This window comes from Corynebacterium sp. MSK044 (genome assembly GCF_030232825.1).
Lineage (GTDB): Bacteria > Actinomycetota > Actinomycetes > Mycobacteriales > Mycobacteriaceae > Corynebacterium.
Window position 1 is genome coordinate 1 of the sequence record NZ_JASPJJ010000008.1, and the last position, 57,671, is coordinate 57,671.

Annotated in this window: 50 protein-coding genes and 1 riboswitch (1 of these 51 running past the window's edge); of the genes, 23 read left to right on the forward strand and 27 right to left on the reverse strand. The window is 60.3% G+C overall.

The window, feature by feature from the left end; translation table 11 throughout:
• Positions 1–133: 133 nt before the first annotated feature.
• Positions 134–889, reverse strand: a complete 756-nt coding sequence (locus QP994_RS06310; RefSeq protein WP_284865757.1) for a hypothetical protein — start codon at positions 887–889, stop codon at positions 134–136.
• Positions 890–1,857: 968 nt separating this feature from the next.
• Between QP994_RS06310 and QP994_RS06315 the strand changes: the two genes are divergently transcribed.
• The 4 genes from QP994_RS06315 to tenA all read left to right on the forward strand — a co-directional run bounded on the left by QP994_RS06315 (position 1,858) and on the right by tenA (position 4,627).
• A complete protein-coding gene (locus tag QP994_RS06315) occupies positions 1,858–2,298 on the forward strand; it encodes a DUF6918 family protein (RefSeq protein WP_284865758.1) in 441 nt (146 codons plus the stop codon).
• Between the two features lie 59 nt (positions 2,299–2,357).
• Positions 2,358–2,454, forward strand: a riboswitch (TPP riboswitch).
• On the forward strand, positions 2,443–3,306 hold the full coding sequence (thiD, locus tag QP994_RS06320) for a bifunctional hydroxymethylpyrimidine kinase/phosphomethylpyrimidine kinase (RefSeq protein ID WP_284865759.1): 864 nt from the start codon (positions 2,443–2,445) through the stop codon (positions 3,304–3,306). It overlaps the preceding riboswitch by 12 nt.
• Positions 3,299–3,958, forward strand: a complete 660-nt coding sequence (locus QP994_RS06325; protein WP_284865760.1) for a TenA family protein — start codon at positions 3,299–3,301, stop codon at positions 3,956–3,958. The genes thiD and QP994_RS06325 overlap by 8 nt, the downstream gene beginning before the upstream one ends.
• 3 nt (positions 3,959–3,961) lie before the next feature.
• The gene (tenA, locus tag QP994_RS06330; RefSeq protein ID WP_284865761.1) at positions 3,962–4,627 is read left to right on the forward strand and encodes a thiaminase II; all 666 of its coding nucleotides are present in this window, start codon (positions 3,962–3,964) and stop codon (positions 4,625–4,627) included.
• 5 nt (positions 4,628–4,632) lie between these two features.
• On the opposite strand, the gene QP994_RS06335 is transcribed toward tenA, so the two are convergent.
• The 10 genes from QP994_RS06335 to dnaA form a co-directional block, all read right to left on the reverse strand.
• Positions 4,633–5,532, reverse strand: coding sequence for an alpha/beta fold hydrolase (locus tag QP994_RS06335; protein WP_284865762.1), 900 nt, complete (start codon positions 5,530–5,532; stop codon positions 4,633–4,635).
• 72 nt (positions 5,533–5,604) lie between these two features.
• Positions 5,605–6,381, reverse strand: coding sequence for a hypothetical protein (locus QP994_RS06340; RefSeq protein ID WP_284865763.1), 777 nt, complete (start codon positions 6,379–6,381; stop codon positions 5,605–5,607).
• A gap of 256 nt (positions 6,382–6,637) precedes the next feature.
• On the reverse strand, positions 6,638–12,955 hold the full coding sequence (locus QP994_RS06345; RefSeq protein ID WP_284865764.1) for a G5 domain-containing protein: 6,318 nt from the start codon (positions 12,953–12,955) through the stop codon (positions 6,638–6,640).
• A gap of 316 nt (positions 12,956–13,271) precedes the next feature.
• On the reverse strand, positions 13,272–14,150 hold the full coding sequence (locus QP994_RS06350; RefSeq protein ID WP_284865765.1) for an alpha/beta fold hydrolase: 879 nt from the start codon (positions 14,148–14,150) through the stop codon (positions 13,272–13,274).
• Between the two features lie 82 nt (positions 14,151–14,232).
• On the reverse strand, positions 14,233–16,320 hold the full coding sequence (gyrB, locus tag QP994_RS06355) for a DNA topoisomerase (ATP-hydrolyzing) subunit B (protein WP_284865766.1): 2,088 nt from the start codon (positions 16,318–16,320) through the stop codon (positions 14,233–14,235).
• A 175-nt stretch (positions 16,321–16,495) separates the two neighbouring features.
• The gene (locus QP994_RS06360; protein ID WP_284865767.1) at positions 16,496–17,749 is read right to left on the reverse strand and encodes an ATP-binding protein; all 1,254 of its coding nucleotides are present in this window, start codon (positions 17,747–17,749) and stop codon (positions 16,496–16,498) included.
• Between the two features lie 94 nt (positions 17,750–17,843).
• Positions 17,844–18,458 carry a DciA family protein gene (locus QP994_RS06365; RefSeq protein ID WP_284865768.1) on the reverse strand — a complete coding sequence of 205 codons (615 nt, stop codon included), beginning with the start codon at positions 18,456–18,458 and terminating at the stop codon, positions 17,844–17,846.
• Positions 18,455–19,639 carry a DNA replication/repair protein RecF gene (gene recF, locus QP994_RS06370; protein ID WP_284865769.1) on the reverse strand — a complete coding sequence of 395 codons (1,185 nt, stop codon included), beginning with the start codon at positions 19,637–19,639 and terminating at the stop codon, positions 18,455–18,457. Before recF ends, QP994_RS06365 begins: the two co-directional genes overlap by 4 nt.
• A gap of 43 nt (positions 19,640–19,682) precedes the next feature.
• The gene (gene dnaN, locus QP994_RS06375) at positions 19,683–20,873 is read right to left on the reverse strand and encodes a DNA polymerase III subunit beta (protein WP_284865770.1); all 1,191 of its coding nucleotides are present in this window, start codon (positions 20,871–20,873) and stop codon (positions 19,683–19,685) included.
• Positions 20,874–21,618: 745 nt separating this feature from the next.
• Positions 21,619–23,289, reverse strand: a complete 1,671-nt coding sequence (gene dnaA, locus QP994_RS06380; protein WP_284865771.1) for a chromosomal replication initiator protein DnaA — start codon at positions 23,287–23,289, stop codon at positions 21,619–21,621.
• Between the two features lie 840 nt (positions 23,290–24,129).
• Between dnaA and rpmH the strand changes: the two genes are divergently transcribed.
• From rpmH to QP994_RS06415, 7 genes are all read left to right on the forward strand, one after another.
• Complete coding sequence (gene rpmH / locus QP994_RS06385; protein WP_084576676.1) at positions 24,130–24,267, forward strand: 50S ribosomal protein L34; 138 nt, start codon at positions 24,130–24,132, stop codon at positions 24,265–24,267.
• A gap of 10 nt (positions 24,268–24,277) precedes the next feature.
• Positions 24,278–24,637, forward strand: coding sequence for a ribonuclease P protein component (gene rnpA / locus QP994_RS06390; RefSeq protein ID WP_284855879.1), 360 nt, complete (start codon positions 24,278–24,280; stop codon positions 24,635–24,637).
• Positions 24,630–24,872 (forward strand): membrane protein insertion efficiency factor YidD, encoded by a 243-nt coding sequence (gene yidD / locus QP994_RS06395; RefSeq protein WP_284855880.1) that lies wholly within the window; start codon positions 24,630–24,632, stop codon positions 24,870–24,872. Before rnpA ends, yidD begins: the two co-directional genes overlap by 8 nt.
• 6 nt (positions 24,873–24,878) lie before the next feature.
• On the forward strand, positions 24,879–25,895 hold the full coding sequence (gene yidC / locus QP994_RS06400; RefSeq protein ID WP_284855881.1) for a membrane protein insertase YidC: 1,017 nt from the start codon (positions 24,879–24,881) through the stop codon (positions 25,893–25,895).
• Positions 25,896–25,902: 7 nt separating this feature from the next.
• On the forward strand, positions 25,903–26,544 hold the full coding sequence (gene rsmG, locus QP994_RS06405) for a 16S rRNA (guanine(527)-N(7))-methyltransferase RsmG (RefSeq protein WP_284855882.1): 642 nt from the start codon (positions 25,903–25,905) through the stop codon (positions 26,542–26,544).
• Between the two features lie 64 nt (positions 26,545–26,608).
• The gene (locus QP994_RS06410; protein WP_350338197.1) at positions 26,609–27,484 is read left to right on the forward strand and encodes a ParA family protein; all 876 of its coding nucleotides are present in this window, start codon (positions 26,609–26,611) and stop codon (positions 27,482–27,484) included.
• A 1-nt stretch (position 27,485) separates the two neighbouring features.
• Positions 27,486–28,556: a ParB/RepB/Spo0J family partition protein gene (locus QP994_RS06415; RefSeq protein ID WP_284855884.1), complete on the forward strand. Its 1,071-nt coding sequence runs from the start codon at positions 27,486–27,488 to the stop codon at positions 28,554–28,556.
• A 131-nt stretch (positions 28,557–28,687) separates the two neighbouring features.
• Here QP994_RS06415 and QP994_RS06420 read toward each other — a convergent pair whose 3' ends face one another.
• The 7 genes from QP994_RS06420 to QP994_RS06450 all read right to left on the reverse strand — a co-directional run bounded on the left by QP994_RS06420 (position 28,688) and on the right by QP994_RS06450 (position 38,515).
• A complete protein-coding gene (locus QP994_RS06420) occupies positions 28,688–29,866 on the reverse strand; it encodes an N-acetylmuramoyl-L-alanine amidase (RefSeq protein WP_502870021.1) in 1,179 nt (392 codons plus the stop codon).
• A 79-nt stretch (positions 29,867–29,945) separates the two neighbouring features.
• Positions 29,946–30,269: a thioredoxin gene (trxA, locus tag QP994_RS06425; RefSeq protein WP_284855885.1), complete on the reverse strand. Its 324-nt coding sequence runs from the start codon at positions 30,267–30,269 to the stop codon at positions 29,946–29,948.
• A 66-nt stretch (positions 30,270–30,335) separates the two neighbouring features.
• Positions 30,336–31,271 carry a thioredoxin-disulfide reductase gene (gene trxB, locus QP994_RS06430; protein WP_284855886.1) on the reverse strand — a complete coding sequence of 312 codons (936 nt, stop codon included), beginning with the start codon at positions 31,269–31,271 and terminating at the stop codon, positions 30,336–30,338.
• Between the two features lie 10 nt (positions 31,272–31,281).
• Entirely contained in the window at positions 31,282–31,905 is a 624-nt protein-coding gene (locus QP994_RS06435; RefSeq protein ID WP_284855887.1) for an RNA polymerase sigma factor, read from the reverse strand.
• A gap of 159 nt (positions 31,906–32,064) precedes the next feature.
• A complete protein-coding gene (murJ, locus tag QP994_RS06440; RefSeq protein ID WP_284865817.1) occupies positions 32,065–35,145 on the reverse strand; it encodes a murein biosynthesis integral membrane protein MurJ in 3,081 nt (1,026 codons plus the stop codon).
• Positions 35,146–35,174: 29 nt separating this feature from the next.
• On the reverse strand, positions 35,175–37,703 hold the full coding sequence (locus QP994_RS06445) for a DUF6049 family protein (protein WP_284865772.1): 2,529 nt from the start codon (positions 37,701–37,703) through the stop codon (positions 35,175–35,177).
• Positions 37,703–38,515: an NUDIX hydrolase gene (locus tag QP994_RS06450; protein ID WP_284855889.1), complete on the reverse strand. Its 813-nt coding sequence runs from the start codon at positions 38,513–38,515 to the stop codon at positions 37,703–37,705. The genes QP994_RS06445 and QP994_RS06450 overlap by 1 nt, the downstream gene beginning before the upstream one ends.
• Positions 38,516–38,637: 122 nt before the next feature.
• Here QP994_RS06450 and QP994_RS06455 point away from each other — a divergent pair, with 122 nt between their 5' ends.
• The 8 genes from QP994_RS06455 (at position 38,638) to QP994_RS06490 (ending at position 44,596) form a co-directional block, all read left to right on the forward strand.
• Positions 38,638–40,125, forward strand: a complete 1,488-nt coding sequence (locus QP994_RS06455) for a CCA tRNA nucleotidyltransferase (protein WP_502870022.1) — start codon at positions 38,638–38,640, stop codon at positions 40,123–40,125.
• Positions 40,118–40,726 carry a YqgE/AlgH family protein gene (locus QP994_RS06460; protein WP_284865773.1) on the forward strand — a complete coding sequence of 203 codons (609 nt, stop codon included), beginning with the start codon at positions 40,118–40,120 and terminating at the stop codon, positions 40,724–40,726. Before QP994_RS06455 ends, QP994_RS06460 begins: the two co-directional genes overlap by 8 nt.
• A complete protein-coding gene (locus QP994_RS06465; protein WP_284865774.1) occupies positions 40,716–41,444 on the forward strand; it encodes an AzlC family ABC transporter permease in 729 nt (242 codons plus the stop codon). Before QP994_RS06460 ends, QP994_RS06465 begins: the two co-directional genes overlap by 11 nt.
• 38 nt (positions 41,445–41,482) lie before the next feature.
• A complete protein-coding gene (locus QP994_RS06470) occupies positions 41,483–41,800 on the forward strand; it encodes a branched-chain amino acid transporter permease (protein ID WP_284865820.1) in 318 nt (105 codons plus the stop codon).
• Positions 41,801–41,867: 67 nt separating this feature from the next.
• Entirely contained in the window at positions 41,868–42,215 is a 348-nt protein-coding gene (locus tag QP994_RS06475; protein ID WP_284865775.1) for a hypothetical protein, read from the forward strand.
• A gap of 221 nt (positions 42,216–42,436) precedes the next feature.
• Positions 42,437–42,709 carry a hypothetical protein gene (locus QP994_RS06480; RefSeq protein WP_284865776.1) on the forward strand — a complete coding sequence of 91 codons (273 nt, stop codon included), beginning with the start codon at positions 42,437–42,439 and terminating at the stop codon, positions 42,707–42,709.
• A 54-nt stretch (positions 42,710–42,763) separates the two neighbouring features.
• Positions 42,764–42,919, forward strand: coding sequence for a hypothetical protein (locus tag QP994_RS06485; RefSeq protein ID WP_284865777.1), 156 nt, complete (start codon positions 42,764–42,766; stop codon positions 42,917–42,919).
• Positions 42,920–43,105: 186 nt separating this feature from the next.
• A complete protein-coding gene (locus QP994_RS06490; RefSeq protein ID WP_284865778.1) occupies positions 43,106–44,596 on the forward strand; it encodes an HNH endonuclease signature motif containing protein in 1,491 nt (496 codons plus the stop codon).
• Positions 44,597–44,600: 4 nt separating this feature from the next.
• Here the strand turns inward: QP994_RS06490 and QP994_RS06495 are convergent, their stop codons facing one another.
• From QP994_RS06495 to QP994_RS06535, 9 genes are all read right to left on the reverse strand, one after another.
• Positions 44,601–44,936, reverse strand: a complete 336-nt coding sequence (locus QP994_RS06495; protein WP_084576560.1) for a hypothetical protein — start codon at positions 44,934–44,936, stop codon at positions 44,601–44,603.
• Between the two features lie 7 nt (positions 44,937–44,943).
• The gene (locus QP994_RS06500; RefSeq protein ID WP_102723693.1) at positions 44,944–45,297 is read right to left on the reverse strand and encodes a Rieske (2Fe-2S) protein; all 354 of its coding nucleotides are present in this window, start codon (positions 45,295–45,297) and stop codon (positions 44,944–44,946) included.
• A gap of 65 nt (positions 45,298–45,362) precedes the next feature.
• On the reverse strand, positions 45,363–46,205 hold the full coding sequence (gene trpA, locus QP994_RS06505) for a tryptophan synthase subunit alpha (protein ID WP_284865779.1): 843 nt from the start codon (positions 46,203–46,205) through the stop codon (positions 45,363–45,365).
• Complete coding sequence (gene trpB, locus QP994_RS06510; RefSeq protein WP_284865780.1) at positions 46,205–47,467, reverse strand: tryptophan synthase subunit beta; 1,263 nt, start codon at positions 47,465–47,467, stop codon at positions 46,205–46,207. Before trpB ends, trpA begins: the two co-directional genes overlap by 1 nt.
• A 32-nt stretch (positions 47,468–47,499) precedes the next feature.
• Positions 47,500–49,005, reverse strand: a complete 1,506-nt coding sequence (gene trpCF / locus QP994_RS06515; RefSeq protein ID WP_284865781.1) for a bifunctional indole-3-glycerol-phosphate synthase TrpC/phosphoribosylanthranilate isomerase TrpF — start codon at positions 49,003–49,005, stop codon at positions 47,500–47,502.
• Positions 48,995–50,023, reverse strand: coding sequence for an anthranilate phosphoribosyltransferase (gene trpD / locus QP994_RS06520; protein ID WP_284865782.1), 1,029 nt, complete (start codon positions 50,021–50,023; stop codon positions 48,995–48,997). Before trpD ends, trpCF begins: the two co-directional genes overlap by 11 nt.
• Complete coding sequence (locus QP994_RS06525; protein WP_284865783.1) at positions 50,016–50,696, reverse strand: anthranilate synthase component II; 681 nt, start codon at positions 50,694–50,696, stop codon at positions 50,016–50,018. Before QP994_RS06525 ends, trpD begins: the two co-directional genes overlap by 8 nt.
• On the reverse strand, positions 50,693–52,237 hold the full coding sequence (locus QP994_RS06530) for an anthranilate synthase component 1 (protein ID WP_284865784.1): 1,545 nt from the start codon (positions 52,235–52,237) through the stop codon (positions 50,693–50,695). Before QP994_RS06530 ends, QP994_RS06525 begins: the two co-directional genes overlap by 4 nt.
• A 30-nt stretch (positions 52,238–52,267) precedes the next feature.
• The gene (locus QP994_RS06535; RefSeq protein WP_284865785.1) at positions 52,268–52,705 is read right to left on the reverse strand and encodes an SdpI family protein; all 438 of its coding nucleotides are present in this window, start codon (positions 52,703–52,705) and stop codon (positions 52,268–52,270) included.
• A gap of 98 nt (positions 52,706–52,803) precedes the next feature.
• Between QP994_RS06535 and QP994_RS06540 the strand changes: the two genes are divergently transcribed.
• From QP994_RS06540 to leuS, 4 genes are all read left to right on the forward strand, one after another.
• Entirely contained in the window at positions 52,804–54,033 is a 1,230-nt protein-coding gene (locus tag QP994_RS06540) for a dicarboxylate/amino acid:cation symporter (protein ID WP_284865786.1), read from the forward strand.
• A gap of 84 nt (positions 54,034–54,117) precedes the next feature.
• Entirely contained in the window at positions 54,118–55,575 is a 1,458-nt protein-coding gene (locus tag QP994_RS06545; RefSeq protein WP_284865787.1) for a DUF5129 domain-containing protein, read from the forward strand.
• Between the two features lie 11 nt (positions 55,576–55,586).
• Entirely contained in the window at positions 55,587–56,111 is a 525-nt protein-coding gene (locus tag QP994_RS06550) for a flavodoxin domain-containing protein (protein WP_257997254.1), read from the forward strand.
• 96 nt (positions 56,112–56,207) lie between these two features.
• On the forward strand, positions 56,208–57,671 hold the 5' portion of the coding sequence (leuS, locus tag QP994_RS06555) for a leucine--tRNA ligase (protein WP_284865788.1). It continues 1,398 nt past the right edge of the window; the window shows 1,464 of its 2,862 coding nt (coding positions 1–1,464); it begins with the start codon at positions 56,208–56,210; its stop codon lies beyond the right edge, outside the window.

Consider the following 57,671-nt stretch of genomic DNA (forward strand, 5'->3'; position numbering starts at 1 on the left):
CTGCTCACCATGAACCGAATCAACACCCTCAGAACCAACAGCAGCCGGCTCAACCTCAGAAACCAACTGCTCAATCGACTGCAAACTCGAAGAAATCTCCCGAAGATCTGCAACCGGAACCCGCCAAAAATCACTAGACATCTACGTCAACACTTCCTTGACTATCCACCCACACCCGCGAACTCTCAGCATCCACAGGCGCAGCAGTTTCATCAACTACGTTTCCTACAGGTAACTGCTCAACTTCACGCAGCTGCTCAGTGATCTCCGGCCACGCAACCACACTTGCCGCCACACGACCAACAATCGCCTTCACATCTTCACCAGTGTCCGCATCCGGTGCAGTAGCAGACACCGCCAACGTCCATGTCGTTGACGGCACAGGAACAAACGCCTGATGGGTATACACCGTGCGACGATCAGTCACAGGACCCGCCAACGAAGAAGAACTGTGCAAAACGTAGCTTTCCCCATTCAATGTTGGCTCAACACTGGTGACATCGGCTCCCAATTGCCGCTGGATCTCCAACACACTCGCCGACCGCGGAGCAGAATCAGACCACCGCAACAACAACGTCACAGCAGAAACATAATCCTCCTGCACACCAGGAAGAACCAACACCCACACAGCCCCAGCCTTACGCGCCTCGGTCGCCATGGATGCCATAGCCTCTTTCAACTGACGCTTCTGCGCACTTTTAAGCCGCACACCAGGCACAACATCATCATCACGCATAATATTTGCAATCGAAGCATCCGTACACCGCGGATCAAGATCAATAACACGCCACCCAAGCGGCAAAGACACCGTCCACACAAACCGCGGCCGCGGCGCATCAGGCGGCAAACCAACACCATAAACCGGCGCATCAACACCCCGCACAGGCACGCTACCCCCTCAACTCGGTTAGTCACGAGCGGTACCAACCACCCGCGAAATCGGGTCAGCCACAAACATGACTCAATGGACTAGGACCCACAGCTTAGAAACGATTAAGAACACACGCAACAGGAACTGCCGAATTAACAGAAAACCCTCAGAATCACGCGTCTGGCTATTACTGTCCCGAAGCGTTGGTGCGTGTTGTGTGATCCGCTGAAACAGCCACTGGAGTTGACACAGCCACAGGAGTGCTGCAGCGGGCAATGGCGTGATTTCCCGGGCGTTGAATGGTCGTCAACGAGTCTTAAGCGACAACGAATCATGCTATCGATCCACAGTGCGGAAAACACCTTCCACGAATTCGGTGTGAGGCCTAAACGCATCAGGCTTTACCGCCCGCAAGTCAACGGGAAGATCGAACGATTACACTGCACCATGGCCTATATATGGGCCTACTCAAAGCCTGACATGTGCGAAAACGAACGCCGCACTGCGCTACCGGCATGACTCCAGGAATACATTGACTGTCGACCTCTTTCCGCAGCCGGAAGCCAACCACTCATCACCACGTGCACCAATCTGCCGGGTCAGTACAACAGTTCTCTGCACTAGATCTCGTGGGGATGCTCCGGATTCCCCGCTTCGCATACCCCCGTGTGGCGGACCGACCAAGAGCCTGTTACATTTGTTGCTGTTGTGGTTGCAGTGACTAGTGTGAAATAGCCGAGTCGGAACTGTGGCGGAAGAACTGCAACTTAAACTTTCAGTCCCGTTGACCAACCCGGTCAGCGGGACTTTTGTCTTCCCGGATTGCAGACCACGTTGCTCTCAACTCCGGAGAGCTGAGTGCAGTCCTGGTCTTTTACAAGGGGTTGTGCACGATTTCCGGGAGTTCGGGACCCACACGCCCGGAAGCACACCCCCAAACCGCCCTCACTCTCCCTTCCTAACGGGACTTTCCTAGAGTTAACCGCATGACTGATTTGAACTCTCTCCTTGAAGGCCCCGCCCGCGCGCAGGCCGTGAACGATCTTGTTGCCCTGGTGGATAAGACCACCGCTAACCTGTCTGGGCTCACCGGTATGGCTGTGAAGTCGGCGTTGGGCGCCGCGAAGAAGGCTGACGCAGATGCAGTCTCGAAAGGGGTCGATCGGGTGTTGCCCAGCATCCTGAAGGAACTCAACCCGCACTGGGCTGCCTACAAGGGCGATGCCAGCCAGAACAGTTTCGGCGCCTACCTCGCAGCGCATGAGGATGAAGTGGCTGATTCTGTGCTAAAGGTGGGCGATGCTTTTGCAGACAAGGCGCCTGCGGCCGTGAGCAAGGTGTACTCCTCCATGCGCGGAAAGATCTCCGGCATCGTGGCACCAGCCTTGCCGGAGTTCGGGGAGATCCTGGAGAAGCACGCGCAGTAGCACCACAACACCACCCAAAACCAACTCAGCACCGCCAGGAACTTTGCTACCCTGAACCGGTGTAAGACACGGGGTGCCGCCCGCAGGCGGCTGAGATCACACCCGTTGAACCTGATCGAATTAGTATTCGCGGAGGAATTGTCTATGAGTGATATTCCCGTACCCAACAAACCCGATAATCGCATACCTAATGTGCTCACCATTGCTGGCACGGACCCATCGGGCGGGGCTGGCATCCAAGCTGATCTGAAGGCGTTTTCAGCCGCTGGCGCTTATGGCATGAGCGTGATCACCGCTGTGGTTGCGCAAAACACCCAGGGGGTGCGGGCGTTTCAGGCATTAGACCCAGACTTCGTCTTCGACCAGGCGGCGGCGGTATTTGAGGACGTACAGGTTGATGCGGTGAAGATTGGCATGGTGGCCAACGCCGGCATCATCGAGGCGATCACAAAAGCCCTGGACCAGTACACAGATAAGGCAACGTGCCCGGTGGTGCTTGATCCGGTGATGGTAGCTAAAAGTGGGGATAGCCTCCTCGACGCGGATACGGAGGGCGCGTTGCGCGACCACCTAGTGCCCCGATCCACGCTGATCACACCGAACCTGCCTGAAGCGTCTGTGCTCCTCGGCTTAGACGAGGAGATGGATGGACTAGAGCAGATGAAGGGGAACGTCGATAAGCTTCTCGCCCTCGGCTGCGACTGGGCGCTGCTCAAGGGTGGTCACCTGGAGGACCACACGAGTGAGTTGAGCACAGATATCCTCATCGGCCCGGATACGCGCATTGAGCTGACCGCTCCGCGCATTGCCACGACGAACGATCACGGTACAGGCTGCACGCTGTCCGCCGCTATCGCTGCGCGTTTGCCGCGCATGGACATGGAGTCCGCGGTGCGTGAGGCGAAGGAGTACCTCACGGCGGCGCTCAAGCACGCGGACCAGCTGAATGTGGGCCACGGCCATGGCCCGGTCCACCACTTCCACAATCTTTGGGGGAACAATGCCTAGGTTTACCGAGGAATTGCGCGACGCCCACCGCGAAACGTGGGACGCCGCCGTCAATCACAGGTTCGTAAAGGAGCTTTTCGAAGGCTCAATTCCCAACAACGTCATGGCCGGATACCTCGTGCAGGACTACCGCTTCCTGGACAGTTTCCTGCAGTTGCTCGGTGCAGCGATGTCCACGGCGGATGATCTGGAACCGCGTCTGCGCCTGTCCCAGTTCATCGGCGAGGTCGCCGGGGATGAGAACACGTACTTCCTGCGTTCCTTCGAGGAACTCGGTGTGACCGAGGAGCTGCGCGCCAACACCCCGGACTCCCCCGCCTGCACGGGCTTTACCGGCCTGATGCGTGAGGCAGCGCAGACTCGCTCCTACGCCGCAGCCCTCGGCGTGCTTGTCGTCGCCGAGTGGCTCTACCTCGACTGGGCTATCAAGGCACCAGAGAAGCGCCCAGCAAGCTTCGTCCACAACGAGTGGATTGAGCTGCACGATTACCCAGAGTTCCACGACTTGGTGGCGTTCCTGCGCAGTGAGGTGGACCGCCTAGGTGAGCGCAGTGAGGAAGACCGCCGCATTATCACCGAGTACTTCGGCCGTGCCGTGGCACTTGAGCTGGACTTCTTCAACAATTCCTACGAGCAACCACTAGAGGTGTAGAACATGAATCTTCTGGAGCTTCTCAAGCAGGACGCCCCCGAGTGGGATGCGTACATTCACCACAAGTTCGTGGAGGATCTCGGCCAGGGCACGCTGCCGTTGCCGATCTTCCAGGATTACCTGGTGCAGGATTATCTCTTCCTCGTGCAGTACGCCCGCGCCAACGCGCTGGCCGCCTACAAAGCGCGCACCCTTGGTGAGGTGGAAGCGGCCGCGCAGGGCCTGTCCGCCACCATCCATGAGACGAATCTGCACCGCCGCCTGACGGAGCGCTGGGGCATCACCAGCGAGGAACTCGACACCGCCCCGGAGAAGCAGGCCACCGTTGCTTACACCCGCTACGTGCTGGACACCGGGATGGCTGGGGATTTGCTGGAGCTGCAGATCGCCCTGGCCCCTTGCCAGATCGGGTACGCCGAAATTGGCGCCTACCTGGAGCCACAGCTCACGGCCAACCCGGATCACCCATACGCCGAGTGGATCCAGGAGTACTCCGGCGAGGCCTTTCAGAATCAGGCTAAGTACATGACAAAGCTTCTCGACGATCTCTTGGCCGTCCCCGCCACCGACATCGTGGGCACGAAGCGTTACGAGCGCCTCCTGGACATCTTCCGCACCGCTACCCGCCTGGAAGCGGACTTCTGGCAGCAGGCCCTCGACTCCCAGTAAAGCCTCTACAGAGCCTCCACGAAGCGGTCTAGCCGGTCCGCAACCCGCTCCGGTTTGCGGGCCCACCGCGTGTGGCCAAGACCGCCGTTGATCTGTTCAACGTGCACAAGGTCCGGGTTGAACTTTTCGGCCAGCCATGCGGCGGAGGCTAGGGTGCAGTCCTCATCATCCGTGAACCGGGTGAGCAGGATGGGCACGGTGACTTCTTTCATCCGTGCCTCATAATCCATGTCCTGGCCCCGCAGGTTAGCCAACGAGTTCCGGTGGCAGAACCTTTTCCACTCCCGCACGTGAACATCGGACTGGCGACCATAGCCGGGCAAATCCACCCGGCCGGCTGGCCAGAACCCAAAGATCCTGGATACCGCCGACATGAACAAGCTGCCGTAGGCCACACGGCGTCGATCCGCCCCCACGAAGCCTTCCACGTATGGGCTGCCGGAACCCACGCCCATCATGCCCACCACGTTGAGTTCCTTCGCCTCCGGGCGGGCCAGGAACAGCGAGCCCACCTGGCCGCCCATGGAGTGAACCAGCAGCAACGTCGGATAGTCCTCCGGCAGGTTCAGTGCTTCCTTCGCTGCCCTGATGGTTATCGGGTAATCCTCCGACGCGGTGTCGTGGTAACCCCAACGCGACCGCCGCGTCGCCTTGGCATTACTCCTCCCCTGCCCGCGGAGCTCCCCAATCGCCACCGGGTAACCCCGATTAGCCAACTCCTGTGCCGTCGGCCGGAAGTACCGCGCCCCCATGCCAAAGCCCGGCCAAATAGCCACCAACGGCTTGGGCCCCTGCCCCACCGCACGTTGTGGTGGGAAGACATACACCGGTGACATCGTTCCATCGGGTAGTACTACAGGGGCATCAACGAAGATATAGTCCTTCGACTGACTGGTTTCGCTCATGCGGATAGTGTGCCAGATCACATTCGTCGATAAGGCAAAAGGCCCGTGCGAAACCGCCTCACTGGTCAGGGCTTAGAAGGGCTCGACGTTCCCTTCAGGGTTGCGCGGCGGAACCTCTTCAGAAGAACTACCGCTGGACGATCCTTCAATCTTGATGGAGCTGTTCGCATCACCCGACGGGGTGCTGCACCAGTCGTACAAGATGAACCCTGCAGCAACCAAAGCCAGAATCGCGCCAGCGACCTCACCCGCCTGCTTCACGTTCGGGTCATTCAGGAAGCCCTGCAGCTGCCCATTCACCTCATCCAGGCGAGCCCCGATTCCACCAAACTGCTCACCATGCTGCTCAAACACCCAGTTGTGCTTGTTTCCGGTACGGCCGAACGGCACATCGTCGTCAGAGCTTTGCGCTTGACCGCGGCTCGCCTCTTGAACACGCGCACCAATCTGAGCATTCAGACCATCCAACTGACCCTGCAACTGACCCAAGTACGGCTCGATCAACTTGCCACCAGTCTGCGCCAACAGAACAACCGGCAACAACCACAGAATCGGCGAACGCACAGCATTACCAAAACAACGCTCTGCAACAGCACCACTGGCAGCCGACAATCCCGACTGTGCCGGACCCGATGACGCCGGATCCTCAGGCTCGGGTTTTGGCTGCCCTGCCTCATTGTTGGCACCACAGGCACCACATTCCTCATTAGTCAGTGGCGTGGCCGTGGCCTCCAATGTGAGCGGCCCAGGGCCGACAACAGCAGCCGCCCCCAAAGCCAAAGAAACAGCAGATACAGCTGCGAACCCTGCACGGGACGTGCGACGCGCACGCCAGTTTGTGGTGATCATAATTACTCCTTATAACTGTTATGCACTGAAAATGGAATCCCCCATTGCAAATACCCATTAATTACTGTGCCAAATAAGAGCAAGATAAGCCAGAATTAAATGTTTCACAGGTTCAAACAAACCCATTGCTGCAGCGCCCGCGGCACCCCACCACCCAATGACAAGCTCCCCGTTGGTCAGCGTCTGACTTCTCAGACCAACCAGCGGGGAGCAACACAGTGCCGCGAGGCGGGAACAACCCCGCCTCACCTAGTGCCTAGAGAGGCTCGATACTATCCTGCGGCGACGGCGATGGCGACGGTGCCGGGGACGGCTCCTTGCCACCAGGGGTAGACGAACCACCACCCTTAATAGAGGTCTTCGCCTCACCGACCGGACTACCACACCAGTCGTACAGAACAGCACCAGCAGCAACCAACGCCAGAATCAGACCAGCAGCCTGACCCAACTTCTGCACCATCGGATCATTCACAAAACCCTGCAACTGCGCATTGGCCTCACTGACACGACGACCAATCTCACCAAACTGATCGCCATACTGCTCATTCAACCGGTCATGCTGCTGACCAACACGACCACCAAAACCATGATCATCAAAATCATGTCCATGACGACGCATCTCTTCTTGAACACGAGCATTAATCTGCGCATTCAAACCATCCAACTGACCCTGCACCTGACCCAAGTACGGCTGAATCAACTTGCCACCAAGCGATGCCAGCAAACCAATCGGCAGCAACCACAGAATCGGCGAACGCACAGCATTACCAAAACAACGCTCCGCAACAGCACCACTGGAACCAGAACCAGAACCAGACGGGTCTGAAGAACCAGACGAACCACCAGGCGTTGTCGGCGGAACCGGAGTCGGCTGGCTTGGCTTAGTCGGCTCTGTAGGTGAAGTCGGATCAGACGGCTTAGTGGGCTCAGTCGGCTTCGTCGGGGTTGTCGATGAATCACCAGGTTCACCCGGCTCACCCGGCACAGACGGCTCAGACGGATCGGAAGGATCAGACGGCTCACCAGGCTCCGTCGGCTTCGTCGTCGACGTCACAGTAGACGTCTCCGTCGAACCTTCACACTTGCACTTGGTGCCCACGCGAATCTTGCGCGGCGTCGGCTCCTTGATGGTCTGCTCGGTGGTTTCCGGTTCGCCGACAGGCTGGCCGTTCACGAGCTTCCAGGTCTTGGTGGTTTCCTTCTCACCGAAGGCACCGGCTTGGTCCTCAATGACCTGGCCTACTTCGAGGTTCGGGTCGTATTCAACCATGGTTTCAAACGGAATCTGCTGTGTGCTCTTATCCGTCAGTTCGGTTTCCTGGTCCTTGGCAGGACCAACCTCGATGATGTGTGTCACCGGGTCGCTGATCTTCTCAACGGAATCCTCGGTGGTGGCCTCACCGTTTTCAGCATTCACCGTGACGGTGTGCTTGACCTCACCAGGCTTGCCCTCCTGGGCAACCTTGGTTTCACCAGGCTTCAGCTCAGGATTCGGGCGAATTTCAACCTCATACGGAGTGGTCTCCGTCCACTCAATCTTCGTGGACGCAGGTTTGCCCTTGGTGCCCACCTTGATGATCTTGTTCACTGGCTCAGCCACACGCTCAGTCTCGGTGTTCGTACCCGTGACCTGCGAGTTCACGATGGTCTGGGTCGTAGTCACCTTGTCCTTGCCCGGCTTACCTTCCTGAACAGTTTCCTGCTTGCCGGCCTCAAGGGCGTCATCGAAGATGATCTCGGTCTCAAACGGCACGTCCACCTCAGACTCAGTGGTGTAAGTGCCTTCAGTCTTCGTGCCCACACGAATCTCAGCCGCAACCGGCTCCTTCGTGCGCTCCGTCGTCACGGTCGGCTCCCCGTCAGGCTTACCGCCCTTGATCTTCTGAGTCGACGTCACAACCTCTGTGCCAAGCTCGCCTTGCTTATCGACGACCTGCTTGCCGGCCTCAAGGGTGTCATCAAAGATGATCTTCGTCTCGAACGGAACCGGCTTCTCGGTCTTGGTCACAACCTCGGTGTCCTCAACCTCAGCCTTCGGGCCGTACTCGATGATGCGGTCCTCCGGTTCGAGGCGAGAGACAACACCCGTCACCTTCGCTTCACCATTGACTCCGGTGAAGGTGGCCTCGTAGGTCGCCTGGCCATCGGCGCCCTCTTGGACAACCTTTGTCTCGCCCGGCGCGAGCTCCGAGTTCGGGCGCAAGACGGTGCTAAACGGAATTGGCACCGACCACGTCACCTTGTCCATCGCAGTCGCCTGCTTGGTACCCACCTTGATCACCTGATCAACAGGCTGCTCAATGATCTCCTCAGAGATCTGCGGATCACCCGGCTGCGAGTTGGTGATATCGCGCGTAATGGTCACCTTCTTCTTGCCCGGCTTACCTTCCTGGGTCACCTTGGACTCACCAGCAGGCATCTCCGGATCAAGCTCGATCTTCACACCGAATGGAACCTCAGTCTCAACAGTCTCGGTGTTCGTACCGGTGGTCTTGGTGCCCACGCGGATGATCTGCTTGACCGGTTCCTTGGTGCGCTCGGTAGTCACCTCAGGATCACCAGACGGCTTACCGTCGACGATCTTCTGGGTCGACGTCACAACCTCAGTACCGTTCTCGCCCTGCTGATCAACCTTCTGCTCACCAGCGGCAAGCGTGTCATCAAAGACAATCTCCGTCTCAAACGGAACCGGCTTCTCAGTCTTTGTCACCACAGAGGTGTCATCAGCCTTCGGGCCATACTCAATGATCTCGTTGACCGGATCCTTCGTCTGCTTCTCCTCAGGGGTCACCGTTGCCTGGTCACCGGTGGCGGTGAAATCAGCGGTGTAGGTCTTCTCACCCGGAACACCCTTCTGAACAACCTTGATCTCACCAGGCTTGAGTTCCGGATTCGGGCGGGTCTCCACCTCAAACGGAACCTGAGCAGTCCACGTGACCTTCGAGGAAGCCTCAGACGGCTTCGTACCCACCTTGATCACCTGATCAACAGGCTGTTTGGTGATCTCCTCGGTGATCTGCGGGTCACCCGGCTGGGAGTTGGTGATGTCGCGCTTGATCGTCACCGTCTTCTCACCCGGAACACCCGGCGTGGTCACCTCGGAGGTGCCAGCCGCCATATTCGGATCGAACTCGATCTTCACACCGAACGGGACCTCAGACTTAACGGTCTCAGTGTTCGTACCCGTGGTCTTGGTACCCACGCGGATGACAGCGTCCTGCTTCTCGGTCACCGTTGTCGTCTGAACGACGGGGTCGCCGGAGGGTTTGCCGTCGACAAGCTTCTGCGTGCTTGTCACCTTCTCCTCGCCGACGACACCTTGCTTATCGACGACCTGCTCACCCGCGGCCAACGTGTCATCGAAGACGATCGTGGTCTCAAACGGGATCTTGCGCGTGGTCTCCGTGACCAGCTCCTGATCCTTTAGGCGCGGACCGTGCTCAACAATGCGATCTGTCGGTTCGGTGCGAGCCTTAGTCTCCGTGACCGTTGCTTCACCGTTGACACCATTGAAGACGGCGGCGTAGGAAGCCTCACCGTTCGAGCCTTCCTGAACAACCTTCACTTCACCCGGCGCGAGATTCGGGTTCTCGCGGATGACCGTGGAGTACGGAATCGGCTCTGTCCACTCCACCTTCTCACTCATCGGCTTCGTGCCAATGACCACAACTTCATCGACCGGGTCCTCCACACGCTTCCACGTGCGGTCTTTGTTCAAAGTCTCCTTACCTGGCTTACCTTCGGTCTCCACCTTGTAGGTGCCCTGGTTCACCGTCGGGTCGTACTTGTACACAGTGTTGAACGGAATCTCCCGCTCCAGGACGTCAATGACCGTCACCTTTGCCTTCGTGGTGTCCGTGGAGCCATCCTCGTAGGTCACCGTGACAGGAATGTCGATCGCGTCACCATTCTTCGCACCCTTGGGTGCGGTTGCGGTGATCGTGCCCTTGTCATCAATGCTGACATCCCAACCAGCAGGAATATCGCCGAGCTTGAAGGGGTTTTCCTTGGCCAGTTTGGCGTTGTCTGGGTTATCAAAGTCCACCGGCAAGGTCGCCGTCTCACCCGGGTACACCGTTTCAGCCTGGTACGTTGGCTCAGCTTCCCAGCTGTTGCTCAACTTCACCACGGTGGTGACAGGCACCTCCGGGGTCGATCCATCCGGCGTTGCCACCTTGACGGTGATCGTCTTCTTATCACCCGGCTTAGAATCGGCCGGCGGAGTGGCCGTGACAACACCGGTCTTCGGGTCGATGGAGTACGTCCAGCCGTCTTCTTCCTTGGTCAGGAGCGGTTGGCCATCCAGGTCGCCGAAGGAGAACGTAGAGCCCCTCGGGGCATCCTTCACCTTGTGCTCCACCGGCTCATTCGGGCCGGTGGATTCCACAGGATAAACAGGAACAATGTAGCTGCGCAGAACCGTGATGGTGGCCGTGACCGGCACCATTTTCGTTTCCCCGACCCGATAGAACGTATGGACAGGAACGTCCAGGATGTAACCCTCAGGTGCGGTGCGCGGGATAGTGGTGGTGATTTCACCAGTATCCTCATCGATCGTGAGGTGCCACGTGCCACTGTCATCCTCAACCGTGTACTCGAGCTCTCCATTGGCGAAGCTGTAACGGTAAGGCGGCTGGTCCGTCTCACTACCGCTCAAACCCTTCTCCGGAAGGGTTGGTGTGAGAGTCACAGCCTTGCCCGGCCTATCCGTCACCCTGTCATAGTCAGGAATCTTAATTTCAGCGATGACCTGGAAGCGGACTTCCACCTCATCTGTCGTCTGGTCCGGGTAGGTGGCCTTCACCGTCGGGGAGATGGTCGTGCCCAAGGGAACGTCGTTATAAGCCGCCACTGCAGTGACCTTGCCAGTCGGATCAACCGTGACAGTCCAGCCCTCTGGAACGGTAGATTGATCGACCTCAAACTTCTCTGGGAAAACGGGCTTACGGCCCCTCATGATGGGCTTGGTGCCAATCTGGGAGGTGATCTCCTCATTCGGCAGACCCTTTGCCACAGCCGGGCGCACCAGATCGGTGACCTGCGTGTTATTCGGGTCCACGAGCACGAAAAGCTGAATCTCATCGGTGGAACCGTTTGAGTACTCCACCGTGATCTTCGGGCGTGCAAATGTATTCGGCATCGGATTCTCCGGGGATGTGACGGTGACGTTGTAGTCCTCGTCCATCTCTACGTCCCAGCCCTCCAGGACGTACGTGTCATCCAGTTCGACTGTGGCCTCAAAGCCACCGTCAGCCTTCTTCTTAGCCAGTTCCTTGAGCAGGTCCGGCACCTGGGTGAAAGTCACTGTCTGGCGCCCAGTGTTCACCGGACCCCTCGGCCCATCCACACCCGAGATGATCTTCTTCTCATTCTGGTCATACCGCGGAGTGTGGTCCTCCGTGTCATCCAGCCTGAAGCCCTTCGAATCGATGACATTCGGCTTGTTGTAGCGCGTCAGTGAGTTAGAGCTGTCAAACGCATCGCCGTACCCATTGTTGTTCTCCACTGCGGCCTTAAGCTGATCCACACTACGCGGCAACGCAATCACGGAAAAGTTCACATTTTTGTTTGCCGCCAGATCCGTGCCACGGTATTTGGGCCACGTGAAGTAAATATCACCCTTCTCATCCACGCGCAGACGCTGCGAACCACCAGACTCCTTGGCATTTGAAGTGCCGATGAACTTGCCGTTGTCGTCATAGGCCTCAACCACCATGCGCGACAACGAGTCGTCTTGGCCTTGGCTATCTTCATCCAACGCCGGAATATTAATGTGACCGACCTTGGTCTCTTCTCCCTCAACGATCACGTGCTTGTCAAAGCTCTCCCAGTTCACCGTGATGGGATTGCACTCCATGTTCTCACTGGGCCACGGGTTCACAACCGCGGTGAAAGCAGCGTTGTCTCCCCGCGTAGCGAAAGGACTGAGAATGTTGTCCTTCGTGTAGTTGCCCTGCCACGCATAACGCACTGGGTTATCAGCACCAGCCTGCGCGAACTGCTTGACCTCATCTTCAGTCAGGTCAGCAGCAAGATTCAGGTTCCTTTGTGTGCGGCTCGCGGTGATGTCGATGGACTCATCAGCTTTGGCCGTAACAGGCCCATTGTCAGACGGAAGAGTCTGGCCGGGAGCCATCGCCGGAACCGTACCGATATTGAGGGAGGCGCCGAAGTTTCCCGAGTTGGAAAAGCTCCAATCCGCAAACGTACGGTCCTTTGAGTTGTCAAAAGCGACACTCAAGCCCCACTGCGTCTTGTCCTTACTTTGCTGGGTCGGCTCCAGCGTGTGCCATGTAAAACCAGCCTGGCTGCCACCACCAGGCTTGGGGGAAGAAACAAAAACAGTACACTTATTCCCACCCGTATCCAGGTCCGAGGCCTTCTGGTCCTGTTTCTCCACCGCACCTTGGCCATCATCGCCGCGGAGGCCGCCGGTGAACTCTGCTGCCGTGGCCTGAGTATTCACAGCGCCAGGACCGACAACAGCAACCGCACCCAACGCCAGTGAAACGACCGATGCAATAGCTATCCCTGTACGGGTAGACGTTCGCTGACGCCGAGTTGATGTAGCCACAATTACTCCTTCAGACTTTTGTGCACTATGAATGGGAAGCCCAGACAGGTCTCCATAGTTACTGTGCCAAATATCTGCTCGTTTAGCCAACAAAAAATGTTATAAAACACCAGATAGACCTATATAGGGGCAGCTTCGCTCCCAGATCACAGTGTCTGGATCCCAGCCCGACCAATAACTGCTGGTACACGCCATATCTCCTGAGACACGCATCAAACGAAACTTATGTATGAGGTCCACCACATCTGACTAATACGGCGTCAATGAACTACGGTGCGCGAAAAAGCTTCCCCCCCGTCCAGTGCCCCGGACACGGTTAATTGGTGGTTTCTGCCACGAATTGTTCAAAACGGTCCGCTATGATCTGTGGCTCCCGCGCCCAACGGTTATGCCCCAAGCCGCCAGAGAGTTCCTCGGCTTTGCGCGGTGCCTTGGTCAGGTGCGTAAGGAGATACTCGCAGGAGGCGAGGGTGCATTCATCGTCATTGGTGAACCGTGTGAGCAGGACCGGTACGTCGACCTTCTTAATCGCCGCCGCATAATCAATGTCCTGCCCCGCTAGGTTCGCAATCGAGTTAGTCCGGTTGAACAACGACCACTCATACACATGCCGGCCGGACTGGCGGCCGTAGCCGGCAATATCTAATGCGCCACCCGGCCAAAAACCACGCAACTTAGCTACCTGCCCCATGAGCTGCCCGCCCAACAAAGCGCGAACAAACGCGCGACCCTGGAACCCGCGGTAATAGGGACTGCCCGTGCCCACGCCCATCAAACCTTTCAGGTTGAGCTCCTTGGCCTCCGGGCGGGCAAGGAACATCGAGCCCACCTGGCCGCCCATTGAGTGCGTCAACATAAACGTGGGGTGATCCCGCGGCAAACCCAGCTCCTGCTTGGCTGCCTCAATCGCCCGCGGATAATCCTCCGACGCAAGATTGTGGTAGCCCCACTGATTATCCGGCAGCGCCTTCGTGGAATTCGTGCCCTGCCCGCGCAGCTCCCCAATAGCCACGTAGTAGCCACGCGCCGCCAACTCACGCGCCAACGGCCGGTAATAACGCGCCCCCATGCCAAACCCCGGCCACATCATCACCAAAGGAGCACCATCGGCCGGTTCCTCCGGATCAAAGCAATACACAGTGCTCACCGAATGATCCGGCAAGTACGACAAGGTATAACGCTCAGTCACAGACATGAGGAATATTGTGCCAAGAAAAGGCAACCGGGGTGCGTCGATAAGCTAAATTATCCGCGACCCCGGGCAACCTTACCGCGCACTACACGTCGAGGAAGCGCACATCCTTCGCCTTGCGGGTGATGAAGGAACGGCGCGCCGCCACATCATCGCCCATGAGGATGGAGAAGAGCTCATCCGCACGCTGCGCATCCTCCAGCTCAACGCGGCGCAGCACACGGTGCTCCTTATCCAGCGTGGTCTCCCACAACTCGCCCGGATTCATCTCACCCAGACCCTTGTAGCGCTGAATGCCGTCATCAGTGTTGATCTTGCGGCCCTCAGCCAAGCCGGCCTCCAGCTCCGCGTCACGCTCCGCATCTGAATACGCGTAACCCGGCTCACCCTTCTGCCACTTCAACTTGTACAACGGCGGATTAGCCAGATACACGTGACCGTTAGCAATCAGCTCCGGCATCAGGCGGTACAGCAGCGTGAGCAGCAGCGTTGCAATGTGCTGACCATCCACATCCGCATCGGCCATGAGCACGATCTTGTGGTAGCGCAGCTTCGAAATATCAAACTCATCATTGATGCCCGTGCCCAGCGCCGTGATGATCGCCTGAACCTCATTGTTATTCAGCACACGATCAAGACGAGCCTTTTCCACGTTCAGGATCTTGCCGCGCAACGGCAGAATCGCCTGGTACATCGAGTCACGTCCCTGCTTCGCCGAACCACCAGCGGAGTCACCCTCCACGATGAACAGCTCGGACACAACCGGGTCCTTCGAACGGCAATCCGCCAGCTTGCCCGGCAGACCACCCAGGTCCGTCGCGGACTTGCGGCGCACAGACTCACGCGCCTTACGCGCCGCCTCACGCGCCTGTGAGGAAGACACTGCCTTCTTGATGATTACCTTGGCCTCAGCCGGGTTCGCATCAAACCAGTCATTCAAGTGCTCATTGACAGAACGCTGCACAAAACCCTTGATCTCGGAGTTGCCCAGCTTCGTCTTCGTCTGACCCTCAAACTGCGGGTCCGCCACGCGCACAGAGATCACCGCGGCAAGACCCTCACGGCAGTCATCGCCCGTCAGATTCGGATCCTTATCCTTAATCAGCTTGTGCTCACGCGCATACCGGTTCATCAGCGAGGTCAGCGCCGCACGGAAACCTTCCTCGTGCGTACCGCCCTCATGCGTATTAATCGTGTTGGCAAAGGTGTGCACCGACTCCTTAAAGCCGCTGTTCCACTGCATGGCGATCTCAAGCTCATGCTCCTCGCCCTTCGCCTCAAACCCAACGATCGACGGGTGAATCGCCGTCTTCGTACGGTTGAGGTAATTGACGTAATCCACCAGGCCGTCCGGGTAGAAGTACGTGACCTTCTTCTCACGCTTCTTCTTCGTGGCCGGGGCGACACCCGTCTCATCATTGCTGTCCTCGGTCTTCTCCGTGTCAGCATCGGCATCTGCTTCTGCGTCATCGAAGGAGTCGCCATCGAGAGCCTGTGCCGTATCGCCTTCCTCGGCGATCGCCTCAAGCTCCAGCTCCTCATCGGAGACACGCTCATCCTTCAGTGTGATAGTCAGGCCCTTGTTCAGGAAGGCCATCTCCTGCAGGCGGCGCGCAATCGTGTCGTAATCAAAACCGACCGTCTCAAAAATCTCGGCGTCCGGCCAGAACCGAATCGTCGTACCCGTGCCACGCGCGTTATCGCCCTCAATGAGCTCATCCGGCACCGCATTCTTGAAATTTTGCAGCCAGTGCTTACCGTCGCGCTTAATATCCGCCTCTACACGAGTGGACAAAGCATTAACGACGGAAATACCCACACCATGCAGACCACCCGAAACCGCATAGGACTCCGAGTCAAACTTGCCACCCGCGTGCAGCTGCGTCATCACAACCTGCACCGTCGGCGCACCCGACGGGTGCATCTCCACCGGAATACCACGGCCGTTGTCCACCACCTGGACACCACCATCCGCGAGCAGGGTCACCTCGACCTTGTCCGCGTAACCAGCCATCGCCTCATCGACGGAGTTATCCACGACCTCCCACACCAAGTGGTGCAGGCCGCGCACACCGGTCGAACCGATGTACATGCCGGGGCGCTTACGCACCGCCTCCAACCCCTCAAGGATGGTGATCGATGACGCATCATAATGCGGTTGTTGCTCAGCCACTTTCCCGAAACTCTCCTGTCACGGCGTTCATTACGTCTCTAACCCGTGCCATCTTACACGCTTGTGGTTCCCCACAGCCGCAGCGCCAGCGCCAGCGAGAGCGCGTTTCTCGCGCGATTTACCCGCACTTACCAAATCCACCAAAGTATTTGAACAGGATTCCACTGTTTCAAGCTCAGTATCCAAGCACACCTAAGGGCACCACGTGGACCCCGCTCGGAAGCGTGTAGGCATACTCAGTTCCTGTAATGACGGCCAAAAATGCTGGCTTTCCTACTTTGTCTAAATCAACTCGATCATTTGCAAGTTTCAGCAGATTTTTTTCCGCTTCATTAATCCTGCTTGAACCTAGCTTTACCTCGCAGGCAGCCCACTTTGAATCCTCGGGATATTCAATGATCGCGTCTACTTCTAGGCCTGTGTTATCGCGGTAGTGATAAACCCTGCCAAACTCAGCACTGGCAAGAGTTCTCAAATCTCTTATCACCATCGACTCGAAGACTTGACCGAAATACTCCGGGTCGCTAGCCAGCCGATCGACCCCGACCCCAAGAGCTGCACACGCAAGACTCGGATCAGCCAAATGAAGTTTTGACGAGGTTCGCAGACGCGATCGCGATCGGAGCGACACACTCCAAGCTGGGAGCTCCTCTAACGCAAAGACCTGGTTCAAAGCATCGATGTAGCCTGCGACAGTTTTCGGTTCCACTGAGCTACCCGCTGGAGCGATATCTTTAGCGATATTTTGGAGCGTTGCCTCGCTCGAGATATTTCGAGCGACGGATGACATCAATCTTCGTACGGCATCTGGGTTATGCCTCACGCCTACCGCTGCTTCAAGTTCAGACTCGTAGATATTCTCACAGTAAGAACGGTTGAAAGCTATCGCTTGTCGTGTCCCGATTTCCAACAGTCCGGGCCATCCCCCACGAACAGCTTGTTCCGCTAAATCCTTGTAACCCAATTCTGAGGTCGCACTAACACTCTCCTCCGTCCCCAGTTGATTCAAAGAAATTGAACCCGAGGAAGCACCGCTTTCGACTAAAGCCATGGGACGCATACGTAGCCGAGCAATACGCCCTGCACCCGAATGTCGGCTTTGATCCATGGTTGGTGATGATGACCCGGACAATATGAATTGTCCTCGTTGTTGCCGGTTATCGATCTCATGCCTAATGGCATTCCAGATTGACGGAGCTAATTGCCATTCGTCGATCAGCCGCGGAGTATCGCCTTTCAAAATTTCTGAGGGATTCAATTCCGCTAGCTGCACCATGCTCGGAGATTTATCCAGCCGGACATGACTAGCAGCCTTGGCAAGAGCTGTGGATGTTTTTCCGCAGCCGCGAGGCCCCTCAATCAAAACTGCGCCCATGGCCTCTAGAAGCTCGGTGAGAACGGAGTCTATAGCCCGACCTTTATACTGCATAGGACCATCATAACCTGAATTGCAACGATTTCATGACCTGATGTGCAATGTTTTTATAACCCTTTTTGCAACAATTTCATGACCCGATTTGCAATTACCCATACGTATCCCGCGGCCCCCGGCCCTTGACGTGCAGGGGCCCATACCGCCAGTTCTTCGTCTTCGGCGGGTAAACGTGCAGCTTCGTAATCACGCCGGGGCCGATTTTCTCCGCGATCTTGGACAACACCGTTGACTGCATGTACTTCAAGTTTGTAGCCCATGCCGTCTGGTCGCAGGAGATAAAAACCTCCCCGTTTTTGATCATGGTCACCTCAGTGTGCTGAGCGATCTTCTCCCCCACCAGGGACTCCCAGTTCCCCATGACCCAGCCGTGCGCGATGGACTCTGTCCAGTCTCGCTGTGCAATCTCGTTTTTCACCAAGGAGCCAAAACCCTTCACGTCATAGCCACGACGCACCGCCCGACCATCCGCACCCGTCGGCAGGCCAAAAAGTGGCCGAGCTTTTGTCGCCTCCGGAGTGAGGTCCAAGCCCGGAACCTTCAGTCCTTCCGCTGCTGTGTTGCCCTTGCCCGTGTTACGCCGCGGGATGATGTTGGCGCCCTGCCGGTTCAGGTTGGGTAGTTTGCCGCCACGGCGCTTCGCGGTGGCGCGCAGGTTCTCAAACGTGGACGCGACTAAGTCTTGTGGTGGGGTTGGCTCGGTCATTCGGTGGCCTCCGCGATGCGGGAGATCCCATCGACCATCTCCACGGAGTAGCGCGCGGACACATGGTCGTCGAGGTTTTCCGGCAGGTCATCGCCGACAGCAGCGGTAATGAGCACTTGCTCGGCTTCTTCGGCGACGGCGACGAGCCTTTGGCGTCGTTTAGCATCAAGCTCCGCAAAGACATCGTCGAGAATAAGCACCGGCGCCGAACCATCCGCCGACAGCAACGCATACTCCGCGAGGTGCAGAGACAGTGCGAAAGACCAGGTCTCGCCGTGGCTAGCGTAGCCCTTCGCCGGCTGATCGCCGAGCATGAGCACGAGGTCATCGCGGTGCGGGCCCACGAGCGTAGTACCACGATCAATCTCCTCACGGCGCCGACGGGACAGTTCCGTGAGGAAAGCGGCTTCGAGGATCTCCGCCGTGATCTCTTCATTGCCAGCCAGTTCCGTCACCGCGCGGTCCAGCGTGGAGGAATAGCTTATCTGCGCTGGACGCGATTCCGGCGCGACCGACGCATACGCTACGTGCACATTCGGAGCCAACTCACTGGTCAGCTTCATCCGGCCGGCTACTACCTGGGCACCGAGGCGGGCTAGCTGCAAGTCCCATGCGTCGAGAGTGCTCAGCGCACTGGCACCCGAATCATCGCTGTATCCCCTGCGTAGCGCCATGTTGGAATTGCGCAACAGGGCGTTGCGCTGACGCAACACCTTGTCATAATCCGCCTTCGCCCCACCGAAACGCGGCGCGCGAATAGCGGCCAACCCATCCAAGAACCGCCGGCGTTCTGCTGGCTCTCCCGCCACGAGAGCGAGGTCCTCCGGCGCAAACACCACGGTGCGCAACACCCCAAGGATTTCGCGTGGGGATTTCAACCGTGTCCGGTTGATCTGCGCCTGATTCGCCTCCCGTGGGCTGATGAGCAGATGCGTGGTTAGCTCCCGGCCCTCATTGACCGTGGTGGCGGAGATCCTCGCATTCGCGGCACCGGCCCGCACGAGTGGAACATCCGACGACACCCGGTGACTGGCCAACGTGGCTGAGTAAATCACCGATTCCACGATGTTGGTTTTGCCGTGACCATTGCGACCCGAAAACACCGTGACCCCCGGCTCGAGCGACAACGACAGCTCAGGCCATGAGCGGAAGTCACGCAGATCGAGTTCGCGGAGATACACAAAAACCCCGGGGTTTTTTAATTACAGCTATTTACCTGGCGTTTTAGCCCGGCAGACGCACCGGCATGAGCAGGTAGGTGAAGTTGGTGGCAGGAGTGTCAAAGCTTCCGTCCGCATTTGCCTCCGGCATCTCCTCCGGTTCCGGGATCATGATCGCCGGGCGGGAAGATTCCGTGAAACCAAAGACCACACGGTCCGTAGGAATCACCGACAAACCATCGCGCAGGTAGCCAGAGTTGAAGGCAATGAGCAGCTCATCATCACCCGTAAACGCACACTGCAGGGACTCGCTCGCCTCACCGGAATCCGCACCGGAGGCAAAGAGAGTGACCTCGCCTGGCTTGAAGTGCATGCGCAGTTGCGCATTACGGTCAGCGACCAAGCTCACGCGACGAATAGCTTCCACCAGCGGAGCAATTTCAACACTTGCCATCGACGTATGCGTCTTCGGCAGCAGCGGCTGAATATTCGGGAAATCCGCATCCAGCAGGCGGGTTGTGGTTTCGCGGTTAGCGGAGTGCAGACCAAACAGGCCTTCCCCACCCACGTTGTCACCAGTGCCAACAGCGATTTCCACCGGCTCTTCCAGGTGCGTATCCAGCGTGCGCGCGTTATCCAACAGCGTCTTAGCCGGGATGAGCAGCTTCGCCTCCACGTCCGGGGTCACCGGCTGCCATTCCAGGGAACGCAGTGCCAAACGGAAACGGTCCGTCGCCGCGAGCTGAACGCGGTTACCGGAGACTTCCATGTGCACACCCGTGAGCATCGGCAACGTGTCGTCGCGGCCAGCAGCGGAAGCAACCTGGGTGATAGCATCCACGAAAGTCGAGGTAGACAGCGTGCCGGTGACCTCCGGGAGCGTGGGCAGCTGCGGGTAATCATCCAGCGGCATGAGCGGCAGCTCAAAACGAGCAGACCCGCCCTGCAGCAGCAGACGCTTCCCATCAACCACGGAAACCTCAACCGGTTTTGCCGGCATGTTGGACACAATGTCCGCCATGAGCTTGCCCGCCACAGCAACGCGACCGGGCTCATCCACCTCAGCGCCGATGCGCACTCGCGTGGACACTTCGTAGTCAAAGCCCGCGAATTCCAAACCGTTGTCATCCGCAGTGATGACAACCGCGCGCAGCACCGGCTGCGTGTTCTTCGTAGGCAGGTTGCGGGCGACCCACGCGACAGCGTCAGTCAGGTCATCCTTATGCACGCGGAATGACACGTTGATGTCGTCCATGATCGGCTCCTTGATGGTCGGAAGAGGCGGGAGCCCATGACTGCTCAACGGCATTGGCCCCACATCTGCCCAAGATTACAAGTTCTGCGCTCCACCCTAGGCAGTGGGTGCGACACGCACCACTTGTGGTTCCCCCGTCGTGGCACACGGGCCGCCGAGGTTCTCCCCACGCTCTATTTCTCTTGAGATTAATACTAGAAAAAGAACCGGTAAGAACAGTAAGTCCTGTGCACTCTGTGGAGATCGCGGTTCCGGTGCACGGTAATCGTGTTTTTCGGTTGTGAGCCGTGGGTGTGGACAACCTGTGGATAACCCAGATCCTCTGTGGAATTTCAGATTCCTATTCCCATTCCTCACAGCCGAAGGTGAGTTATCCACCCCTCATTCACAGCCTTGGGCACACCATGTGGAATCAGGGACGATGCAGCCGAGGGGCTGTGGATAACCAAAACTGTGACTAATCTCATTTAATTACAATAGTGGAATTACACAGGTGTGAATAACTCTGTGGATAACTCGGCGGGAGGGGTGAGAGGGAGACGTGGGTTAAGTGCCAAGGCCTGCTGAACAACAGATCTCGGTGTAAAACTTTACATTGCATTGGTAACTATCAAATAGTAGAAATTGTTTACCAGGGGTTTCATCCGGGCCGGTTTTTTGCGTTGTAAGTTTTTACACACGGAGGGAGACGTCGAAAAGCAAAAAAGACCGCCCCACGCGCGAGCGGTCCTTAATGTGAATCGAGTTAGCGTGCGCGGACGCGGTTTTTGATGATCTGGGTGAGTTCCTGGATCTCGTCGTAAGTCTCCCGGTTCTCCGTCATTTCCTTGCGGATCTTGCGGTTGGCGTACATGACCGTGGTGTGGTCCTTGCCGCCGAACTCCTGGCCGATCTTGGGCAGGGAGAGATCCGTCAGTTCGCGACACAGGTACATGGCCAGCTGACGGGCGTGCGCAACCGTACGTGTCTTGCCGGAACCGGTGAGGCGATCCATGGAGATACGGAAGTACTCCGCGGCCACCTCCTTGATGGTGGCGGCAGTGATGGTGACATCGCCTTCATCCGGAAGGATGTCGCGCAGGGCAACTTGGGCGACATCGAGCGTGATCGGCTCATTGATCAAGGAGGAGTACGCCGAGACTCTGATCAGGGCGCCTTCGAGCTCACGGATGGAGGACTCGAACTGGGACGCGATGAGGGTCAGCACATCATCACTGACCTGGGTGCCATCGGCGGCCGCCTTCTTCATCAGAATGGCAATGCGCGTTTCCAAATCCGGCGGCTGAATATCCGTGATCAGCCCGCCCTCAAAGCGGGTGCGCAGGCGATCTTCCAGCGTGGTCAGCTGACGCGGTGGCCTGTCAGAGGACAAAATGATCTGCTTGTTCGCCTGGTGCAGCGCGTTGAAGGTGTGGAAGAACTCCTCCTGAGTACCTTCCTTACCCTCCAAGAACTGGATGTCATCCACCATGAGGATGTCCAAGTCGCGGTAACGGCGCTTGAAGGATTCCTGCCGGTCATCGCGCACTGAGTTGATGTAGTCATTGGTGAACTCTTCCGAGGACACATACCTAATGCGCAGATCCGGCTGCAGCACCCGGGCGTAATTGCCGGCGGCGTGAAGCAGGTGCGTCTTGCCCAGGCCGGAACCACCCCAAATGAACAAAGGGTTGTAAGCACGGGCGGGGTTTTCCGCCACGGCGACGGCCGCACCGTTGGCAAAACGGTTGGAAGAACCAATAACAAAATTCTCAAACGTGTACTTCGGATTCAGAGAGGTCTCACGGTTCGGATCCACCGCCGGCTTCTCACGTGGAATACGTTGAGGCGCCGGCACGATCGGATGCGCTGACTGCTGCCGCGAAGACTCTTCCACCAGGTTCTCCTGCTGCTGGGAGTGAATCCGCGCGAGCTCATCAAGCCCCATGGGCAGCTGCTCACCGATAAGCGGCGTGGCTGGTGCCGTTGGCGCTGTTGACTCTGTGGCCGCAGCTTCCTCCTCCGCGGACTGCGAGTAGGTGGAGTACCACTGGCGGGCGGGCTGACTCGGGGCTGGAGTTGGAATGGGAGATGGTGCTGGGGCAGGTGCCGGCGGTTCGGGAGCTTGCTCATGTTGTGGAGCTTGCTCGTGGGAAGAAATTGTCACAGCGAGGGTGCACGGCATGCCCATGCGCTGGCTGAGCAACTCACTGATGTGGGAGGCAAGACGTGTTTCCACCACATTCTTGGCTGCCTCATGCGGGGCGGACAGAATGCAGTAGCCCTCCCCCAGCACGGCGGGGCGACACAGCTGCAAGTAGGCGCGGTCGCCGGGGGTGAAAGTAGGAACACTGGAATTCGGGCGCTCAGAAAGAACCAGGAGTTCGGCAACGATCTCGTGCCACAGGGCGTCAAGCCCCTGCTCTTCGTTTGCCATGCTTCTCCTACTAATTTTTCAGGAACCCAGTCTCGCGGTTGTCCACGGGGCTATCCACATCTTCGACGGGATGTAATTTCCGCTCTCACCTTGTAGTCCACAACTTTATCCACAGGTGTGAGTTTTTGAGTCGCAGAGTTTATCCACAAGATAGGCCTCTATCTGTGGAAAAACAATTAACACTCAAAAACCCGCTGTGAACTGTGCTTTTGTACTAGATCGCACATAAACCTCAAGTGATAGTTGAGGTTTATCCACAACGGGGATAGTTGATTCCTTGTGAAGTTGTGGTGATAGAAACTTTCTACTCTGGAAATGGTCGGACTGTCTAGAAATCGGTGTTTTCTGCGGTACGTTTTCATGGCGTCGGGGGGATGGTGAACTCGGCGGTGATTCGCAGTGGCGCGTTGATTGACAGGTCTCTCGCAGGTTGCCTCGGCGTGTCGCCTATGACCTGCGGAAAAACACACGCTTGTAATTTCGGGGGTAGTGGGATGAGCAGCGTGGCTCCCCCGCGCGTCGATTTGTCAGCTGGGCCAACGCTGCCGTATTCTGTCATGGTCTGTCACACCTGTCACAGGGTGTGCGTGAGAGCGTTATCTGCGCCGAGCACCGGGCCGCCACCCACCAATACCCCAGGTCGTGGGGTGGATGGGAAGCGAGTCAGCTCGGATAACGCATGCCACTGGCTTGAGCGTCGCGTGAGGCCTCAAGCCACTTAGAGCAATCTCACCGAAAATGTTTTCCGGCTGCCTTAACCCCGGAAGGCGCGTGCACCACCGCACCAACGATGGAGCAGTGGAGTACCGCCGCAGGCCGCCATGACGTCAAGGAGTCACCGTGCCTAAGCGGACTTTTCAGCCCAATAACCGTCGTCGTGCCCGCAAGCACGGCTTCCGTACCCGTATGAGCACCCGCGCTGGCCGCGCTATCGTTTCCGCGCGCCGCAAGAAGGGCCGCAAGAGCCTCACCGCGTAAGTGCTTTGTAGTGCTACCACGCCCCCATAAGCTCACATCCTCGGCGGACTTCCGCCGCGCGATGCGTCAAGGTGGACGTGCTGGCACCCGCACCATCGTGGTGCACTACTACACCCGAACCGAACCCATCATCACCGGTGGCCCACGGTTCGGGTTAGTTGTGTCTAAGCAGGTGGGTAACGCTGTTGTCCGGCACCGGGTGAGTAGGCAGTTGCGGCATGTGTGCCTGGGATTCGTCGATAAGCTTCCGCGCGAAACTGACATTGTCCTGCGCGCACTGCCCGCGAGCGCGCACACCTCTTCGGAGGATTTGCGCAAGGATCTGGCCAATGCCCTGAAACGAGCATCAGCGAAACACAACCATGAGTAACGCTAAACCCGCCCAGCGCGCCATCCTGGCGCTCGTGCACCTTTACCAAAAATATCTTTCACCCCTTAAAATGGGACCAACATGTCGCTTCGAGCCCACATGTAGCGCCTACGCTCTCACAGCTGTGTCAGAGCATGGCGCATGGAAAGGTAGTTGGCTCACCGCCGCCCGCCTCTGCAAATGTGGGCCTTGGCATCCCGGCGGATACGACCCCGTACCACAAGTCAGGAGTTAGACCCCAGTGCTGAATTTCATCTACTGGCCGATCTCTGCCATCCTCTGGTTCTGGCACAAGGTCTTCGGCTACATCTTCTCCCCCGATTCGGGTGCCTCCTGGATCCTGGCCATCATCTTCCTTACGTTCACCATCCGCGTGTTCCTGGTCAAGCCGATGGTCAACCAGCTGCGCGCCGGCCGGAAGATGCAGGAGCTGCAGCCCCAGCTGGCTGAGCTTCGCGCCAAGTACGGCAAGGACCAGGCCAAGATGGCCGCGGAAACCCAGAAGCTGTACAAAGAAGCCAACATGAACCCGCTGGCCAGCTGCATCGTGCCGCTGGCTCAGCTGCCGGTATTCCTTGGTCTGTTCCACGTGCTGCGCTCCTTCAACCGCACCGGTACTGGTGCCGGTGGCCTGGGCCTGAGCGTGGAGCAGAACCGCAATACTGCGAACTACATCTTCTCCCCCGAAGATGTGCAGTCCTTCCTGGACGCCCGTGTGTTCGGCGTGCCGCTGTCCTCCTACATCTCCATGCCGCAGGAGCAGTACGCAGCGTTCGCTCCCGTCGACTTCACCAAGATGAACATCATCATGGTCGCCGTCCCGCTGATCCTCATCAGCGTGGTCATGACCCACTTCAACGCCCGCCTATCCATGAAGCGTCAGCGCGAGCGCATGGCTAAGCGCAAGGCCGATGAGGCAGCAAAGGGCAAGAAGCCGGCTAACAATGGTCCGATGTCTGCGGAGATGATGGAAACGCAGATGAAGACCATGAACGGCATGATGCTGTGGTTCCTCCCGGCAACACTGCTGATCACCGGTGTGTTCTGGCACATCGGTCTGCTCACCTACATGGTGACCAATAACGTGTGGACCTTCATCCAGTCCATGATCGTCTTTGACAAGATGGACCGCGAAGAAGCCGCTGAAGAAGAGGCCCGCCGCGAAGCAAAGCGCGCCTCCGCTCCGCTGCCGGGTGCCCGCAAGGTGGATAACCGCACTAAGAAGCAGCGTCAGGCTGACGCGAAGAAGCAGAAGTAGATCCCCCATGACGGACAACCTTTCCCACTGCGAGCCCGCGCCCGCCGCCGCCAGCACCGTCTTCGGCGACCGGCTGGAGCTCGCTCAGGCCTACCACGATTCTCTGGCCACAACGGCCGCGGAACGTGGATTCATCGGCCCGAAAGAGGTCTCCCGCCTGTGGAGCCGCCACATTCTCAACTGCGCCGTGATTTCAGAGGCGTTCACGGAAGGCCAGTCCGTCGCTGACATTGGCTCCGGCGCGGGGCTGCCCGGAATCCCGCTGGCCATTGCACGCCCGGACCTCTCGGTGACGCTCATCGAGCCTCTGCTGAAGCGCTCCACCTATCTCGGCGAAGTCAAAGCAGAACTCGGCCTAGACAACGTCACCGTCATTCGTGGCCGTGCGGAGGAGCAAAAGAAGATGCTTTTCGACGTCGTCACCTCCCGCGCCGTCGCCCCCCTTGGAAAACTCGCCGTCTGGTCATTGCCATTGGTGCGGCCGGGTGGGGCGATGGTGGCGATGAAGGGGGTGTCCGTAAGCGAAGAGCTTGAACGCGACGCGAAAGTCATCGCGAAAGCCGGCGGTGTGGATGCCGAAATATTCGCGGTTGGTGCGGATGTACTGGAACAACCCACCACCTTGATCCGCATCACACGGGCGGGCTAAACGGATGTCGCGGGTGTTTATTAGAGTCTGTCTGTAACAGTTCATTTATTCAACGGGAGGCAACGTGGGTCAGGACACCGTGCCCAAACCTGAAGAGCCCCGCGTGATCACCGTGGCTAACCAAAAAGGCGGGGTGGGCAAAACCACCACCTCCGTCAACCTGGCTGCATCTTTGGCCAAACTCGGGTGCAAGGTGCTGGTGATTGACCTTGATCCCCAGGGCAACGCCTCCACCGCACTCGGTGCTGCACACCGCGACGGGGAGACTTCCTCCTATGAGGTCCTCATCGGTGCTGCCACTGCGGAGGAAGCCCTCCAACAATCCGGCCCCAACTTGTACTGCATTCCCGCCACCATCGACCTGGCTGGGGCGGAAATTGAACTAGTCAGCTTGGTGCGCCGCGAGTATCGTCTGGCCGATGCGCTGCGCCGCGGCTTTTTAAAGCACCACGAGTTCGACTACGTCTTCGTGGACTGCCCGCCTTCGCTGGGTTTGCTGACCATTAACGCGATGAACGCGGTGGATGAAGTTCTCATTCCCATTCAGTGCGAGTACTACGCGCTCGAAGGCGTGGGCCAACTGTTGAACAACATCAGCATGATCCGGCAGGCCCTCAACCCGAATCTGCACATCTCCGCCGTGCTGCTGACCATGTACGATGGCCGCACCAAACTCTCCGAACAAGTGGCCACTGAAGTCCGCGGCCAGTTCGGCGACGTGGTGCTGCGCAACGTTATCCCACGCTCCATCAAAGTGTCCGAAGCCCCCGGATACGGCCAAACCGTCATCGACTATGACCCCGTCTCCACCGGCGCCATGGCCTACTTCGATGCAGCCAGAGAACTAGCAACCCGCGGTGACTACCAGCCGCACCCAACAACAGGGCCCATCGGCGTGAGCCCCGAGATCGCCGCCCAACTTGGTCAGGAGGACAACTAACATGGCGCAACAGCGTAAAGGCGGACTAGGCCGTGGCCTCGCCGCCCTCATCCCGTCCAACCCGGACCACCACCAGAAAACCGGCCCGCTGGGTGACAGCGCCGCCGACGTCATCATCGGTGGGGCCAAGGGCGCACGGGAGTCTTCTGGGTCTTCTCGTGATTCGGGTTCTTCGGCGCCGTCGATTCCTGGCGCACCAGTGATCGGTGGTTCTACTGGTGCTGGCTCTCGTGCTGGTACCGTGCCTGCCGCAATGGCGAGTGCGGATTCCTTTGGTGCCACCTACCAGGAGATTCCCATCGGGGACATCTTCCCCAATGCCAAGCAGCCGCGTACGGAATTTGATGAGGATGAGCTCGCTGAACTGGTTCACTCCGTCAAGGAATTTGGTCTGCTGCAGCCCATCGTTGTGCGCCCCGCCAAGGATGGCTATGAGCTCATCATGGGTGAGCGCCGTTGGCGTGCATCCTCCAAGGCAGGCCTGAAACACATCCCCGCCATCGTGCGGGACACCTCTGATGAGGACATGCTGCGCGACGCACTGTTGGAGAACATCCACCGCGTCCAGCTCAATCCCCTCGAAGAAGGCGCTGCCTACCAGCAGCTGCTTGAGGAGTTCGGTGTCACCCAAGAAGAACTCGCCGACCGCCTTGGCCGGTCCCGCCCCACGATTACGAACACGATTCGCCTGCTCAACTTGCCTGTCCCTGTGCAGCGCCGCGTCGCCGCTGGTGTGTTGAGCGCCGGGCACGCCCGCGCATTGCTGGCCGTCAAGGCAGGTGCGGAGGCCCAGGAGCAGCTGGCGGATCGCATCGTGGCCGAGGGCTTAAGTGTTCGCGCCACCGAGGAAGCCGTGACTCTGCTCAACCGCTCGGGCGCGCTGCCGGAGAAACCCAAGCGCCAGCCCACCCCGCAGCCAGAGTTCCTCACCCAAGCCGCTGACCGTCTTGCCGATGAATGGGACACCAAAGTCTCCGTCACCATGGGCAAGCGCAAAGGCAAGATTGTCGTGGAGTTCGGGGACCGCGAGGACTTTGAGCGCATCCTGGCCTTGATTGAGGGCAGAGAATAGACGCGACTAAACGCGACTAACTTGGACCGTGAAGAACTGAGCGTCACCGCCAGCCCAAAAACACCAAAACCTCCTGACCAGGGGGTTTAGAAAATGGGTGTGCGGTGCGGACTCTTTCACCGGCCACGAGGTTAGTCCCGTTCCTCCTGCAGGAGCTCCTTGAAGGAGTAGGTGCCCGTCGGCTGGTTGTCCTGGTCTAGGAGGTACAGGCGCTTCACGGCGACAACGATGGCCTCGGCGATTGCATCGCGCTGGGTGGGGTCCGTGACAATGGACACGTCATGCGGGTTGGTTAGATAGCCCAGCACCACTTCAACGGACGGCATCTCCGTCATGCGGAGCAGCTCCCACGTGCGGCCGTGGGTGTAGCAGTTGCCCAGGTTGGTGCGCGCAACAATTTCACGCTGGATGAAACCGGAGAGGGTCTCCCCCGTCATGGAGGACGCACCCTGTTCCGAACCGAAGTAGAACGTGGCTACGCCGTTGGCCTTGTCATTGTGGTAGCGGTCTAGCTGCAAAGAAATGAGCAGATCCGCATCAAAACCATTGGCCATATCGGCACGCGCCTTCGGCGAGGGGTGATCACCGCGCGGGCGGGACATGATCGTCTCCATACCAGCGGCGATCATGCGGGCCTCCACGCGGGAAGCCAGATCCCACAGGATTTCCTCCTCGGAAATCTGCCCATGCCGGCCGGTGACATCCATGGTGTTGGACATGTCAATGTTCGGGTCAATCACCACGCGCTTACCCGTCAGGCGCGGGCCGGCTAGGCGGACCACCTCGCGCTCACGGATCGCCTGGGTAGAGCCACCTGTGATCCGGCGGCCAAGCAGGCTCAAGGCGTGGAGCGTTTCCGGCCCACACATCCCGTCATCCTGGATGCCGTAATTCAGCTGGTAATTGGACAGTGCCTCATGCGTATCCGGGCCAAAGTGACCATCAATACGGCCCGAGTAAAAGCCCAGCTCTTGGAGCTGCTTCTGCAGCTGGCTCACGTCATCGCCCACCATGATCTGGTTTGGCTGGTAGCTCAGCACACGCGCGCCAAGGGTGTAAGAAGCCTGACGCAGTTCACGCAACGTCAAATCATCAATCTCACCGGAAGGCAAGATTCCGCGGGACTGTTGGAAGGCTTTGAGGGTGTTGGCCAAGGCGTCGTCGAAAAGCATTTCTTCTGGCGAGAACTTACGGCGATTCCACTCCCCCACATCCCCTTCAAAACCGGTGAGCAGGCCGAGCCGCGCAAGCGTCGAGCGGACCTCAGCGACGCGCGGGCTTGAATCCCCGACCGCAAGACGTCCTATCACTGCTCACCTTTCTTCATGGACACGTACCGCAACAATCTTACTGACCATGCGGAAGAAACCGGCGATGGTCCGCCTCTATTTAGATATGTGCCTCAAGGCGAGCGATAATGCTCTCCTTCGGCTCCACGCCGACGAAGTTCTCCACCACTTCCCCATCTTTAAAAACGAGCAGGTTCGGGATGGACATCACCTGGTACGTCGCGGCGAGCATGCGCTCCTGGTCCACGTTGACCTTGACCACCTTCGCGCGGCCCGCCAGCTCCTCGGCCACCTCTTCGAGTGCAGGTGCCAGCCTGTGGCAGGGACCGCACCACTCAGCCCAGAAATCCACGAGCACCGGCACATCGGCGTCAATGACTTCCTGCTTGAACGTGGCCTGTGTAGCTTCGATAGAACCTGACATTGAGTGCTCCTTACTTCCTTAGTTAAGGGTGGTTGTGGTTGAGCTTGTGGTTAAAAGTCGCGGTTTTTAGAGCGACTCCAAGTAGTGCTCCGCATCAATGGCTGCCCGGCAACCAGATCCCGCTGCGGTAATTGCCTGGCGGTAGTAGTTGTCTACCAGATCACCAGCAGCGAAGACACCCGGGATGGAGGTCTTCGTGCTTGGGTGCTCCACGGTGACATAGCCCTCCGCATCCGTGGCTACCTGGCCGTCGAGGAAGCCGGAACGCGGATCGTGGCCGATAGCCACGAACATGGCGGTAGCGTCCAGCTCGGACTGCTCGCCCGTCACCGTGTTTTTCAGACGCAGGCCAGCAACCTTGCCGCCGTCTTCGAGGACTTCCTCCACCACGGTGTTGGTGAGGATCTCAATCTTCTCATTCGCCCGCGCACGGTCCAGCATGATCTGGGAGGCGCGGAACTCCTCACGGCGGTGAATAAGCGTGATCTTGGAACCGAAACGGCTGAGGAAGGTGGCTTCCTCCATCGCCGAATCGCCACCGCCAACAACGGCAATGTGCTGGTCCTTGAAGAAGAAGCCGTCACAGGTCGCACACGTGGACACACCACGACCGGTCATCTCCTGCTCGCCCGGGATACCCAGGTGGCGCGGTGCCGCACCGGTGGCCAGGATGACAGCGCGGGCAGTGAACATCTCATCGCCGACGTGCACCTTCTTAATATCGCCATCCAGCTCAACGCTGTCCACCATCTCCGCGCGCAGGTCCGCGCCGAAACGCTCCGCCTGCGCACGCATCTCCATCATGAGGTCCGGGCCCATAATGCCCTTCTCAAAACCGGGGTAGTTTTCCACCTCGGTGGTATTCATCAACTCACCACCAAATTCAAAACCTTCAAACACCAGCGGTTTCAGGTTTGCGCGCGCGGTGTACAGCGCCGCTGTGTAACCAGCGGGGCCGGAGCCAATGACGATGACATCGTGAGTTTCATTCGGTTCGGTCATGCGTGCCAGTCTAACGCGCCACCTCCTCCGTGAAGTAGTCCACGATCATCTCGCGCGCCCGATGGCGCCGGGACTTCACGGTTCCGGGTGCCACGCCGAGTTCGCGGGCGGCGGTGGTGACGGTGAGCCCTTGGACGTCGATAAGCATGAGTGCCCTGCGGTTCGCCGAGGGCATCTTGGCCAGGATCTGCCGCAGTGTCATGATCCGATCGAAATTCTGCAACGGCGCGTACGCCGCGGCGGTGATCATGGCGGGCACCATCGTGTCCTCATCGTCCAAACTCAGGTGGCGGCGCTTGTTGTCCGCGCGTTTCGCGTGGTCATACCCTGCGTTGCGCACCAGACGGTACAGCCACGTGGCCAGAGCGGCCTCCGAGCGGAAGGTGTGCATGTTCAGCGACGCCTTCAACAGCGCTTCCTGCACAATGTCCTGCGCATCATCGAGGTTGCGCGCATTCTTGCGGGCCACAGCAATCAGCCGCGGAGTATGCCTATCGACGATCGCCTCAAACGCCTTCACATCCCCCTTCAAATACTCCGCCGCCAACGCCTCATCCGACCATGCGCGCTGTAATTGCTGAGTTCGCTGTGTGCGCTGTGTTCTCCGCGCTTTTCTGCGCTCTAACTTGTTCATGGTTGTCCCCCCAGACAATCCCCATTCCCCGAATATGTGCCTTTATGTTCCTTGATGTGCCTTCATTGTGGCATGCGAATTGGGGCTGTGCCAGCAAAAAGTGTCCACTTAAGTGGACATTGGGGAAAATCAGGGGAACGGCAAAAAGTCGGGGACTTTTTAGTCAACCAACTCACGCATGCGGGTGCCCACGATGGTGATCTCCCGGATCACCGCTGGTTCCCCGGACCAGTTGGCGTTATCAGCAGGGGCACTAATAGCAATGACAATGCCTCCAAGCGCGGCGAGTTCCGGCTGCTGCGGGACCTTGATGGAAAAACGCTCGCCCGTCAATGTGCCGGTAGTGAGGACGGGCAAGTCGGTGTCTGCAGTATCTCGAGCCTCGCGCGGGAGGGCATAGATGGTGTAGTCGAGCCCACCGGTCTCACTGTTGAGGATGATGTTGCGCGCGGTGAACGTCGTGCTGCCGGCGCGCTCCTGTGGGGTGAGCACAATCCGGTCGCCGGGTGACACGGTTGCGGTGGTGGCGGTATCCCCATCCGTCAGCGCATCAAAGGCAGGATCGGCGGCGCGGGAAGAAATGATCACGGCGGGCGAGGGTGAATCGGTGGAGTCCTTCTCAGCCTGTTCCACCTGTTCCACCGAGTCCTTGGTCACCGGAGCATCGGGGTTCTTGCTGAACTGGCTGATGATGAAGACGGTCAGCGCAGCAATCGCGACAACAGCCACGATGGCCACCGACACCAGCGCGGTTGCGCCAATGGTGCCCACACCACGTGCACCAAAACCAGCGACGCGTGCCGGCTGCGGTTCAGTTTCCGGGGCGGGCTGGGGTGTCGGCTGGGGTGCTTCCAGGGTGTTATCCAGCGTGGCGTCCGGCTGCGTTGCTGCCATGAGGACCTCACGTGCGGAATCGCAGGCAGCTTCATCGGCCTCAGCGCTCGCGGTGGCCAGCACCGTGGGGAAGGCGAGGACAACAATGCCGTCCTGGGTCACGCGCATGCGGTTGCGGTTATCCAGACCCAGCGCCAGGCCACGCTCATGGGCGGCGTGGATGGACTCGGTCAGTGGCACCATTGCGGCATGGACGGCGTCTTCCACCAGCGGTGTGGTGGATTCGGCCACGGCCTGCAGGGAGGACCCGCTGATCCACTCCGCCACAACGAGGCAGCCGGTGCGGTAGGAAATGACATCCAGGATCGGGGCGACTGCGGGCAGGTGTAGTGCTGCGATCTCCCGGGTGCGGTGCGCCACCCCAGCAGCATCAAGCGCAGCCTGGCGCGGTGGCACGGGAGCCAGTGGCGCGGCACCACACGTATCCACGAAGGTCAGCGCCACCGTCCGGCCGGTACGCAACTCCGTGGCTTGCCAGAAGCGCGCACTCCCGGCGGAACCGTGGTCGCGCAGGAGACGGAAACGCCCGTCGGAGACTGCCGCGCCGGGCACCAGCCGTGGTCCGCGCACAACACCAGCGGACATGGGGGGTGGGACGGGGGAGGTGTTGAAGTTGTCGTCGACAAGAAATTGAACCGGAACATCCTCGGCCGCAACGCTGGCGGCGGGCGTGGTCCGAATGATCTTGTTCAGGCCTGGGATCTTGGCCAGCGCGGCGCCGAGGCTGCGCACTTCGGTGAGGTCAGAGAAGGATAGGACGATGCCGGTGACAATGACGAAGATGATGCCCAGCACCGCGACTTCCACCAGGAGGCCCACCGAACCCGGAATCAGCGGGGGCAGGATGTCGAGGAAGAAGCGGGTCATTACCGCTGCGGCGATGCCAACCAGGCCAGCTGCTGCCGCCCACACTGCGGTGTGCAATACGTCCTTGAAGCCCAGGTTGCCCAACTTGCGGTGCAGCAAAAACGCACCAACGATCGCGCCGGCCACGAAACCGAAACCGTTGGCCGCGCCGAGCAGCACCACCACTTGGTCGGGGCTTGCCGCCACGGATGGGGCGAGCATGGCCAGCACCACCTTGGTCACCGTGATGCCGGCGATGATGAACGTGGGTGTCCAGGCTTCTTCCCGCGCGTAGAACACGCGCAGGTGCAGCATCACCAGAGCGTACGGGATAAGCGTGAACGCGGAGAAACTCAGCGTCATACCCAGTGTGCGCGCATCCGTTTCGGTGAACTGGCCGTAGTGGAACAGGGCGACACCGATGTCGGGGCCCAGCGCCGTCATGAAGATGATGATGGGAATGAGCGCGATGAACGTGAGCTTCGTGCCCAAGGTCAGATCGCGCACCACCGCGGCATCATCACCATCCGCCGCATTGCGGGACAGGCGCGGCATGATCGCGGTGAGCAGAGTAACGCCGATGATGCCGTACGGCACCTGTAACAGCAGCCAGTGCTGCATGTAAATCGCCGGGGCGGAACTGTAGGCCTCTGACGCGATGCGGTTGTTAATGATGTAGCCGAGCTGCGAAATAGCCACGTACGTGACAATGGCCACGGCCATGCCACCAAACTGCTTCAGCCGGTCATCCAACCCCCATAGTGGCCGCAGATCAATGTTGAGGCGCCGCAGCGCCGGCACCATGATCAGGCACTGCACCACCACACCAAGCGTGGTGCCCAAACCCAGCAACAGCACGTGCGGGTCCATCACACCGGTGAGGTCGTCCTTTTCAATACTGCCCGGCAGCAGCATGTACAAGGCCAGCACCGCGATGGACACCAAGTTGTTCACCACCGGCGCCCACGCGCCGGGCCGGAACACTTCCTTCGTGTTCAGCACCGCCATGAATAGGGAGAACAGCCCGTAGAACATGATCTGCGGCAAGAGCAGATAGGCAAAGGAGGTGGATTGCACCACATTGACTTCACCGTCCGCGTCCAACATCACGCGCGTGAGTAGCGGTGCCGCTATCACCGTGAGCACCGTGACTACGGTGACCAACGTCAATGTCAGTGTGAACAGCCGCCGGATAAACGCAGCACCCTGATCCGGGTCCTCCTTCTCCGCGCGCACGAGCACCGGCACCACCAAGGCGGTGAGAACCGAGCCGAGCACGATCTCCGTGATCATGTTCGGCAGAGTGTTCGCGGTATTGAAAGCGGAGGCCACCGCACCGCCAAGCGCGGAGGTGATCATCACCGTGCGGATGAACCCGGTGATGCGCGACATCAACGTCGCCACAGCCATCGAGCCGGTTGAGCGCACGACAGAACTGTCGCTCGCGGGCTTCCGTTCAAGCTGCGTCACAGGTTCTCCAAAGGGGTCAAAGATAGATATGGCAGAGCTGCCATAGGACTATGGGTATGTTAGCCCTCCTGCGCCACACGTTTCACGCCGCGAGACTCACGCTGATCACCCCGCCGCTTCCCACGCTGGAACATCAACGCGAAAACAAACAGGGCGCTGGCACCCGCAATGATGATCCAATTCTGCACCGCACCACCTGCGGTTTGAACAGCAATGTCTACCGGCTGGGAGATCGGCTGGCCCTCCGGTGTGGCCAGGTAGAGCTGTAGTTTCGTCTGCTCGTCGCTTTCTTCCAAGTCCGCCGTCATCTGCAGGGTCAGCGAGCCGCGCGCGGGGATGCGGAACTCAGAAGGTGTGTTCAGGTGCGCGCCTTCGGGGCCCTTGTACAGGATCGATGCATCCACCGGCAGGGGCAGCCCGTTCTGCGCCACGATGAGCAGCGGGGAGGACTCCGAAGCACGGGTGTACACATTGCCCGGTGGGATCAAAGTGATGGCGGCGCGCAGGCCAGCCAGCGCATCGCGGTTGCCGTTGAGCCGCTGCCGGGTGCGTTCCTGCGCCTCCATGTAGCCGGTGTAGGACCGTCGGCCTGTCACTGTCAGGGCGGTGAGCAGATCCTGGCGCAGGGGCAAGGTGTAGCCGTAGCGGGTCAGTGCGATGGCGGGTTCGCTGCCGAGGAGGGACGTGAGATCGTCGATAAACGCCCCCTGCTGCGACGCATTGAGCACTTCCGTGTCGGAGTAGACCGTCGGATCAGCCTCCCACAGGCTTGGCTCGCCGGGGATGAGCTGTGCCGGGTCATCCGGCATGCGGGTGTAGTCCGCCAGGCTCATGGGCACGCTCGTGTGCTCGCGGAAGAGCTCGCTGACCGTTTCCATCACTGCCCGCGCGGTCTTCGGTTCCCACGCGGCTGGCGGTGCTACGAGGACAGGCTCCGGCGCTTTGGTGCTCTCCCCCACCACCACGTGCGAGGTCGCTGCGGTGCGCACCGCCGTGGCCGCGGTGTTATCCCGCGCCACCTGCGAGTCCCGCGTGTAATCAAAGCGCAAGTGATCATCGGAAAAACCTGTGGTCTCCGGGTTCGGCCCGGTGGCTGCCAGGATCGACGCGAGCTCATAATCAAAGCCCACACCCACCACGCCGGGGCGTAAGTCCGTGAAACGACTGGGCGTAACGCTTATCGACGTCGTATTGTCCGCCACCAACACCCTCACCGGTTGCGCGGGCTGCGGTGCAGCAATCCCCGCGGCATTGGGCATTGCCGGATCATCGAGCGTGGTCTGCTGCTCACCTTCCACGCGCCCATCCGGCTCACGGTCTGCGGTTTCCGTGGTGGTGCTCGTCTGCTCCTCCCACGCCCCCTGCATTCCTACTTCCGTCACGCGGGACCGGCTGTGATCAGCCCAACCCATGCCCGGCAGAGTCGTATCGGTGAGGTAGCCCGACCCCGGCAGAACCACGTTGCGCATGACCGGAGTGTCCAGGACGCGCTCCGCGGTGAACGGCCCTCGTTCCAGTGCCTCACGCATGAGCCAGCGGTTACCCGTGCGTGCGACGGCCTCTAAGTCCGTGTTGGCCCAGGGCATAGCAAGCACGCACTTGTTCTTTGCCACTGCCCGGATCTTGTCCAGCCACGCCGCGGCATCATCAGCCCCGGTGCCCTCGGTGGAATCCTTACCGGTGTCCGAGTTGCCCCAGGAATCACGCAGGCGCTGGCGTTTTTCGGCCGGGGCTGGCCTGTCATCATTCACGGTGTAGCCGCCCGCCATCCGGTCCACGGTGTCAAGCAGCGCCGGGTCCACCGCCAGGCAGGTTTCATCCCCGGCACCCAACTCGCCATAAATATCCACCAGTTGATCCAGCCGGCCACCCGGCGCGATCTGCCCCGCTAGCTGCTCTGAGGACAGAATCAGTGGTGGCCGGTTGGGTGCCTCGCCCGTCTCCCCTGGGACGATGTCCACCGGCGCGGTAATGGGGTACAGCACGGACATGCCGGCGGGTGTGCGCTCAATTTCTGTGTTCGCCGCAGTTTCTGGCGCCGAACCCCGCACCGTCATGTGCCAGCGCTCCGTGTCTACGACGGCACCGGCATTCTCCAGCACCATCATCACTGGCTGCGTCACCGTGACAGGGTGGTCTTCCGCATCAAAGGTCACCTCAACGTCCACGTGCCCATCCGGCGGCACCGTGGGTACTGTCACCTGTGCACCAGCCACTGTGTACTCCCCCACCTGCGCCACGGTTGCTGCTCGCGCATCCGTCAAGGATCCGGACACCGGTCCCCGGCGCGGGGTCAGCATCAGACCATCAGCGGGTTCTGCACCATCGTTGTGCACCCGTACTGTCGCACGAATGGTGTCTCGGCTGGGGGTGGTGGCGGGGGCGTCGATAAGCGAAATGCTCAACCCCTGCGTACCTTCACCTAGTCTGATCTGCGAATTCACCCACTGTTCCGCCACCGCAGGATTATCCGGCGCGAGCGGCACCGGAATCGACTGCGCCGCGGCGAACGGCATCCCAGCAGCACACGCCACAGCAGCAACCGCCGCACTGCGCTTGCCCTGCTTGTCCCGCTTGCCCCGCGACATCACCGCGGAGTCACCCGCCCCGCATCACGCTCCGCGCGCGCCAAATCCGGCATCCGATCAATCGCAATACGCGCCAACTTCCGCTCATCCGCATACGCCAAATGCTCAATCAGCTCGCTGATGGGCACCCATGCGACTTCGGTGACCTCCGGGTCGTCGTTATTCAGCACCCCATCGACATAGCGCAACAAATTGTGGTGCACCGTCTTATGTATCCGCACGCCATCAGAGACAAACCAGTAGTCAATGACACCGAGCTCCTCAAACGGCTCCCCGTAAATCCCGGTTTCTTCCCACACCTCACGGCGCGAGGTATCCCACTGATCCTCCCCCGGCTCTACATGCCCCTTCGGCATGGACCACAGCAGTCGCCCACGCCGATCAATACGGCCAATCAGCGCCACATAAATCCGCGCCAGATTCACCGACCCGTCCTTACGCACTGCCTCCGCCATGCCGGATACAACGAGCCCACCCGCGCTCGTCTCATCCCGCGTCTCCATCGTGTGCGACGGCGTGTACGTGCGCTTCGCACCGCTTGTCGACGAATTCGGCCGCCTATAGTAATTCTTCCCGCCACGCTTATTGTTGCGCTGGTTACCCCGCTGATTCCCGCGCTTGCTGTGCTTGCTGTGCTGGCCACCCCGTTGGTTGCCTCGCTTGCGGTGCTTGTTAGGGTTCTGCTTCTCTGAACTCTTTTCCCCTGAGCCCTGCTTGTCTGGGCTCTGTTTATTTTGTGCATGGCCAGATCCGCGGCGGCGCCGGCGACGCCTCCGCTGTCCTTGGCCCTGCGGCGGGGTGTTCTCAGTCATTGTGTCCGATCGTATCCGGCGGGCTCATATATAGGGAACTTGAGGCCTGTAAGGTAAGGCGGGTGAATACTCCGACCAATACTTCGGCGAATACTCCGACTAATCCGGTTGATCCCGCCGGACTGTTTAATCTGCCGGAGAAGGGGGACTCGACTGCGTTTATTGGGTTGTTGGCGCGGGCGGAGGGGGCCGTCGGAAAGCTTGATGGCCTGCTGGCCCCGCTGGCGCGTGCTTTTCATGCGCGCGGTGAGTCGTTGTACCTGGTGGGCGGGCCTGTGCGTGATGCGATGTTGGGGCGACTGGGCAATGACCTGGACTTCACCACTTCCGCGCGGCCGGAGGTCATCCACGAAATTCTCGACGAGTGGGGCGAGGCCGTCTGGGACACCGGCATTGAGTTTGGCACGGTGTCCGCGACGAAGGATGGCCAGCAGGTGGAAATCACCACATTCCGCGCTGACCTGTATGACGGCGTGACGCGCAACCCGGAAGTCACCTTCGGCGACACCGTCGAAGGCGACCTCGTGCGCCGTGATTTCCGCGTGAATGCGATGGCGATTGAGCTGGCGTCTGAGTCTTCTGGTTCTTCGAGCTCTGGGCTCGAATTAGACTTCCACGACCCCTGCGACGGCCTGAAAGACCTGCTCAACCATGTTCTGGACACCCCGCAGGAGCCGGAGGTGAGCTTCCGCGACGACCCGCTGCGGATGCTGCGCGCGGCACGGTTTGTGTCGCAGCTTGGCTTCACGGTGAGCCCGCGCGTGAAGCAGGCGATGACGGATATGGCGGATGAGATTAACCGCATCACTGTTGAGCGCGTGCAGGCTGAGCTGGACAAACTCATGCTGGGCATCCAGCCGTGGGCGGGCATTGACCTGCTCGTGGAAACCGGCCTGGCGGACCACGTTCTGCCGGAGATTCCCGCGCTGAAACTGGAGCGCGATGAGCACATGCAGCACAAGGACGTTTACGCCCATTCACTGACCGTGCTGCGCCAGGCGACGGAGCTCGAGGACCCGGAAGAGGGCCCTGACCTGGTGCTGCGGTGGGCGGCGCTGCTCCACGACATTGGTAAGCCGGACACGCGTGAACTCCATGACGGTGGTCGTGTGTCTTTCCACCACCACGAGGTCGTGGGCGCGAAGCTGGCCCGCAAGCGTATGCGCAAGTTGAAGTACCCCAAGCACGTCATCGCTGATGTCAGCCAGCTGGTGTACCTGCACATGCGCTTCTACGGTTTCGGCGAAGGCCAGTGGACCGATTCCGCTGTCCGCCGCTATGTCACCGATGCCAGTGAACTGCTCCCGCGCCTGAACAAACTCGTGCGCGCCGACTGCACCACGCGCAACCCCAAGAAGGCCGCTCGCCTGCGCCGCACCTATGACCACCTGGAAAAACGCATCGCGGACCTCTCCGCCAAGGAGGACCTCGCCCGTGTCCGCCCGGACTTGGACGGCAACGAGATCATGCAGATCCTTGGCCTTAAGCCCGGCCCCGAGGTGGGTAAGGCCTGGAAGTACATGAAGGAACTCCGTTTGGAGCGCGGCGAGCTGGACCACGACGAGGCCGTCGCTGAGCTCAAGGCCTGGTGGGAGGCCAACCATGGCTGAGTTCTTCTACGCTGACCGCCTCTTCACCGCGCTTGAGCGCGAGGAGCCTGCCCCGGGCATGCTCATACTCGCCGCGCCGGGCATGCTGAGCGACGAATTCGCGCGCACCGTCGTCCTCATCATCGAACACAACCTGGAGCACACCCTCGGCGTTGTGCTCAACCGCCGCAGTGAGATCGCCGTGGCCAATGTTCTCACCGAATGGCTCGACTACGTTGCCAAACCTCAGGCGCTCTACCTTGGCGGGCCGCTTGGCCCCCAGGCCGCTATCGGTGTTGGCGTGACCACCGCCGGCACTGTGCTCGAGGAGCATCCGGAGTTCACCCGTCTGGCCAACCGCCTCGTCCACGTGGACCTACGCACCGATCCCACCACCCTCGACGGCCTGCTCGAAGGCGTGCGCATCTTCGCCGGTTACGCCGAATGGGAGCCCGGCCAGCTCGACGAGGAGATTGAGCGCGGCGACTGGTACGTCGCCCCCGCCCTGCCCTCCGACGTCATCGCCCCGGCCGGCACCGACCTGTACAGCGACATCATGCGTCGCCAGCCCATGCCCCTGCCACTGTTCTCGACGTTCCCGGCGGATATTGATGACAACTAGATCCGAAATCCGCGGCGGCATCCGCGACACCTGGCTCGTCGGCCTTGGCCTCATCCCACTCGGCCTCGCCTTCGGCTTGGTCATGGTCCAAGCTGGCTTCGCGTGGTGGTGGACACCGATCTTCTCCATCATCATCTACGCCGGCTCGATGGAATTCCTCGCCGTCCAACTCGTCTCCACCGGCGTCGGCCCACTGTCTGCCGCCATCACCGGCTTCATGGTCAACTTTCGCCACATTTTCTACGGCCTCACGTTCCCCCGCCACCTCATTTCTTCACCGCTCGGCCGCGCGTACAGCACCTATGCACTTACCGACGAGTCCTACGCCATCTCCTCCTCCCGCCCCCCAACCGCCCCCAACTCTGGTGCCCGTGTCCTGACCATTCAGATCCTGTGCCAGTTGATGTGGGTACTGCCCGGCATCGTGGGGGCGTTGTTGGGGGCGGCGATTCCGTCCTCAGTCATTGGCGTCGATTACGCACTGACCGCACTCTTCATCGTCCTGGCCTACGAGGCTTTCCGTGCCAACCCGGATTTCTCCCTGCCGCTGACCGCCACTGCGATCGCCGCGCTTCTCGCCGTGCTTGCTCCCAGCTGGCTCCTCATGGCCGGGTTGAGCGCCTACTTCCTCGTGCTCATCTTCCGTTATGCCCGGCCTGGCGTCGACAGGTCTCTTGAGCTCCGCGTCGGCCGTGATTCTTCGGGTGGTGAAAAGTAGTGGGGGTTTTTGGTCTGCCTGAGGGCGTCACCTTATCTATGGTCGCCGCGGTACTCATCCCCGTGGCCATCGTCACCGTTTTACTGCGCGCCCTCCCCTTCTCTTTCCTCCGCCTCCTCAAAGGCAGCCCGTTCATTGACTTCCTCGGCGCCACCATGCCCGTCGGTGTGATGACCGTCCTGGTCGTCTACACCTTCTCCACCATCGCCCACGACGCTGCCGTCCCCCATGGCCTGCCCGCTGCCCTCATGGCCGGCGCTGTCACTCTCGCTCTTCACGCGTGGAAGCGCCGCGCCGGGCTTTCCATCCTCGCCGGCACCGCCGCCTACATGGTGTTGGTGAATCTGGTGTTTTAAAAACCCCGGGACTTTTTGCCCTGGGCGCTATCATCATCACTTGAACCCTCACTCAAAGGAGATACCCATGAAGCGTCGTTTCATCGCTGCCGGCCTTGCAGCCGCCACCGCCCTGTCCCTGTCCGTCGCCCCCGCCTACGCTATTGAACTCCCAATGACCTCCTCCTACGAGTCCAGCAGCGAACGGATCGAAAAGCGCCTGAAAGACGCTGATAAGTCCGGCAACAAGAAGGAGCTTCGTCGTGCTATGAGCAGCGCCGCAGCCTTTGAAAAGCTCATGGAGCCTTTTAAAGAAAACGACTTCAACAACTCGTACAAGATCGGCACCACCTTTGACATTCTGCTTGGCACCGGCGTTGCCGCCGCGCTCCTGGCTCTCCTTGGCGGCGCTGCCTTCCAGCAGGGCCTGATCTAGCTCCCGTTCTAAAAACCCCGGCACCTTTTGGCCTGAACTTACCCCGACCATTTCTCCATGCTCGAACTGAGTGCGGAGGGGGTGGTTGGGGTTTTGGGCTTTCTGGGGGCGTCGATAAGCAAATGGCGCCTTGAGCTGCGATGAACTTTTCATGAATGCGCTGCTTGATTGGCTGATCGGCCATAAGCTGTTCCCGCCTGAAACTGCTGAAAGGAACGCCGATGAAGCGGCGTATTCTTGGCATCGCCTTGTCTGCCTGCGCCCTGGGTGGCGTGGCTGTGCCGGCGCACGCGGGGGTTACTCGTCCGGTTGATCAGCGCAGTTCCGTGAAGCCGCTGTTTGAGCTCAGCTCACCTGCGCACAGCTTGCAGTACTGGTCTTTTGCCACGGATGAGCAGCTGAAAGAAAAGTGGGATGCGGCGGTGCGCATGGGTTTCTTCTTCCCCGTGATTGAGCAGATTTATGGCCTTAAGATCGGCGACGTCACCTGGTAGGAACGTCAGGCGGCGAATGAGGCCAAGTTTGAGGCGAAGCCGACTGCGAATGAGGTGCTTGGCAGCTCGCTGAAGTGGGACGTCGCGCGCGGGAACCAGTTGGGTACGGCGTTGAACTGGTGGATCGCCCTCAGCGTGATTGGCATTGTGCTGACTGTTGGTGTTGCGGCGGTTCTTGGTGGTGCTTTTGATCAAGTGCAGGGGCTTTAACGCTGCTTTAGGCCCCGTTTTCCACAGAATTTCACCTGCGTTGACTTCGGTGTTGTGGATAAGTGTTCGAGAATAGGGTCTATTTGAGGCTTTGTGGCAAGGGGCGTGTCGCACCCATGTGAAAGTATGTTCGCATGTGCTCAAGGTGAGCGCATAGCAACGACTTCACGTGGGAAAGGGGGCGACATGAGTGCACCGGTAAAAACGCCGAGTTTTGCCACGGAGAACCCGTCCGATCCGGTCGCGCAAGCGCATTGGGCACTCCGTAAAGCCGAGTATGAGCTGTTCAAAGAGTATGCCGAGGGCGACCGTGAGTTGGTGGACAGCCGCGACTTCGACCAGGAGTACGCGCGGTTATCCAAGTCCACTGGCATGCCAAAGTGGCAGGTAGACCATGCTGTCATGGCCTACCTGGCCCTGCGAGAGCTACCGCGCTTGCGGGAGTTGCAGCGGGAGTTTCAGCGCTTGGACCTGCCGCGATTGAAGGCTTTGAGCGACGCGATGGACAGCTTCGGGGAGAATGCCACGTCGGAGGTCTACGCCGCGGTAGATGAAGTGATGGTGGAGATCTTCACCCCGCACCGCCAGAACGCCGCGCTGCCTACGGTGAGCACCATCAAAAGGAGAATTAACAAGCTCATCGCGGACTTCGACAACGCGGCGGCGTTCTGCCCCGAGAACCGCAAGGAGCGCGAGGAGCGCCCCAAAGAGATCCCGCCGGGCTCATGTGAAGTCACCTTCCACAACGGCCGCGTGGGCGCTCATGCCAGCGGGATGACCGTGATGGGCGACATTGCCACGATGGCGATGACGAGAGCGATTATCGACGGTACTGCGCGCACCCACGGTCTCACCCTCGAAGAGACGGTGCTCAAGCTCCTCACAGGGGAGATCACCCCGACGGGCAACGCCACCGTGAGCGTGTACGCGCCCAAAGGACCTGACGGTTCGGTGGATCTGACCAAGTCCGTGTTCTTCCCCGGCTTCGGCTGGACCAACGCGGTGGGCACGGAGAAGTTCCACTCGCTGGCTGGGCTGAACGGGTTTGAGACCAAAAACCCCGCCACTTTTGTGGACCTCGACTCCACCGCCACGCACACCGTCAACGGGCACGCCGCACCGGAGAAGGTCAAGGAATTCGTGCGGATGCGCGACGGCCACTGCATCTTCCCCGGCTGCACGGTCCCTGCCCGACGATGCCAGCTCGACCACCGCATCCCCTTCGAAGAAGGCGGCCCCACCACCGCCTCAAACCTCTACTGCCTGTGCCAAAAGCACCACAACGTAAAAACCGATAAAAGGGCCTTCTACCTGCCCGATCCCTTCACTGGCGACATCGTGTGGCTCTTCGCAGACGGCACCTACGCCATCACCAAACCTGCGGGCTTCGTCGGCGACCAGGTCACACCAACAGCACCGCGCTGGGTCTCTACGCTCAGCCAAGTCCGCCGCCACAAGCAAAAAGTCGCCCACTTTTACGCAAAAGCACACAAGCTTATCGACGCCTACGAGGCCGGCACCCCCTACCCCACCACCATCGAAGCGCTGGAGAAACTCGAACAAGAATACGGCCTCAAGTTCCCCTTCGCCCCTGAACCGCCAGTTCAGGAGCCTGATCCGGACTACGAGCCACCGCCGGAGGACGACGAGGTTGAGGAGGAGGAGGAGGGTGCCTAGGTGCCTAAAGCTCCGGGAACTTCGCGCGGGCCTCCGCCCAGAGTCCCTCAAAGTGGTCCGCGGTGACGTGTTCAGCCTCGATGCCTTCGAACTGGTCGTAGGTGTCCGGGTGCGGGACGGTGTCGAGGGGGCGGTTGGCATTGCCGATGACGCGGCCCGCGATAAACGCCCCCGTAATGGCGTGGTCCGGGGTGAGCTCAATCATGCGCACCATGCGACACTCGTGGGGGTTGAGCTCAACGAGTTCGGCGATGTTGACTACGGAGCCAGCGCCCGGGATCGTCAGTGTCGTGCGGACAAAAAGTGGCGGGGTTTTTGGTTCAGGCTGTGGGTCAGACACCGCTTCCCTACTCCTGCTCGCCGGCGATGACATTCCCGCCGTCCTGGATGACGGGGGCGGGTGTCATGCCGGACTGGGAGGGGCCGTCCACAACCTCGCCGGTGGCAATGTCGAAGACGGAGCCGTGGGACGGGCAACGCACTGTGTTGCCCTTGACCTGGGTGATTGGGCTGCCCTGGTGCGGGCATGTGGTGGAATACGCCACAAAGTTGCCCTCAGTTGGCTGGGCGATGATGAATTTCCCCACGATGACGGCACTGCCCACCGGCACCTGGGTTGCAGCGACCTCAGCTGGAGCGGGCTTGCCACAGGCGGCGAGGAAAGCGCCGGCAAAAGTGGTGGCGGTGCCGAGGATGAACATGCGACGGGAGCAGACGGGGCCGGAAGGGTTCTGGGCTGCTGGGTTTGCTGCTGGGTTCTGGGCTGTCATGGTTTCAGGGTAGCGCGCTTCATGACGGTGACGTAGTCGGTGAGTTCGGATTTTAAGGTGTCCATGTCGCGGATGGTGCCCGGGTTGGGGTGGGCGTAGTCCACGTGGGCGTCGATGATCTTCGCGATCGCGGAGCCGGTGATGGCGCCAGAAGCACTGGCGGCGATGGCGTCGGCGACGTGCTGCGGGGTGGAGATGCCGAATCCGAGGAGGACGCGGGCGCCGCCGTAGGAGGTGATGTTGGCGACGACGTCCGAAAGCCCTGTCGTCTGCGACTCGTGCTCGGTGCCTGTCACGCCGTCGCGGGAGATGGCGTAGATGTAGCCGCGAGAATGAGTGGCAACACCTTCGAGGACCTCAGGACGGGCCTGAGCAGGGGCGATGAAGACTGGGTCGATGCCAGCGGTGGTGGCGGCCTCAACGAAGGGGGCACCTTCGCGTACTGGGGCGTCGGGGACGAGGACTGCGTCGGCACCGGCTTCGTGGAGTTCCGCGTAGAACTTCTCCAGGCCACGGACATACGGCACGTTGGCGTAGACCAGCATGCCGATCGGGGTGTCCGGGTGGCGGCGGCGGATCTCACGGATCTGCTCCAGGCAGGAATCTACGGTGGCGCCGCCGTCGAGGGCGCGGAGGTGGGCCTTCTGGATGGTGGGGCCGTCAGCGACGGGATCGGAGAAGGGGACGCCGAGTTCGAGGGCGTCGGCCCCGGCGCTAATAAGCGTAGAGATGATCTCCACCGCATCGTCGGCTGATGGGTCGCCGAGCATGACGAATGGGACAAAAGCTCCCTCATTTTTTGCTTCGAGGGCTTCGAACAGCGCGGTGAAACGGGACATTAGTTGGTTCCCTTCTCTTCGTCAGTGACTACGTATTCCGGATGCTCTTCCAGGGTCTTGCGGATGTGGGCGATGTCCTTGTCACCGCGGCCGGATAGGGACACGAGGATGGTGGTCGGGGTCTGGGACTCGCGGGCCTCCTCCGCGCGCTGGAGTGCGTAAGCAAGAGCGTGGGAGGATTCGAGGGCGGGGATGATGCCCTCGTGGCGCGACAGGTTTTGGAAAGCGCGCAGGGCCTCGGCGTCGGTGACGGGCACATACTTCGCGCGGCCTGTCTTAGCCAGGTGGGCATGTTGGGGGCCGACCGCCGGGTAGTCCAGGCCGGCGGAAATGGAATAAGACTCTTCCACCTGGCCGTCTGGATCACGCATGAGGTAGGACTTCGTGCCGTGCAGAATACCCATCGTGCCCGCGTAAATAGCGGCGCCGTGCTGGCCGGAGTTCACTCCGTGGCCGCCGGGCTCAGCGCCGACGAGCTCGACGGATTCGTCGTCGATGAAGTCCGCGAACATGCCAATGGCGTTGGAGCCACCGCCGATACAAGCAACAACGACGTCCGGCAGCGAACCCGTCTGTTCCAGCATCTGGGCCTTCGCCTCAACGGAGATGGCTTTGTGGAACTCGCGCACGATCGTGGGGAACGGGTGCGGGCCAGCGGCGGTGCCAAGGAGGTAGTGGGAATTGTGGAAGGTGGCGGTCCAATCGCGCAGCGCTTCATTGACTGCATCCTTGAGGGTGCCGGAACCGGAATCCACGCCGACGACCTCAGCGCCCATGAGGCGCATTCGGTACACGTTCGGGGCTTGGCGCTCCATATCCTTGGCGCCCATGTAGATCACGCAGTCAAGGTCCATGAGGGCACACGCCAGGGCGGTGGCGGTGCCGTGCTGGCCGGCGCCGGTCTCCGCAATGATGCGGGTCTTGCCCATCTTCTTGGCCAGAAGTGCTTGGCCAATCACCTGGTTGGTTTTGTGGGCGCCGCCATGCACGAGGTCCTCGCGCTTGAGGAAGATCCGGGTGTAATCATTGCCGCGCGTGAGGTTCTTTGCCTCCCACAGGGGGGTCGGGCGGCCGAGGTAATCACGGAGAAGACGGCGGTATTCGGACATGAACTCTTCGTCGTTCCAAGCGTCGACAAAAGCCTGTTCAAGCTGGTCAAGCGCGGGAAGCAGTGACTCCGCGACGAACTGCCCGCCGAACTCTCCGAAGTATGCGGGAAGGATGGTCCGGCCGCCGTCGCGTGAATGGGTGGAGTCAGTCATGTGGATTCCTCCGTGAAAATGATGAGTTCAATTTAGTAGTGAAAGTTTCGGATCCGCTCAAACACGGCACGCAGCGCGCCCGCGTCCTTCTGGCCGGCCCACTCCCCTGCTTCGGCGGGGTATTCCACGCCGGAGTTGAGGTCAACGCCGAGGCAACCGACAGACAGCGCGGCGTCGAGGTTGTCAGCGCCGATGCCACCGGCGAGGAGGCTGTGCGCGCGGACCTCGTCGGGGATGGTGCTCCAGTCGAATTCAGATCCGGAACCACCGTCCTTCGCATCAAGCACAAGCTTATCGACGTCTCCCGCCAGCCCCCGCGCAACCTCCGCCCCTTCGGGGTGCGACATGGAGACGGCGCGCCAGATCTCAGGTGCCGGGATGGTGTCGGGAAGAGTTGCAAGGTCGGCGCGAATGGCGCGAATAAGCTCTTGCTCGGCGGCGAGACTCCCCTGGTAGGGGGCGTGGATCTGTATAGCGTGGATGGGGCCGTCGATACTTGTGATGAGGTCGGCCCAACCTTCGGTGCGACGACTGACGGCAACGTAGTGAAGGCCGGGCTCGTGTGCCATGATGTTTTTCGATGTTTCACGTGAAACATTGCGTGGGCTGGAGTCCTCGAAGATGAGGCCACCGTAGACGGCGCCGGCGGCGCGGGCGGCTTGGGCGGCGGACCAGGAGGTGAGGCCGCAGACTTTGTTGGGGCCGTAGACCAGCATGCGGGCGGCCCAGTCGATGTCCGGAGTGCCGGTGAGTTGGGAGCCGACGAGGAAGCCGTCGGAGTGGCCGCCGAGGCGGCGGACGGTCTCCACATCGCTGATGCCGGACTCGGAGACGATGAGGGCGCCTTCGGGAGCAAGCGGTGCAAGGCGTGCGGATCGCTCCAGGTCAATCGACAAATCATGAAGGTTACGGTGGTTAACGCCGAAGATCTTGGCGCCGAGTTTGGTGGCGCGGGCGGCCTCCTCCTCATCGATGACTTCGGTGAGGACGTCGAGGCCGAGGCGGTCGGCTTCGGAGTGGAGGCGGGTATAGGTGGCGTCGTCAAGCACACTCAGCATGAGCAAGATGGCGTCGGCGCCGAAGTAACGCGCGGCGTGGATCTGGCACTCGTCGATAATGAAGTCCTTGCACAGCACTGGGAGGTGGGTGGTGGAGGCGACGGTGGCCAAGTGGTCGTAGTCTCCCCCGAAGCGGTCGGGCTCGCAGAGGACGGAGATGCCGGCGGCGTAGCGGGAGTAGATGGATGCGATGGCGCTGGGCTCGTAGTGCTCGCGGATCATGCCGAGTGATGGCGAGGAGGACTTGCACTCCATGATGAAGCGCGTGCCGGGGCGAGCGAGCGAATCGTAGAGGGAACGCTCGGAGCGTGGCAGGGTCAGCGGGTCCACGTGGGAGATGCGGGCGCGAATTTCGTCAAGGTGACGAAAACGAGACTGGACAATACCCTCCAAAACTGTTGGCAGACCCTCAGACGGGCGTACAGAGGATTTGCCCTGGTCAGAGGGGGTAAAATCAGAGGGGGTAAGATTATGCGCCATAATTCGCTCCCTCGTGCTTGGCCAACCATTCGCGGACGGTACCGTTAGCCAGGAGCTCGGTGGCCTTGGTTACGCCCTCAGCCATGGTGTCCGCCATGTCGTAGAGGTAGAACATCACACCGGCGGTGGCGGCGACGGCATCGCGGTGGGCGTCGGGGCCGGTGCCCTCGAAGGTGGCGCGGATCGCGGCGGCGTTCTCCTCGCCGTTGCCACCGGTGAGCTCCTCGAGCGTGTAGGTGGGTAGGCCGAGGTCCTCCGGGGTGATGGTGTAGTGCTCGATGTTGCCTTCGCGGTCCAGCTCCCAGACTTCGGTGGGGCCGTGGACGGCGATCTCGTCGGTGCCAGCGCCGTGAACGATAAGGGCGCGACCACGGCCAAGTTCACGCATGGTCTCAGCGATGGTCTGGCCAAGAGCAGGGTTGGCAATGCCCATGATCTGGTACTCGGGGCGCCCCGGGGCGAGCAGCGGGCCAAGGGTGTTGAACAGGGTGGATACGCCCAGGGACTTACGCACCGGTTGCACGTGGGCGATCGCTGGGTTGTAGGCGGGGGCGAAAAGGAAGGTGAAGTTGGAGGCCTCGAACTGTCGGACGGCACGCTCTGGGTCCAGGTCGAGTGGGATGTTCAGGGCTTCCAACACGTCAGCGGAGCCGGACTTGGAAGAGACGGAACGGTTACCGCACTTGATCATCTTCACTCCCCCAGCGGCAGCAACGAGGGAGGCGGCGGTGGTGATGTTGATGGTGTTCTTGCCGTCACCACCCGTGCCGGCGGTGTCCATGAGGCCCTCACCAGTGATGGGGAACGGACGGCCAGCGGCCAGGAAGGCCTTGGCGGCACCGGCGATATCGGCGAAGGTTTCACCGCGGGTACGCACGGTGGCAAGGAGGGCGGCGATGTGCACATCGTCGTAATCACCCACGGTGAGCGGGGTGAATGCCTCGATGGCCTCCTCTAGCGAGGGGTTCTTGTTATCCAGGAAACGACGGAGGATTTCGAGGGATTTTTCACTAGCCATTGTTGCTCACCTTAACTTTCACGGAGTCTTTCTTCTCTAATAATTCCTTCACGCAGCGCTCCAGCAGCACGGGCCCAGCCGGGGTCAGGATGGACTCGGGGTGGAACTGGAGGCCGATGGACATGCCATCGGTGGTCTGCGCGGCCATGACCACATCGCCGACTTTGGTCTCGGTGCGGGCAAGCACCTCGATGCCAGCGGGGACATCGACGGTGCCCAAGGAGTGGTAGCGCGCCACGGGAACGAGGCGTCCCGGGGTGTCACCGTGTTCGGGGCCACTGTCGATGGTCAGGCCGGTGAAGAGGGGGCTGGCCACGCCAACGTCGCTAAGCGTCATTGCTTCACTGACACCATGGACCGGGCCGCAGGGGCTGACCTTGCCACCGAAGTGCTCGATGAGCGCCTGGTAGCCAAGGCAAATGCCGAGGATGGGGATGCTGCCTTGAGCTGTGCGGATGAGGTCCATCATGCAGCCGGCGTCCGCGGGATAGCCGGGGCCGGGTGAGAGGATGATCACGTCGGGCTCGGCGGCAAGCACTTGGTCGACGGAGACGGTGTTGCGGAACACGGTGAACTCGATCGCAGGCTCGGTGATGGTGGCCAGAGCGTCCACGAGGTTGTACACAAAGGAATCTTGGTTATCCAGCAGGACAACACGGGCGGGCGAGTTCATCGGATGACCTCCACGGTCTTGGCCTGCGCCATCGCAATGGCATTAAGAACAGCGTAGGCCTTGTGCAGGGTCTCATCAGCTTCGGCCTGAGGGTTAGAGTCACGGACAACACCGGCGCCGGCCTGCACGGTGGCCATCCCGGCGCGGACGAAGGCGGAGCGGATGACAATGCATGTATCGAATTCGCCGTTGCCACGCAGGTACCCTACTGCCCCACCGTAGGAGCCACGGCGGGTGCCTTCGAGTTCGCGGATGAGTTCGGTGGCGCGCAGCTTCGGGGCGCCGGTCAGGGTGCCCATGTTCATAGAGGCGCGGTAGGCGTCGAGGGCATCCAGGTCGTCCGCAAGCGTTGCGGTCACCCGGGAGACTAGGTGCATGACGCGGGAGTAGCGGTCCACCTGCAGTAGCTCACGCACCTGGCGGGTGCCGGGGCGAGCCACACGGGCCATGTCATTGCGTGCCAAGTCCACGAGCATGGTGTGCTCGGCGATCTCCTTGGCATCCGTGCGCAGTTCCAGCTCCATGCGCGTGTCCAACTCATGGGTCGCACCACGCGGGCGGGTGCCAGCGATGGGATAGAGCTGCACCTCGCGGGTGGCGGCGGAGAACTTCAAGTTAGATTCCGGTGAGGCACCGAAAAGCTCGTACGGCTCCCCCGCCCGATCGAGCCCTCGCACATAAAACATGTATGGCGACGGATTAGAATCGCGCAGCTGCTGGTACGCCGCAAAAGCATCCGGGCACTCGGTCGTGAACGCACGCGCCGGGACGACCTGATAAATATCGCCGTTATAAATATTGTCTTTCAGCTTGTCTACATCGCGGCGGAACTCATCATCCGCCAAGCTCGCCTCCACGCGCAACGTGCCCTCGCCCTGCGGGGTTGCGGGCGTGGGGGTGTGTGCGGTGCGGATCAGCTCAGCAAGCTCAAGCATTCGCTTATCGACGTCCCCCGCCCCCCAATCAACCCCCGACAACCGCGCCGTCGACGCGCGGTGATCAATGGTGAGCACGATCTCGGCGAGGATGAACTGGAAATCCGGGTACGTGTTCGTGCTTTCGGCGACATCGGGGAGATTCTCGAACGTGGCCAGGTAATCAAACGCGAAACCGCCAACGACCATGGGGAGGATGTCCTCGGAGTCGGTGTAACCCGCATCGCGGGTGAGAGCGCGCAGCACCTCGACGGTGCTTGGGGCGGTGAGGCGCTCACGCTCATCCGCGGCCGTGGACGGCGGGAAGCTGAACGTGACCGGCTCGCGTGAGGTGAGGTAGGAAGCGAGCTGCTCCGTCAGACGCGCAATGATCTGCTCCCCCGCCGGGCTCAGTGGCTCCGCCACAACCTCGTGGCCACTACACGTCAAACGCACGGACGCGCCGAGCACGGCCACGGACTGCAAACCAGACTTCGTGGTGATGTCCGCCGATTCCAACAGGACCGTATCCGTGAGCGAGGTCCCGCCAAGGTGCGCGAACAATGCGGAGGCATCAGCGTGATACGCCACGTCCATGTGTTGAACACGGGGTGCAGGATTGGTCATGCCGTCAAGCTTAGGCCGGTGGGTAGCCATTTAATTCTGATCCGCCTCACGCGCTGCATTGCGGAGCGCATCCAGGTTCACCGCGGGAGCCGGGGCCTCGTCGGCGGTGGTGGAGTTGGCGTTCCGGGCGTCGTCGATAAGCCGTGCAGCACGCGCGCCCATGTTCCCGCCGAGCGCACATGCGACTACCGCAAGCACCGCGAGCAGGACGGGCGCAACCCACAGCCACCCGGACGCGATGAATGAAAACGCGCCACCGAATGCCAGCGCGGCACCCCCGAAGATCAAGTACGGGCCCACAACGCGGTGAGCCTGCACCCAAATACCTTCATCCTTACGCACCTCCGGCACGCGCAAACCCACGATGCTGTTACCCGGCAGGCGACCCGCAGTAGCGAGCGCGCCGGGAACCAGCAAAGCAAGAGCACAAACGATGAAAATAGTTCCGATGATGGCGCCAGCAGTCATGCCTGGAAGTCTACCGATAGGGCGACAGTTTCGTATTGCGGGGTTCCGTGTTGGACAATGCAGGAGTACATGTCAATTCCCCTGCAAAGGTTTCAACTATGAACTCTAAGCCGATCACTCGGTCGCTGCTGTTCTGGATCGTCGTGGCCATTGTCCTCGGCATCGCCTGCAGCTTCTTCTTCCCCACGTGGCTCGCCCGCATCTTCATCACCTTCAACGGTCTGTTCTCTAACTTCCTGGGCTTCTTCGTCCCGGTGCTCATCTTCGCGTTGATCACCCCGGCCATCGCCGGTCTGGGCAAGGGCGCCGGCAAGTGGCTCGGCCTCACCGCTGGCATCGCCTACGGCTCCACCATCATCTCCGGACTTATCGCCTGGGGTCTGTCCGTGGCGCTGTACCCGTGGCTGCTGGGTGATCAGAAGCTCATCACGGCTGTGGATGACGTGGAGGAAGGCGCCCTGTCCCCCTTCTTCTCCGTGGAGATTGATCCGCCGTTCGCTGTCATGACAGCCCTGGTGCTCGCTTTCTGCGCGGGCATTGCCATGACCGCCGTGAAGTCCGACACGATGTACAAGTTGGCCACGGAATTTGAGGGCGTGATCATGAAGGTGGTTACCGCCTTTGTTATCCCGCTGCTGCCGTTGTTCATCTTCGGCATGTTCCTCAACCTGGGCATGAACGACAACATGGGCGCCACCCTCACGGCGTTTGGCAAGGTGCTGGCCCTCGCTGTCATCATGACCATCCTGCTGCTCATCCTCCAGTACCTCATCGCTGGCGCCATCGCTGGCGTCAACCCGGTGACCGCGCTGCGCAACATGCTGCCGGCCTACTTCACCGCGCTGGGTACCTCGTCGTCTGCAGCGACCATCCCTGTCACCCTCAAGTCCACGCTGAATAACAAGGTGGATGAAAACGTTGCCGGCTTCGTCGTTCCGCTGTGCGCAACGATCCACCTGTCCGGCTCCATGATGAAGATCGGCCTGTACGCCTTCGCCGTCATCTACATGGCGGGCATGGACATCTCCTGGGGTCTCTCCCTCGGTTTCATCCTCCTGCTCGGCATCATGATGATCGCCGCGCCAGGCGTCCCGGGTGGCGCCATCATGGCTGCAACCGGTCTGCTCGCTTCCATGCTCGGCTTTAACGACGACATGGTGGCCCTCATGATCGCCGCCTACATCGTCATCGACTCCTTCGGCACCGCCGCTAACGTCACTGGCGACGGCGCGATTGCGCTTGTGGTCAACCGTTTCGCCGCTGGCAAGATGGAGCGCACCTCAACAGAGGATGCTGAGAAGCCGGAGCTTATCGACGAAAGCGCGTAGCTTCCCTGATCCCCTTGGGCTTTAGCCAAAACCGATGTTTCACGTGAAACATCGGTTTTTCTTTGTGCGCCTAGGATGGAGCGCATGGCTATGGGATCAACAACGAAGTTCACCCTCAGCGCACTCAGCGTCGTCGCCCTCGTCGGGGCTGGTGGTGCCGGACTGACCTACGCTTTGACGGACGCGCCCGACCCTGCGCAGTTCGTTGTTAAGGTTGGCCAGGCACCCACCGTGACTATCGATGATCCCCACGACGTCCTCTCCCCAGAGGACGAAGCCCGTATGCTTCGCGACGCGGAGCGTCTAGACCACCCCGCCGTGGTGAAGGAACTCCACTACCTCGTCTTCGCCACGAACCACGAGAATGTTCTCGACTCTGTGGAGGAGTACGTGCGTGACACCTACCCGGAGCTCATTGGCAATGCGTCTAACGACGATGCCCGTTTCGCCGATGGCACCGCCATCATCGGCGTTGGCCTTGATCCCCGCCAAGCCTTCGCCTACTACGGTGATGACGTAGCCGCGCAGCTCCAGGTCGATTACGGCCAGCGCGATGAAGAGGTGCTCGACGCCATGAAGCCCGGCGTCCGTGACGGCAACATCCCGGCCGGCCTCTTCGCAGCTGCCAAGACCGCTTTCGACGTTGAAGCCGCCGAGGAATATGGCTTCGACCAAGCAAAGGGTGACCGGGACGGCCTTGCTATTGGTGGCGACATGGGTGCTGTTGGTGTTGGCACTTTCATCGCTGTTGGCACCGGCGTCTCCCGGTGGAGCCGCCGCCGGAAACTAGAGCAAGCACATGAGGACTACAAGGCCGTGACAGGTGAGTACGCGGCGCTCTCTGGCCGCCTCGACGAAGTGGACATTCGCGCCAACTCCCTGTCTTCCGCCTTCGCCGATGCGGAGATGCGCAAACAGTGGGCTGAGGTCCGTGATCGCTTCCTTGGCTACCACGAGACCGTCAGCGGTGCCGGCGGGATCGGGGACATTGACATGACCAATGACAAGCAGGTGCTGAAGAACAGCAAGAAGCTACGCCAGGCCGCTGAGTCCGTCGAGCATGTCTCCAACGCCGAGAACAACATCAACCGGATGTTCAACATCGACAATGGCGACGCCGCCACCCGCCGCACCAGCCTCACGGACTTGCGCGAGGATGTCATGGCCGCCCGCGTCGGCGTGAAGAATAACCAGCTGAACTACGAGCTCGGCCAGCTGCTAGAGAGCATCAACTGGCTCGATGCCAACCCGACGGCCCCGAACTTCATGGACGAATTCGTCCGTGTGCTTGGGGATTACCGGCTGCTCCTCGAGCAGGTTAAGAAGGAAGAGTTCTCCGACGTGAAGGAATACGAGCCACTCCGTCGCCCTGCCGTCTACGACCGCGATTACTACTACTTCCCCGGCTACGTCACCTACGCATCCATGAGCAGCTGGCACGACAGCAACGTTCGCGCCCACGAACAGGCCCAGTCCTCCAGTACCAGCCCCGGCGTTTCCTCCTCCGGCTTCAGCGCCTCGGGTAGCTCCTCATCGTTCTAGGGAGAGACATCTTGACCGCCGCTATCTACTACGCCAGCTTCTATGGCTCCACCAAGCAATACGCTGAGGAACTCGCCACGCGCCTCGGTACCACTGCCGAGGAGATCACCGAGGGCAGCGCGTCTACTATCCGCGCATCTGATGAACCCCTGATCATCCTCTCCCCTATTCACGGGCCATCCCATCCCGGCGTGAAGGTGGTGAAGGAGGTGGGTCAGGAGGGCGTCGAGAAGCGAAAAGTAGCCCTCGTGACAGTCGGCATGACTCTCGACCACGTGGTGGAGGCGCAGGACCCGGCTCGTGCGCTGCTCGGCGACCTGGCTGGGGATGTCGAGCGCTTCTACCTGCCCGGCCGGCTCAACTACTCCGAGCTGAGCCCCAAACATCGCAACATCATGAAAGGCCTGATCACGATGTTGAAGCTCAAGCCCGGCAAAACCGAGAACGAGCGCATGATGATTGATACCTACGGCACAAACACTGATCGCGTCGACCTGGGTAGGCTCGACGCGATCGTGGAGTGGGCGAAAAAGTAGAGGTTTGGTCATTCGCACCCCGATGTTTCACGTGAAACATCGCTAGAGGCGTCCGGGCGCTGTGCTGGTGGGGGTGACCTATTACACTGGCTAACCATGACTAACGCGACTGGACCGGCGTACCGCTACACGGCGGGTATTGCTAATGAGATTGAGCAGAAGTGGCAGAAGTACTGGATCGACAACGGGACGTTTAATGCCCCGAACCCGGTGGGCGATCTAGCTACGGGTGAGGGCGAGCTGCCGGCTGACAAGCTCAATGTCCAGGACATGTTCCCCTACCCCTCCGGCGCGGGCCTGCACGTGGGGCACCCGCTGGGTTACATCGCGACGGATGTCTTCGCACGCTACAATCGCATGCTGGGCAAGAACGTGTTGCACACGCTCGGCTACGACGCATTTGGTCTGCCAGCGGAGCAGTACGCCATCCAGACGGGTACGCACCCGCGCACGACCACGATGGCGAATATTGAGAACATGACGCGTCAGCTGGACGCGCTGGGTCTGGGCCACGACCGGCGCCGTTCGGTGGCCACCACGGACCCGGAGTTTTACAAGTGGACGCAGTGGATCTTCCTGCAGATCTTCAATTCCTGGTTCGATGAGGATCAGCAGAAGGCGCGCCCAATTAAGGAGCTTGTTAGCGAGCTTGAGGCAGGCACCCGCACCACCAAGGATGGTCGCGTGTACGCCGAGCTCGACGCGGTGGAGAAGCAGAAGGCTATCGACGAATTCCGCCTCGTTTACCTGTCTGACTCCATGGTCAACTGGTGCCCGGGCCTGGGCACGGTGCTGGCAAACGAGGAGGTCACCGCTGATGGTCGCTCGGAGCGTGGCAACTTCCCGGTCTTCCGTAAGCGTCTACGCCAGTGGATGATGCGCATCACTGCCTACTCGGACAGGCTTCTAGACGACTTGGAGCTGCTCGACTGGCCCGACAAGGTCAAGGCAATGCAGCGCAACTGGATCGGTCGTTCCCGTGGTGCGGAAGTGACCTTCCGTGCCCAGGGCCCGGCAGGTCAGGAATTCGGCATCGACGTCTTCACCACCCGCCCCGACACCCTCTTTGGTGCCACCTACATGGTTCTCGCGCCGGAGCATGAGCTCGTGGATGAGTTGGCGGCTGGGGAGTATGCGGGGGACGTCGATAAGCGATGGACCTTTGGCGAAGCGACGCCGAAGGACGCTGTGGCCGCATATAAGCGCGCGATCGCTGCGAAGTCTGACGTGGAGCGACAGGAGAATAAGGAAAAGACCGGTGTTTTCTTGGGCTCGTATGCCGTGAACCCGGTGAGCGGCGAGAAGGTGCCGGTGTTCATTGCGGACTACGTGCTCATGGGCTACGGCACGGGCGCGATCATGGCGGTGCCGGCGCACGATGAGCGTGACTACGAGTTCGCTTCCGTTTTTGGTCTGCCGATCGTGCCGGTGCTCGACGGCGGGAACATCGAGGAAGAGGCCTTTACTGAGGACGGCCCGCACATCAACTCCGCGAATGACCGTGGCCTGGACATCAATGGTCTGGGCAAGGACGAGGGCATTGAGAAGGCCATCGCCTGG

What these genes read in the sequence shown, in the direction of transcription:
- QP994_RS06315 (WP_284865758.1), top strand. Translation starts at nt 1,858, where the DNA reads ATGACTGATTTGAACTCTCTCCTTGAAGGCCCCGCCCGCGCGCAGGCC.
- thiD (WP_284865759.1), top strand. Translation starts at nt 2,443, where the DNA reads ATGAGTGATATTCCCGTACCCAACAAACCCGATAATCGCATACCTAAT.
- QP994_RS06325 (WP_284865760.1), top strand. Translation starts at nt 3,299, where the DNA reads ATGCCTAGGTTTACCGAGGAATTGCGCGACGCCCACCGCGAAACGTGG.
- tenA (WP_284865761.1), top strand. Translation starts at nt 3,962, where the DNA reads ATGAATCTTCTGGAGCTTCTCAAGCAGGACGCCCCCGAGTGGGATGCG.
- QP994_RS06335 (WP_284865762.1), bottom strand. Translation starts at nt 5,532, where the DNA reads ATGAGCGAAACCAGTCAGTCGAAGGACTATATCTTCGTTGATGCCCCT.
- QP994_RS06340 (WP_284865763.1), bottom strand. Translation starts at nt 6,381, where the DNA reads ATGATCACCACAAACTGGCGTGCGCGTCGCACGTCCCGTGCAGGGTTC.
- QP994_RS06350 (WP_284865765.1), bottom strand. Translation starts at nt 14,150, where the DNA reads ATGTCTGTGACTGAGCGTTATACCTTGTCGTACTTGCCGGATCATTCG.
- QP994_RS06360 (WP_284865767.1), bottom strand. Translation starts at nt 17,749, where the DNA reads ATGCAGTATAAAGGTCGGGCTATAGACTCCGTTCTCACCGAGCTTCTA.
- QP994_RS06365 (WP_284865768.1), bottom strand. Translation starts at nt 18,458, where the DNA reads ATGACCGAGCCAACCCCACCACAAGACTTAGTCGCGTCCACGTTTGAG.
- dnaN (WP_284865770.1), bottom strand. Translation starts at nt 20,873, where the DNA reads ATGGACGACATCAACGTGTCATTCCGCGTGCATAAGGATGACCTGACT.
- dnaA (WP_284865771.1), bottom strand. Translation starts at nt 23,289, where the DNA reads ATGGCAAACGAAGAGCAGGGGCTTGACGCCCTGTGGCACGAGATCGTT.
- yidD (WP_284855880.1), top strand. Translation starts at nt 24,630, where the DNA reads ATGAGTAACGCTAAACCCGCCCAGCGCGCCATCCTGGCGCTCGTGCAC.
- rsmG (WP_284855882.1), top strand. Translation starts at nt 25,903, where the DNA reads ATGACGGACAACCTTTCCCACTGCGAGCCCGCGCCCGCCGCCGCCAGC.
- QP994_RS06415 (WP_284855884.1), top strand. Translation starts at nt 27,486, where the DNA reads ATGGCGCAACAGCGTAAAGGCGGACTAGGCCGTGGCCTCGCCGCCCTC.
- trxA (WP_284855885.1), bottom strand. Translation starts at nt 30,269, where the DNA reads ATGTCAGGTTCTATCGAAGCTACACAGGCCACGTTCAAGCAGGAAGTC.
- trxB (WP_284855886.1), bottom strand. Translation starts at nt 31,271, where the DNA reads ATGACCGAACCGAATGAAACTCACGATGTCATCGTCATTGGCTCCGGC.
- QP994_RS06435 (WP_284855887.1), bottom strand. Translation starts at nt 31,905, where the DNA reads ATGAACAAGTTAGAGCGCAGAAAAGCGCGGAGAACACAGCGCACACAG.
- QP994_RS06445 (WP_284865772.1), bottom strand. Translation starts at nt 37,703, where the DNA reads ATGTCGCGGGGCAAGCGGGACAAGCAGGGCAAGCGCAGTGCGGCGGTT.
- QP994_RS06450 (WP_284855889.1), bottom strand. Translation starts at nt 38,515, where the DNA reads ATGACTGAGAACACCCCGCCGCAGGGCCAAGGACAGCGGAGGCGTCGC.
- QP994_RS06460 (WP_284865773.1), top strand. Translation starts at nt 40,118, where the DNA reads ATGGCTGAGTTCTTCTACGCTGACCGCCTCTTCACCGCGCTTGAGCGC.
- QP994_RS06465 (WP_284865774.1), top strand. Translation starts at nt 40,716, where the DNA reads ATGACAACTAGATCCGAAATCCGCGGCGGCATCCGCGACACCTGGCTC.
- QP994_RS06470 (WP_284865820.1), top strand. Translation starts at nt 41,483, where the DNA reads ATGGTCGCCGCGGTACTCATCCCCGTGGCCATCGTCACCGTTTTACTG.
- QP994_RS06475 (WP_284865775.1), top strand. Translation starts at nt 41,868, where the DNA reads ATGAAGCGTCGTTTCATCGCTGCCGGCCTTGCAGCCGCCACCGCCCTG.
- QP994_RS06480 (WP_284865776.1), top strand. Translation starts at nt 42,437, where the DNA reads ATGAAGCGGCGTATTCTTGGCATCGCCTTGTCTGCCTGCGCCCTGGGT.
- QP994_RS06490 (WP_284865778.1), top strand. Translation starts at nt 43,106, where the DNA reads ATGAGTGCACCGGTAAAAACGCCGAGTTTTGCCACGGAGAACCCGTCC.
- QP994_RS06500 (WP_102723693.1), bottom strand. Translation starts at nt 45,297, where the DNA reads ATGTTCATCCTCGGCACCGCCACCACTTTTGCCGGCGCTTTCCTCGCC.
- trpA (WP_284865779.1), bottom strand. Translation starts at nt 46,205, where the DNA reads ATGTCCCGTTTCACCGCGCTGTTCGAAGCCCTCGAAGCAAAAAATGAG.
- trpB (WP_284865780.1), bottom strand. Translation starts at nt 47,467, where the DNA reads ATGACTGACTCCACCCATTCACGCGACGGCGGCCGGACCATCCTTCCC.
- trpCF (WP_284865781.1), bottom strand. Translation starts at nt 49,005, where the DNA reads ATGGCGCATAATCTTACCCCCTCTGATTTTACCCCCTCTGACCAGGGC.
- trpD (WP_284865782.1), bottom strand. Translation starts at nt 50,023, where the DNA reads ATGGCTAGTGAAAAATCCCTCGAAATCCTCCGTCGTTTCCTGGATAAC.
- QP994_RS06525 (WP_284865783.1), bottom strand. Translation starts at nt 50,696, where the DNA reads ATGAACTCGCCCGCCCGTGTTGTCCTGCTGGATAACCAAGATTCCTTT.
- QP994_RS06530 (WP_284865784.1), bottom strand. Translation starts at nt 52,237, where the DNA reads ATGACCAATCCTGCACCCCGTGTTCAACACATGGACGTGGCGTATCAC.
- QP994_RS06535 (WP_284865785.1), bottom strand. Translation starts at nt 52,705, where the DNA reads ATGACTGCTGGCGCCATCATCGGAACTATTTTCATCGTTTGTGCTCTT.
- QP994_RS06540 (WP_284865786.1), top strand. Translation starts at nt 52,804, where the DNA reads ATGAACTCTAAGCCGATCACTCGGTCGCTGCTGTTCTGGATCGTCGTG.
- QP994_RS06545 (WP_284865787.1), top strand. Translation starts at nt 54,118, where the DNA reads ATGGCTATGGGATCAACAACGAAGTTCACCCTCAGCGCACTCAGCGTC.